A 45,764-nucleotide genomic window follows, 5' to 3' on the forward strand; every position below is an offset into this window, starting at 1 on the left:
CCCCACCCCGGGGCGGGGCGGGGGGGCGGGGCGGGGGGGGGCGCGGGGGGGGTGGGCCGGGGGGGGCCACATAACCCGGGGGGGCCTTGGTACCTGAGTACCGTCGCCCGGACGCACTGCGACCCCATGAAGCACACCCGCAACAAGAACCGAGGGGCCGGCGCGGCAGCGCACCCGCGCCGGCCCCTCAGCTCACCACCACAGCGGGGAGAAGGTGACGGCCACGTTGTCGTTGCCCTGGTTGATCGACGTGAAGGCGGAGCCGTCGACCTGCGCGGTGTTGCTCTGGTTCGAGGCCCCCGAGCCGACCGCCTGCTGCTGCGTGGTGGACGAGTTGCCGTTGTTGTCGTCGCCGACGCCGCTGCCGATGATGCCCGCGGAGGCGCTGGCGGCGGTCGCGTTCGATCCGTCGTCCGCGAAGGCACCGTTGTCCGCCGATGCCACCCCGCCGAGGAGAGCGGCGGCGAGCGGAAGGGCGGCGACGGCGGCGACGACACGGGCGGTACGGATGCTTGCCATGTTGTTCCTCCAGAACAAGTGCGCAACGGCTTCCAGCCGACAACGCGAGAAGTACGTGAACTAGGGCTTTTGCCAAGGCAGTTGGCCGACCGCCTCGACGCTGTGCACGACGTCGCGTGATCAGAATTGCCCACCGGATCCCCGGCGAACCACCCCGGAAGCCCTGATTCGCCCTCAAGCGTGAGGACAAGTCGATAAACCCCTTTGCTTCCCTTCCTTCCCACGTCGGGACAGCACGGACGACTCAACCTCAAGCCCCGCAAGAGGTGAAGCGTTCCGCCACTTTCTCGCCAAGCCCCTCCCTCCCCGGCGTGTCGCACCCCCACCCTTCCCTTTCTCGAACATACGTACGAACATAGACCCATGGCCACCACCGACCGGCGGACCACGACGCTGGCCCTCGCACACGCCCTGTCAGCCGCGGAGCGCGGACTGGCCGTCATCCCGCTGGCCCGGACGAAGCTCCCGGCGCTGCGCTCCCCCCACCGCGACGCCCCGGCCTCCGAGCCCTTCACCTGCCGCGGCGAGTGCGGCCGCTTCGGCCACGGTGTCCACGACGCCTCCACCGACCCGGACCGCGTCCGCGCGCTGTTCGCCGCCGCCCCGTGGGCCACGGGCTACGGCATCGCCTGCGGCCTGCCGCCGCACCACCTGATCGGGGTCGACCTGGACACGAAGCCGGCGGTGGCGCAGCCGGACTCCTCCACCGCCCTGCGCGAACTGGCCCTGCGCCACCTGTTCACGATCCCGCCCACGGTCGTCGTCCTCACCCCCAGCGGAGGCCGCCACCTCTGGCTGACCGGCCCGCCGGACCACGTCGTCCCCAACTCGGCCGGCCGCCTCGCCCCCGGCATCGACATCCGGGGCGCCGGCGGCTACCTCGTCGGCCCCGGCTCCCGCACCCGCCACGGCGCCTACACGATCGCCCCCGGCACGTCCCACCTCAGGCCCGCGCCCTGCCCGCCCGCGCTCCTGCGCCTGCTGCTCCCGCCCCCCGTACGGCGTGCCGACGGCGAGTCGGCGGGCGACGGCCGCGGCCTCGTCCAGTTCGTCCTGGCCGCCCACGAGGGCCAGCGCAACACCCGCCTCTTCTGGGCGGCCTGCCGCGCGTACGAGAACGGCGTCGGCGCGGCCCTCCTCGCCCCCTTGCTGGACGCCGCACGAACCACCGGCCTGACCGAACGCGAGGCCCGCGCCACGATCGCGTCGGCCGCCCGCATGACGGCCCGACACCCCTGACGGACCCCGAGCCCCGCAGCCCGCCCCACGCGACACGACCCACCCGCCCCCCGGCACACGCAACCGAAAGACCCCGATGCACGACCGTCCCAGAGTGCCGACCCTGTCGCTGACCCGGATCGTCCTGTCCTGCGGCCGCAGCGTCGAGCTGACCGAACTGCGCCTGACCCCGACCTACGGCGACATGCCGGCGGGTTACCCGTGCCGCCCCGTGAACGACCTGCGCATCCGGGCACTCCTGCGCACCGCCGCCGGGTTGTCCCCCACCGTGCCGGTACACCTGATCCCGCCGCCGCGCGAGTACCCGGACCAGTACGCGGGCGCCTTCGGTCCCGTCGAGACACTCCCGCGCGTGGCCTGCGTCGGCCGTTTCTCCTCCATGCCCCTGGCCCCGGCCAAGGACCCGGTCGCCCACCGCTCCGGCCTGACCGTCATCTGGTTCCAGCCGACGACCCGGGTCCCGGACCCGCAGGACACGGACCCCGCCCTGCGGGAGGTCGACTGGACGTCCTTGGCACAGGACTACGAGCTGGAAGGCATGCCGTACGGACCCTGATCCCCCGGCCGACCGCTGCCGCTCTCCCCCGTGCCCCTGCCCGCCTCCGTCTCGTCCTTCTGCCACGGCCGGACCCCCAGTTCCCCGGTGGTACCGAGGTCGAGGTGCGGTGCGACCATCACCGGGTCGGAACCGGCCTCGGCCCGGACTCTGACGTAGGGCACGGTCACCGCCTCGCCGAACTCGGTGGTGTTGCGCCACGCCAGCCCCGACACGGCGGACTCCCCGGGCCGCAGCGTCACCGGCCGCGGCGGCCCCTCGCCCCCGCCCGCCATCGGGATGCCGTCGGTACCGCGCAGGATCTCGACCCCGTCCACCGGCTGGTGCTCGGCGTCGAGCAACTGGAGCACCGGATAACCCTCCAGGGAGTACGTCCGGCTCCCGCAGTTCTCCAGGTGCAGCCCCACGACACGCAGACCCATCGCCGCGTCGCCCTGGTCGGCGGTCAGCCGCAGCCCGGACGCCGGACAGGGACCCGCGGGCACCGGCGCCTCGTCAGCGGGCACCCGCTCCACGTCGAGAATCCGCACCCGCCCGGCGTCGAGCACCCCGTCAGCCGGGTACCCACCGTGTTGGAGCGTCCGCCGCACGGTCTTCCCCGCCCCCACGGAGGCCACCGTCTCCTCGACGTTCGACATCGCCCGGCCCTGCTCGTCCATCAGGGAGAAGGTGATGGTGTACGTGAAGGGCTCGGCCCCCGGGTTGGTCACCTCGTACTGCACGGCACACGGCCCGGCCCCTCCCCCGACCCCCGGCAGACTGTCCGCCGTGACCGACACCCCGGCCCGCTGACTCGCCCGCCCACTGGGAGAAGCACTCACCCCGGCCCCGGCCCGCTCCACCGTCCCGACGACCCGAACGCCGTCCCGCCCCGCACCGGCACCGTTCGTGCCGCCTGAAGCCCCGTCGTCGGCGCCGGCACCGCCCGCACACGGCCCCTTGGTCTCCCCACCACCGCCTGCCTCCGATCCGGCGGTCTCAGTACCGCAGCCACCCAACACAAGACCGGCCACAAGAACACCGGAGACCGCCAACACCGTGCGGAACAGGGGAATTCGCATCACCCCACCCCACCAGCCCCACCACACCCCGACCATGGCGGAAGCCACACCTCCGGTCACAGCCCTGTCACAACCGGAACGACGACGGCCCCTGACCACAACACCTGGTCAGGGGCCGACAAACACCGCGGTGGGTGTGGGATTTGAACCCACGGTGACTTGCGCCACGACGGTTTTCAAGACCGTTCCCTTAGGCCGCTCGGGCAACCCACCCGCGCGCCGTCCCGCCCGGGGCGGAGCGGGTACAGCCTACCGGCCCCGTGCGGCGGGCGGGGCTCACGTGGGGTGGGGAGGGCGGGCCGCCGCCCAGGCTGCCTCGATCATCGGGAAGATCTCGTCGAGGGCGGCCTCGGGATCGGGGGCCTCGCGGGACAGCGAGTAGGCGTCGATCACGAACCTCGCGAGGGTGCGGGCGGCGGTTTCGCTCCGGGGGAGGGTGGGGTCGGCGGCGATGGCCGTGGCCAGGGCTTCCGCGTGGCGCAGGCGGACTGATTCGTCGTACTTCCGCAGGGCGGGGGACGCGTCGATCATGCGCCAGATCGGGGCCGCGCTGTCCGCGGTGCAGTGCCGGACCAGGGCCAGGATCTCGCGGCGCAACGCGGGGATCAGCGGCTCGTGCGAGGCCCGGTCGGTGACCGCCCGCGTGAGGCGGTGCTCGAAGTCCTCGTCCTGCTCGAAGACCAGGGCCTCTTTCGAGGCGAAGTGGGAGAAGAGCGTGGTGACGGCCACGTCGGCCTCGGTGGCCACGTCACGGATGCCCACCGCGTCGTACCCGCGTTCCAGGAAGAGCCGCAGCGCGGTGTCGGCGATCTTCTGGCGGGTCGCGGCCTTCTTGCGCTCACGGCGGCCCGTCTGCTGCACGGTCATGACGCGCAGGCTAGCAGGTAGGAAACAGTAACTGTTATTAAATGCTATCGGTTAGTGTTACGTTCGGTGGCATGAAGAAAGTGAGCTTCGCCGAGTTCGGCGGTCCGGACGTCCTGCAACTGGTCGACGCCGAGGAGCCCCACGCGGGGCCTGGTCGGATACGCATAGCCGTACGGGCGGCGGGCGTGAATCCCGTCGACTGGCGGGTCAGGGAGGGGCAGGTGCTGGGGGCCCATCCAGTCGAGTTGCCCTCCGGGGTCGGGCTGGACGCCGCCGGTGTGGTGGACGAGGTCGGAGAGGGGGTCACCGGGGTCGCGGTCGGGGACCGGGTGTTCGGGGAGGGCGCCGACACCTACGCCGAGTTCGCCGTGCTCGGGGCCTGGGCGCGGATGCCGGAGGCGCTGACCTTCGAAGAGGCGGCCGGGTACCCCTCCGTGGTGGAGACCGCGCTGCGCGTCATTCGGGAGGTCGGTGTGCGGCCCGGGCAGACGCTGCTGGTCAGCGGGGCTTCAGGGGGAGTCGGGTCGGCGGTGCTGCAGATCGCCCGCGAGCGCGGTGTCACGGTGATCGGTACGGCCGGTGCCGCGAACCAGCAGTACCTGCGCGATCTCGGTGCCCTCGCCACGACGTACGGCGAGGGCTGGGTCGAGCGGGTGCGGCGGCTCGGCGATGTCGACGCCGCTCTCGACCTGGCCGGTTCGGGGGTGATCCGTGAGTTGGTCGAGCTGACCGGGAGCCCGGAGCGGGTCGTCAGCATCGCCGATCTCGGGGCGCCCGAGTTCGGGGTCCGGTTCTCCGGCGTGGCCGGCAGCGTGCTGGCGGCGCTCGCCGAGGCCGTCGACCTGATCTCGCGCGGGAGGCTGCACATCCCGGTCGAGAAGTCGTACGCACTCGGCGAGGCCGCGTCGGCGCACATCGACAGCCAGGCCGGTCATACGCGCGGGCGCCGGGTCCTCGTCATCTGAGCCTGCCCGGAGCGCAGCGCGGTGTCCCGTCCCGCGGCCCTCGGCCCTCGGCCCCCGGCCGTCTGCCGCGCCTGCCGCCTCACTGAACGCACTTCGCCACCGGAGGCCCGGCCCCGGTGGCGAAGTGGATGATCGTGGTGTGCGGAAGGCGGCGTCAGTCGTCGCCGAGCTTCGAACCCAGGGTGACCTCGGCGGTGTGCTCCTTGCCGCCGCGCTCGTAGGTGACGGTGACCTCGTCGCCGGGCTTGTGGGTCCAGATCTCGCCGATCAGGGTCGGGCCGCTGTCGATCACCCGGTCGTCGAGCTTGGTGATGATGTCACCGGGCTTGAGGCCCGCGTCGTCGGCGGGGCCGCCCTTCTCGACCGGGTCGGAGCCGCCCACGCCCTGCTCGGTGAGCTTGGCGCCGTTCGTCGTCTCCTCCAGGGAGACGGAGGCGCCGATCTTCGCGTACACCGGCTTGCCGTTCTTGATCAGCTGCTGGGCGACGAACTTCGCCTGGTTGACCGGGATCGCGAAGCCCAGGCCGATGGAGCCGGCCTGGCCGGTGCCGAAGCCGCCGTTGCCGGTCGACTGGATCGCGGAGTTGATGCCGATGACGTTGCCCTGCGCGTCCAGCAGCGGGCCGCCGGAGTTGCCCGGGTTGATCGACGCGTCGGTCTGCAGGGCGCTCATGTAGGACGCCTTGCTGTCCGCGCTGCCGTCGCTGGAGGCCACGGGGCGGTTCTTGGCACTGATGATGCCGGTGGTCACGGTGTTGGACAGGCCGAAGGGGGCGCCGATGGCGATCGTCGAGTCGCCGACGGCCACCTTGTCGGAGTCGCCGAGGGGGAGCGGGTCCAGGTCCGAGGGCGCGTTCTCGAGTTTGATGACCGCGACGTCGTAGCCCTGGGCGTGGCCGACCACCTCGGCGTCGTACTTCTTGCCGTTGGGGAAGGTCGCGCTGAGCTTGCCGCCGTCGACCGCCTCCGCCACCACGTGGTTGTTGGTGAGGATGTGGCCTTCCTTGTCGAAGACGAAGCCGGTGCCGGTGCCGCCCTCGCCGTTGCTTCCCTCGGCCTGGATGGTGACCGTGCTGGGCAGCGCCTTGGCGGCCACGCCGGCGACGGTGCCCGCCTCGCGCTTGACGGAGCCGCCGGTGTCGGAGGCGGAGACCGTCGTGGAGCCGCTCTCGTCGTTGTTCTTGGCCAGGGTGTAGCCGAGGCCGCCGCCCAGGCCGCCCGCGACCAGCGCGGCGATCAGGACACCGGCGAGCACACCGCCGCGTCCGCGGCCCGGCTTCGGTGCGGGCTGCTGGTACGAGGCGCCCCAGCCGCCCGCACCCCAACCGCCCGCTCCGCCGCCGGCCCCTTCACCGGGGCCTTCGCCGAAGACGTTGCCATTGCCGGTGCCGGTGCCAGTACCACTGCCGGTGCCATTGCCGGTGCCGTTGTCGCTGGCGAAGCCGCTGCCGCCGCCGAAGCCGTTGTCTGCGCCCGCGCCGTACGCCGGGGGCTGCGCCGGGGTGCCGGGCGGCTGGGGCGGGGGCCACGAGGCGTCGGGAGCCGTGGAGCCGTGGGACGCCGGGTCCGGGGCCGGGGCGGGGGGAGCCGCCGGGGCCTCGGGTGTGGCCGCCGGGGGCTCGTGCGGCGCGGGGGGCTGGGCGGAGGCAGCGGGAGCATCCACCGGCACGGGAGGTGCGGACGGGGCGGGGGGTACCGCGGTGCCCTCGTTCTCGGTGCTCACAGCTTCTCTCCTCGTTCCACGGCTGTTTGTCGCTCACCCTGGTCGCGCTCAGCCACGCTCACGCGCTGCTCCACGGTCCGGCGCGATGCGGATGTGCTGGTGATTTTGTATGCCATCAGCTTTTCCCACGGGCCGTCAGAGCACCATAAGCGGTTGCTGTGGGTCCCCGACCGTCCTTTACACAGGTCATCCAAGACTAAACGGACACGTTGCCGTTTCCGCCCGATGGCACGTCTACCCGCCCGCGGTGGCACCATGACGCGGTGACCCACGCACGACAGCACCGGATTCAGGTCGTCGCCCACCGCGGTGCCTCCGAGGAGGCGCCCGAGCACACGCTGGCCGCGTACCGGAAGGCGATCGAGGACGGGGCGGACGCCCTGGAGTGCGATGTGCGCCTGACCGCCGACGGCCACCTCGTCTGCGTCCACGACTGGCGCGTCAACCGTACGTCGAACGGGCGCGGCGCGGTGTCCGCGCTGGAGCTCGCCGACCTCGCCGCCCTGGACTTCGGCGCCCGCCGGACCCGGGATTTCTGGCGCACCCGCGACGAGCAGCCCGACTGGGAGCACCGGCCCGAGGACCGGGAGGAGACCTCCGTCCTGACCCTGGAGCGCCTGCTGCAACTGGTCGCCGACGCGGGGCGGCGCGTGGAGCTGGCCATCGAGACCAAGCACCCGAGCCGCTGGGCGGGGCAGGTGGAGGAGCGGCTGCTGCTGCTCCTGAAGCGGTTCGGACTCGACGCCCCGGACTCGGCCGAGGACTCCCCGGTGCGGGTGATGAGCTTCTCGGCGCGGTCGCTGCACCGGGTGCGGGCCGCGTCGCCGACGCTGCCGACGGTCTATCTGATGCAGTTCGTCTCGCCCCGGCTGCGCGACGGGCGACTGCCCGCGGGTGTCCGGATCGCGGGCCCCTCGATGCGGATCGTGCGCAATCACCCCGCCTACATCGACCGCCTGAAGCGGGCCGGCCACCAGGTGCACGTGTGGACGGTGAACGAGACCGCCGACGTGGATCTCTGCTCCGACCTGGGCGTGGACGCCATCATCACCAACCGGCCGCGCGCGGTCCTGGACCACCTCGGCCGCTGATTCGTCCACGGGTCTTGACCCGGCGGCCCGGCTGCCCCATTCTCCGGTCTCGGCCACACCGACCAGATCCAGCCAGGCGACTACAGGGAGTGCTCCGGCGCGTTCGGTACGTGTTCGACCGTGTCGAATGCGTCACCGTGCGGGGTTCGGCCGGTTTCCGGCTCAGGGCGATGGGGCATCCACACCGTGGCGTGGGGCGAAGGAGGTCTCGGGGGTGGCGTTGGTGGTGGCACAGGAAGTGCCCACGTCGTCGAGCATGGCCGTGCCCCATGGCCCTGCGGGCGTGGGCGAAGCGAGACACCGCATGCGTGATCAGTTGCGCAGGGGTGGCGTGGCGGAATCGGTCATCGACGACGCCGTACTGGTCCTTTCCGAACTGCTGAGCAATGCGTGCAAGCACGGCCGCCCGCTGGGCGACGCCCTGGCCGGGGACGGCGACGTCCGGGCCGCGTGGCAGGTGGACGCGGGCGGCCGGCTCCTCGTGGAGGTCACGGACGGCGGCGGCCCGACCCGCCCGGCTCCGGCGACCCCCTCGGTCACCGCGCACGGCGGCCGGGGGCTGAACATCATCACGGCGCTCGCCGACGACTGGGGCGTACGGGACGACGCCCGCGGGGAGGTCACGGTCTGGGTCGTCGTCCACGACGACGTGCACGACCCCGACGCCGGACACCGGCGCGACGACTTCGCCGCCCGGATCTCGGCACCGGCGGTGTCGGAGATCCCCGGCCTGGACTTCGCCGACGCCTTCGACGACCTGGGCTGACCGGCCTCCCGACGGGACGACTGGGACGACCGGCCTCCCGACGGGACGACCTGGGCTGACCGGCCTCCGACGGGACGACTGGGACGACTGGCCTCCCGACGGGACGACCTGGGCTGCCCGGCCTCCCCACGGCCGGTGGGCCCGCCCGCCCCTCGGCGACCGAAGACGACCCGCCCTACGAGAGTCGAGGGTGACCGGCCGCCCAAGAGCCAGAGCGGTCCGGCCGTTCGATGGCCCGAGCCGACCCGCCGTACGTCGACCTGGGCTGACCCACCTCTCGACAACCGAGGCCCACCCGCGCCCCGACGGCCGGAGCCAACCCACCGTGCGGCGACCAGCGCCACCCTCCTCCCCACGACCAGGGCCACCCTCCGCCCCACGGCCGAGGCCGCCCCCCACCCTCGGCCGGATCCGGCCCGGCGGCCCGCGTTCCGTGCGGGGCGGGGCGAGTTGTCCACAGGCGGCCCGTCGTCCACAGGGTCCCGTCGGCCGGTGCGGGAACGGCTAGGCTCGCGCCCGTACGAGTAGAGCCGTAACCGGGAGACACCCACGATGGCCAAGAAGCGACCCCAGACCAAGGCCAAGCGGCCCCAGCTCGACGATGCCGAGGTCCCGGTCGTCGGTGCCCGCGAGCCCTGCCCCTGCGGCAGCGGCCGCCGGTACAAGGCCTGTCACGGCCGGACCGCCGCGCAGGCCACGACCGCGCTGGTGCAGCGCCCGTTCGAAGGGCTGGCCGGTGAGTGCGACTGGGTGGCGCTGCGGGAGCTGGTGCCGGCGGCCACGGTCGAGCTGACCCTGAGGGACGGGCTGCCCGAGGGCGTCCCCTCCGTCACGCTGGCCACGGTGCTGCCGATGGCCTGGCCCGCACTGCGCCGCGACGACGGCTCGGTCCTGCTCGGCCTGCAGAACGACACGGCGTCCGGCGACATCAGCCGCGACCTCGCCGACACCCTCGCGCGTGCGCTGACCGCCGGCCCGGGCACCCCGGTGCAGGGTCGCCGCGCGCCGGCCGACGGTCCGCGGCTGCAGGACCTGCTCGCGCCCGAGGGTGCCTTCGAGCCAGAGGTGCACTCGGGCTTCGAGTTCTGGGTGCCGGACCCGGAGAACGCCACGCCGGACGTCACCGCCTCCCTGGAGCGGGCCAACGCCGCGGCCATCCCCACCGTCCGGCTGCAAGGGGTCGACGCCGCCTACTGGTGCGAGACCCCGGACAAGAACCACCTGCGCTGGGTCATGCCCCACGAGGAGGAGCGGCTTCTGGACGCTCTGGCCCGGCTGCACGCGGCGGGCCGGTCGTCCCTCGGCGAGGGCACCCGCCTCGTCGGCTCCTTCCGCGCCCACGGTCTTACGGTGCCGGTGTGGGACCTGCCGAGCGAGGTCACCGCGCAGGACATCGAGAAGCCGGCCGCGGAGTTCGCCGAGCGGCTCGCCGAGGCGCTGGCCACGGACGCTCCGCTCACGCACGACGAGCGCCGGGCACGCGGCGGACTGACCAACCGACAGGTCACTCTCAGCTGACGCACAGCCGCGCCGCCCGCCTCCGGCTGACCGACCGGTCAGCCGGAGCGGCGGTCCGTGGACGGGTGACACCGGTCACAACTCCCGGTGAAGACAGGCCAGTCGGTGACCGGAAAACAGGAGATCGAATTTGCTAACCGCCGATCTCTTGTTACCGTTCCAGTAGCCCGGTTGCTGGTGCATCCCCCGTCGCCAGCAACCGGGTCTTTTCATGCCCCCGGTCGCACACGCACCGCAGTCGCCGGTCAACTCCCCGTTCCTGCAGGGTGGTTGCTCTCACCCTCCGCACCGCTCCCGGCGCGCAGCAGCAGCGGCCCGTAGCCGGCCAGGCGCGCGAACTCCGCGACCGCGGAGTACCCCGCCAACCCGCCGCGGCCCGCGCCGCCGGTGCCCTCCGGCGGCGTCTCGCAGGTGCCCGGCGCGTCCTCGGCGCCCACCGCACAGCGCATCCGCACGCTGCGCCCGTCGGGCCCCATGAGGCTCAGTACGCTTTCGAGCGGGCCGCCGGTGGCGTTGCGGTAGTAGGTCCGCGCCCAGGTCTCCGCACCCCGGGCCAGGACGCAGGTCTGCGCCTCGACGCCTGCGGGGGAGGTGAGTTCGGGGCCGCAGCGCGCGGCCAGCGCCGGGCCGGGCGGCAGCGGTGAACGGGTGGGCGCGGCCCCCTCCGTGGCCGGGACCGCGGACGCCTTGCCGTCACCGCCCCGGGCGAGGAGCGGGACCGTCACCGCGGGCTCCCCGGCCGTGTCGTCGCCCGGAGGCCCCGCGGACGCCACCGCGAACGGCAGTACGACCGCACACACCACGATCCCCGCGAGCCCGTACAGACGGATCCGCCGTCGGTCCGGCCCGCCGCGGCGTGTCCCGGCGCGCTGCGGTCCGAGGGCGCGGAGCGGTCCGACGGCGCGGTGCTCCCCTGCATGAAGCGGCATGGGGCGGACGATAACGACCGAGGGCGCGCGCGGACCCGACGCGCGCCGGACACCCCTACAACTCGGGCGCGCTCACACCCGTACGAGTGAGGGCGTCGACCACCGCGTCCACCACGGCCTCCACGTCGGGCACCCAGGGCGAGGCGGAGCCGGGCAGCGGCGCCCGCTCCCAGCGGACGGTGCCGGTGCCGGTCTCGGACGGGGGCAGCGCGAGGTAGCCGCCCTCGCCGTGGAAGCGCAGGGAGCCGGGGACGAAGTCCTTGGCGTAGAGCAGCTCCCCCAACTGCTCCATGGAGTACGGCCGCACCAGCAGCGCCCAGCGCGAGGGCGAGGCGACGACCGGGCCGAGCCGGAGCCCGGCGCGGTCGAGCGCGGCGAGGGCGTGGGCGGCCGGCAGGGCGGGCAGGGAGACGGCGCACGGGGCGCTGCCCCCGGTGGCCAGGACGATCGGCGCGGCCGGCCGGTTAGCCCACCACCAGCGCACCATGCGCGCGTCGGTGGTCGCCGCGAGGAGACCGGGGTCGAAGGGATGAGCGCCCGGCACCGTGCACTCGGGGTCGGGGCAGCCGCAGCGCGACCGCGACCGCGGGTCCGCCGCCGCGCCCGGGAGTACGGGCCACTGCCATTGTGTCGCGTAGGTCAGGGCCGCGCCGATCAGCTCAGGCTGCCCGTCGTCGTGCTGGGACAGGAGCCTGCGTCGCCTTCCGAGGATCTCGCGCATGAGCGCTCGTTCCTTTCCGTTGCACGCCTGGCAACACCGTGGTCACTTCACACCATGTGTCGATCACTTCGCTGTGCGTTGCTGGTGGCGCATCACACCCCTGCCGAGGGGCGTTCCCACGAGGAACACCTCCGCCAAGGGCAAGGGAAACCCCTGTGGGTCGAGCACGGTCGAGCACTGACTTCGTCCGTGACGGTACCGGCCACTGCGTCTGGCGAAAGCAAGGGCGTGGCGCGGGGGTGGCGAAGTCTGGCGTTTTGCCGTCGCGCGTATTTCTCTTCGCCTCCGCCACGGGAGGATGGGGCACGGTCGTCGGTGGATAGGACGCCCGGGTCCGTCGCCGGGTTCCAGGTGGCCCCCAACCACCCCCGGCCTTCTCCGAGTACGTACCCATCACGACCGCTGTGACGCTCCGTGAAGCACCCCCAGTCGACCGCAACAAGGCGTCCTCTGGGGCAGTTTCAAGCCAATTTCGCTTTTCCGCAAGGGGTCGAGAAGGAGGCCGCGCACACCTCATGGACACCAGGAATCCCGGCAGGACAATGCTGGACATCCCCTTACGAGTGCGTGTACATGTGGAGACACTGCTGGCGGCGCAGAATGACATGGGGGTTTGCGATGCTTTTGAGCAGTAAGCGCCGGTCGGGAGGCCGGACGCCATGAACGCCCCGCACCCTGCGAAAGTGGCCGGAATCGATTCAACGGTTCCGTCCCCCGCACACACTGTCGCGCCTGCCCCCGCGGGCACCTCCCCGGCGGCCGAGTCCCGCACGGCGGACGCCGCAGCCGTCACGGACGCCTCGGGCACCCCTTGTGCCCCCGGGGCCCTGCTCCAGGACCGGCTCGCCGGCTGGGTCTCGGACCTAACGACCCTGCACGAACTGACCGAACGCCTGGTCCGCACGGGCACCCTCGCCGACGGCCTCCAGGAAGTGCTGCGCGCCGGAGCCGCCCTGGTCGGCGCCCGGCGCGGGCTCGTCGTGCTGGAACCGGCCGACGGTCTCGGCCCCGACACCACCGTCGGCCTCGGACTCGCCCGCGCCGATCTCGGCCACATCGAGACCGTGCCCCGAAGTGCCCTGCCCCACGGGCGGATTCTGGACGGACCGCCCCTCGACGAGGACGGCATCGCCGAACCCGACCTGCTCGCCGAGAAGACCCTCGACCCCCGCCACCGCGAGGTCGCCGCCCGCCTCGGCTACGCCGCCAGCTACGCCCTCCCCCTGTCCGCCGAGGGCACCGGGCGCCTCGGCGCCGCCGTCTGGCTCTACGACGAGCCCGCCGAACCGGGAGAACGGCAGCGTCACCTCGCCGGCCTGTACGTCCGGTACGCCACCCCGCACCTGGCCCGCCTCCTGGAGGTCGAGCGCACCCGCACGTCCATGGCGACGATGGCCGAGGAGCTGCTGCCCTCCCGGCTGCCCCGGGTGCCCGGCGTGCAGCTCGCCGCCCGGCACCGCACCGGTCCGCTCGGCGGAGGCGACTGGTACGACGCGCTGCCGCTGCCGGACGCGGCGCTCGGCCTCTCCGTCGGGTCCGTCACCGGGTCGGGGCCCAGCGCGGTCGCGGCGATGGGGCGGCTGCGCGCCTCGCTGCGGGCGTACGCCGTGATGGAGGGCGAGGACCCGGTCGCCGTCCTGTCCGACCTGGAGCTGCTGCTGCGGCTCACCGAGCCGGCCCGCTCGGCCACCGCGCTGTTCGGCTACTGCGAGCCCGCGCTGCGCCGGATCACCCTGGCCGGCGCCGGGCACAGCCCGCCCCTGCTGATCGGTCAGCGGCGCACCGAGTTCGTCGAGACCTCCCTCTCCGCGCCGCTCGGCATGCTCGCCTGCTGGGAGGCGCCCAGCGTGGAACTCCAGGCCGAACCCGGAGAGACGGTTCTGCTCTACACCGACGGGCTGCTGCACCGCACCGGCGACCCGGCCGACCGCGCCTTCGCCCGGCTGCACGCCGCGGCGGCCGGCGTCCCCCGGGCCGCCCGGCAGGACCCGGACGCGGTCGCCGAGCACGTGCTGCGCACGGTGCTGCCCGACGGGAAGGCGGAGGCGGACTCCGAGGAGGACGTCGTCCTGCTGGCCGTCAGGTTCGAATAGCGGACACTGACGCCCCGCATGCCGCACATAACGGACGGTAGTGCACCGGGCGTAACAGGCCCTTCGGCCCTGGGCCCCCTTCCGTACGACCGTACGATGGGGGTGGTCCAGTGCCGTATCGAGGAGGATGACCGTGGCGGAGGAGCTCACACCGGAGAATCCGGAGACCCCGGAGACCCCGGAGACCCCGGAGGAGACCGAGGAGCCCATCAAGCAGCGCAAGAACGGCCTGTACCCGGGCGTGTCCGACGAGCTGGCCGAGAACATGAAGTCCGGCTGGGCCGACACGGAGCTGCACGGCCTGGAGCCCATCGCCCAGGCCGCCGAGACCGCCGCCCGCCGCGCCGCGCTGTCCGCCCGCTTCCCCGGCGAGCGCCTGGTGATCCCCGCGGGCAACCTGAAGACCCGCTCCAACGACACGGAGTACCCCTTCCGCGCCTCGGTCGAGTACGCGTACCTGACCGGCAACCAGACCGACGACGGCGTCCTGGTCCTGGAGCCCCGGGGCGACGGCCACACCGCGACGCTCTACCTCCTGCCGCGCTCGGACCGCGAGAACGGCGAGTTCTGGCTGAACGGGATGGGCGAGCTGTGGGTCGGCCGCCGCCACTCCCTCACCGAGGCCGGAGAGCTGTACGGCATCCCCGCCTCCGACGTCCGCGAGCTGGCCGACAGCCTGCGCGAGGCCACCGGCCCGGTGCGCGTCGTGCGCGGCTTCGACGCCGGGATCGAGGCGGCCCTGACCGACAAGGTCACCGCCGAGCGCGACGACGAGCTGCGCGTCTTCCTGTCCGAGGCCCGCCTGGTCAAGGACGAGTTCGAGATCGGTGAGCTGCAGAAGGCCGTCGACTCCACCGTGCGCGGCTTCGAGGACGTCGTGAAGGTCCTCGACCGGGCCGAGGCGACCAGCGAACGCTACATCGAGGGCACCTTCTTCCTCCGCGCGCGCGTGGAGGGCAACGACGTCGGCTACGGCTCCATCTGCGCCGCCGGCCCGCACGCCTGCACCCTGCACTGGGTCCGCAACGACGGCCCGGTCCGCTCCGGCGACCTGCTGCTACTCGACGCGGGCGTGGAGACCCACACGTACTACACCGCCGACGTGACGCGCACGCTGCCGATCAGCGGCACGTACAGCGAGCTGCAGAAGAAGATCTACGACGCCGTGTACGACGCCCAGGAGGCCGGCATCGCGGCGGTGAAGCCGGGCGCCAAGTACCGCGACTTCCACGACGCGTCCCAGCGCGTGCTGGCCGAGCGGCTCGTCGAGTGGGGCCTGGTCGAGGGCCCCGTCGAGCGCGTCCTCGAACTGGGCCTGCAGCGCCGCTGGACCCTGCACGGCACCGGCCACATGCTCGGCATGGACGTCCACGACTGCGCCGCCGCGCGCGTCGAGTCGTACGTCGACGGCACGCTGGAGCCCGGCATGGTGCTCACCGTGGAGCCGGGCCTGTACTTCCAGGCCGACGACCTGACCGTGCCCGAGGAGTACCGGGGCATCGGCGTGCGCATCGAGGACGACATCCTCGTCACCGCCGACGGCAACCGGAACCTGTCCGCAGGACTGCCGCGCCGGTCGGACGAGGTCGAGGAGTGGATGGCCGCGCTGAAGGGCTGACCGGCACCCGCCGTACGACGGCCGGGCACGCCGACGGCCGGGCACCCGCGCGGATGCCCGGCCGTCGGCGTGTCCGGGTCCTGCCGTCAGACCGCCACCAGCGGGGCGTTCTCGCGCCACTTGAGGACCTTGTCGAAGCTCACGACGGCACCGGTCCGCCCCGGCGCACTGCCGATGTGGACGTGGTCGGCGAGCTCCCGGATGAGACACAGGCCGCGACCGCTCTCCGCCTCCGGGGACGCCGGGCGACTCACGCCGTGCGGCCCGCCCGGGGCGGGGGCGGGAAAGCCGGGGCCCGTGTCCGCGACCTCGATCCGGCACCGCTCGCCGTCCAGGTAGGCCGTGACCCGGTACGCCTCGCCGGGACCGCCGGAGCCGTCGTCCCCGCCGTGCTCGACGGCGTTCGCGCAGGCCTCGCTCAGGGCGACGGAGAGGTCGAAGGAGATGTCCGGGTCCACGCCCGCGGTCTCCATGGTGCCGATCAGCAGGCGGCGGGCCAGGGGCACGCTCGCAGCCTCGCGCCGCAAATGGAGTGACCACCAGATGCTCATGCTCCAGCCTCCCGGCCGCGGCTCGACATACCGATACGTATTGCCCCTCACGGCGTGGCGTAAGCGCGCCGCACCCGTGACACCGCTCATCTGGCGGATGCGTCGCCGCCGCCGACCGGTGTATGCGGGACGGCCCGGAACAGAATGTGACCTTCCGTACCTGTCCCCGCGTTCCGGTCGTAGGGCACCTTGTGGACCTGCCGTACGGCGTGCGGGTCGTGAGTGCGATGATGAGCCCGCCATGACTGCCCCCCACCCGCCAACGGCGCGCTCCGGGAACGATCTCCGGATGCTGCGGGCCGCGGTGTTCGCCGCGGTCTGCGTCGTGCTGGCCGCGGCGGGGCACACCCTCGCCTCCTGCGCCACCGTTCCGCTGTGGTCGCTGGGCGCGGGGTTCCTCGGGGTGGTCCTGGTCGCCGTGCCGCTGGCCGGCCGCCGGCGCTCGCTGCCCGGCATCGCGGTGCTGCTCACCGTCGGACAGACCGCGCTGCACACCCTGTTCGGCCTGGGCCAGCACGGCACCGCCGCGGCGACTGCGGCCACTGCGTCCGGTACGGCCCCCGGGTCCGGCGGCGGGGCGGGCGCGCTGTCCGACGCCTCCCTGGTCCAGCAGGCCGCACGGCTGGTCTGCGGGACCACCGCGGCGGCCATCAGCCCGACTCAGGCGCAGCGGATCCTCACCGACGCGCGGATCGCGCCGGACGGCCCCACGGGCGCGGGCGCGGCACACCATTCCGCCGACGCCCTGTCCACCGCGGGTGCCTCCGCCTCGCTGCTGCCGTCCCTGCCGATGCTGCTCGTCCACGTCCTCGCGGCGCTGGCCGCCGGCTGGCTGCTGCGGCGCGGGGACCTGGCCGTGGCCCGGCTCGTCGAACTGTCGGCGCACTCGGCCCAGTACATGGCCGAAGCGGCCTTCGTACGCGCCCTGCGCGCGGCGCTCTCCCTGGTGCGCGCCCTGCACACCGGGCTGGCCGGCGCCCCCGGCACGGGTCCGCGTCCGCCGCGCCCCGGCCTGTGGGTGCCGCCCCGGCCCCGTACCACCGCGCTCCAGCACACCGTCATCAGGCGCGGCCCGCCGGGTGACGCGTTCGCCCTCGCCGCCTGACACGACGCGACCGCCGTCCCGCTTCGGGAGGGGCCGCCGTCGTGCGGCACGCGCGCGTGCGCGCATTCCTCCCGTCACCCGGCACCGGCCCAGCACCGGTGTCCCCACGAAGCGGAGTACTCCGTCCATGAAGGCTTCCCGTATCGCCGCCGCCGGCGCCGTGTCCGGCATCGCCGTCCTCGCCCTGTCCGCCCCCGCCTTCGCGCACGTCAGCGTGCAGCCGGAGGGCGCGGCTGCCAAGGGCGGCTACGCGGTCGTGGACTTCAAGGTCCCCAACGAGCGCGACAACGCCTCCACCACCAAGCTGGAGGTCAACTTCCCCACCGACCACCCGCTGGCGTCCGTCATGCCGCAGCCGGTCCCCGGCTGGAAGGCCGTGGTCACCAAGGGCAAGCCGGCCAAGCCGCTGGAGTCGCACGGCAAGCAGATCACCGAGGTCGTCACCAAGGTGACCTGGACCGCCGACGGCAAGGGTGTCGAGCCGGGCTACTTCCAGAAGTTCCCGGTGTCCATCGGCGCGCTGCCCGAGGACGCCGACCAGCTGGTGTTCAAGGCGATCCAGACGTACTCCAACAAGGAGGTCGTGCGCTGGATCGAGGTGCCGCAGGAGGGCCAGGACGAGCCCGACACCCCGGCTCCCGTGCTCAAGCTGTCCGCCGCCGAGGACGACGCCCACGGCGCGTCGGGCTCCTCGGACGCCAAGGCCGAGGACACCGGGGCGGACGCGCAGAACACCGCCGCCGACGCCTCGTCGTCGGACTCCGGCTCCGGTGACGGCAGTGACACCACCGCCCGGGTCCTCGGCGTCGTCGGCATCGTCGTCGGTGCCGCGGGCGTCGCGTACGGCGTGCTGGCCGGCCGTCGGCGCAACTCCGGTGCGGCGGCGTAACAGCGCCGTGCCGGTGCGTCGGCGTGACCTCGTCGGCGCATCATCTCGTCCGGTGCGCGCCGGACACCGCCCGTCGGTCCTCCGACGGGCCCCGGCGCGCACCGGAGCACCTCACATCTGGGACATTTTTCTATGCGCAAGAAGACGTTCGCCACGGCCGCCCTGCTCGCCGCCGCCTGCCTGACGCTGTCCGCCTGCGGCAGCGGCGCCGACAGCGACAAGCCCGTGACCGTGGTCTCCGAGGACAACAGCCAGCAGGCCGCCACCGTCCTCGACAAGCCCTTCGAGAAGCCCGACCTGGTCCTCACCGACACCCGGGGCAAGAAGTACGACCTCCGCGAGCAGACCGCGGGCAAGCCCACGCTGATCTACTTCGGCTACACCCACTGCCCCGACGTCTGCCCGCTGACCATGAACAACATCGCCGTGGCCAAGAAGCAGCTCTCCCAGGCGGAGCAGGACAAGCTCCGCGTCGTGTTCGTCAGCACCGACCCGGAGCGCGACACCCCGGCAGCGCTCGGCAAGTGGCTCAAGGGCATCGACCCGCAGATCGTCGGCCTCACCGGCGAATTCGACACCATCCAGGCCGGCGCCCGCACGCTCGGCATCTCGATCGACCCGCCGACCAAGGACAAGGACGGCAAGATCGTCTCGACCCACGGCACCCAGGTCGTCGCCTTCTCCCCGAAGTCCGACGCGGGCTACGTCCTGTACGGCGAGGACGCCACGGTCGACGACTACACCAAGGACCTCCCCAAGCTCATCAAGGGGGAGAACCCGTGAGGCGGCTCACGGAAGGTTCCGGGAGGCGCCTCACGGGAGGACCCGGGAGGCGGCGCCCCGCACTCGCCGCCGTCGCGGTGATCGGCGCCCTCACGCTCGCGGGGTGCGGCGGCTCGGACTCCGGCTCCGACTCCGCCTCCTCCGGCGCCGAACTCTCGGTCGACGCCGCCTACATACCGCAGCCGGTCTCCGACTCGATGGCGGCCGGATTCCTGACGATCACCAACGAGGGCGACTCGGCCGACGAACTGACCTCCGTCACCAGCGAGGCCGGCGAGGTCACCGTGCACGAGACCGTCGACGGGACCATGAAGGAGGTCGACCGCCTCAAGGTCCCCGCACACGGTCAACTCGTGTTCAAGAGCGGCGGAAACCACCTGATGTTCGAGAAGCTGAAGCAACAGCCGAAACAGGGCCAGTCCGTCGCCGTCGAACTGCACTTCGCCCACTCCGACCCCGTCGCGGTCACACTGCCCGTGAAGGCGGCCACCTACCAGCCCACCACCGGACACTCCGGTCACTCCGAAGACTCCGGACACTGAGGGAGGGACCACCTTGTCGCAGACCATCGCCCCGCGCCTGCGGACCCTGGTGCTGCTGCTCCTGGCCGCGGCCTGCGCGCTGCTGGCCGGCGCGGGACCGGCCTCCGCGCACGCCGCGCTGACCGGCAGCGACCCCCGGGAGGGGGCGGTGGTCGACAGGGCTCCGGCCCAGGTGTCGCTCACCTTCTCCGAGTCGGTCTCCATGGACGACGACTCACTGCGCGTGCTCGACCCGAAGGGCAAGCGCGTCGACGACGGCAAGCCGTCCGGCACGGGCGGCACCACGTACTCCGTGAAACTGCACGCCGGGCTGCCCGACGGCACGTACACCGTGAGCTACCAGGTCGTCTCCGCCGACAGCCACCCGGTCGCCGGCGCCTACACCTTCTCAATCGGCGCCCCCTCCGAGACCTCGGTCGCCGTCTCCGGGCAGTCGGCCGGCGGCGGAGTCGTCGGCGGACTGTACGGCGTCGGACGGTACGTGTCGTACGCCGGGTTCGCGGTCCTGGTGGGCGGCGCGGCCTTCGTCCTCGCCTGCTGGCCGCGGGGCTCCGGGGTGCGCGTCCTGCAACGGGTCGTCGTCTTCGGGTGGCTCGCGCTGACCGCCGCCACCCTCCTGCTCCTCCTGCTGCGCGGCTCGTACACCGGTTCCGGGAAGTTCGCCGACGTCTTCGACCTCAACCTGCTCGGCGAGGTGCTGCAGACCAAGGCCGGCGCCGCGCTGGTCTCCCGGCTGCTGCTGCTCGCGGCGGCGGCGCTGTTCATCGCCGTGCTCTTCGGCGCGTACGACAAACGGGAGGACGAGGAGAAGCGGGACCTCACCTTCGGGCTCGCGGTCGGCGGGAGCGTCGTGGCGGCGGGCCTCGCGGCGACCTGGGCGATGTCCGAACACGCCTCCGTCGGCCTCCAGGCCGGGCTCGCCATGCCGGTCGACGTCGTCCACCTGATCGCCGTCGCCACCTGGCTCGGCGGGCTCACCGCACTGCTCGTCGCCCTGTACCGCGGTCCGGCGGACACACCGGTGCCCGCCCTCGCCGTACGCCGGTTCTCCCGCGTCGCCTTCGGCAGCGTGATCGCGCTGGTGGTGACCGGCACCTACCAGTCCTGGCGCCAGCTCGGCTCCTGGACGGCCTTCACCGACACCCGGTACGGGCAGCTGCTCCTGGTGAAGATCGGGCTCGTCGCCGTACTCGTCGGCGTCGCCCACTTCTCGCGACGGTGGACGGCACAGCTGGCGGAGGCGGCACCCGACGTCGCCGGGGTTCCGGCTGCACGGCGCGCGGAGAAGGGGGCCGGGAAGGCGTCCACGAAGGCGTCCGGAAGCGCGGCCGCGAAGGCGGGCACGAAGACGTCCGGGAACGCGAAGGTCGCCGAGAAGGAGTCCGGCACCACGAAGGCATCCGGCGCCGCTAAGGGCTCCGGCGGCGCTAAGGGCTCCGGCGGCTCGCAGCGCGCGGCGCAGCTCGCCCGGCAGCGCGCGGCCGTGGACGCCGCCCGGCAGAAGCGGCAACGGGACGCCGATCCGAACCGCTTCGGACTGCGCCGCTCCGTGCTCGCCGAGGCGGGCATCGCGGTCGTCCTGCTGGTGGTGACCACCGTCCTGACCCAGACCGAGCCGGGCCGCACCGAGGAGGAGGCCAAGGCTGCCGGCGGGTCCTCCGCGGCCGCCTCCACCCCCTCCACCGGCGCGGTGACGCTGGACATGCCCTTCGACACCGGCGCCCAGAACGGCAAGGGAGTCGTACGGGTCGAACTCGACCCCGCCCGGGTCGGCGCCAACGACCTGCACCTCTACGTCGAGCGCCCGGACGGGACCGCCTTCGACATTCCCGAGGTGAAGGTGGCCCTCACCCAGAAGGCCAAGGACATCGGGCCGCTGCCCGTCGCCCCCGACCACATCACCACCGGCCACTGGTCGGCGAGCGGAGTGCAGATCCCGATGGCCGGAGACTGGGAAGTCGCCGTCACCGTGCGGACCTCCGACATCGACCAGGTCACCATCTCCAAGAACACGCAGATCGGCTGAACCGCACCATGCCCGACCAGTCCATTCCGAAGACCCGGGACCCCGAGGCGACCCGCGGGACGCCCGGACCGCCCGACTCCGGCAACGCCGGGGCCGCGACCGCCCCCGAGGGCGTATCGCGCCGGCGGCTGCTCGGCACCGCCGGCGCCACCGGGCTCGTCCTCGGCGCGGCGGGCGCCGCCGCGGGCTACGCCGCCGCGCCCTCGTCCGCCGCCACCCCCCTCACCTCGCTCGGCAGCGAGCGGGCGATGTTTCACGGGAAACATCAGCCCGGCATCACCACCCCCATGCAGGCCCGCGGGCACCTCGTCGCCTTCGACCTCGCGGCGGGCGCCGGGCGCAAGGAGGCCGCCGCGCTGCTGCGCCGCTGGTCCGACACGGCCCGGCGGCTGATGGCGGGCGAGCCGGCCGGCAGCCGTGACACGGACGTGGCCCGGGACGCCGGACCCTCCTCGCTGACCGTCACCTTCGGATTCGGGCACGGCTTCTTCGGCCGGACCGGTCTGGACAAGCAGCGCCCGGTCGCGCTCGACCCGCTCCCCGACTTCTCCTCCGACCACCTCGACAAGAACCGCAGCAACGGCGACCTGTGGGTGCAGATCGGCGCCGACGACGCGCTGGTGGCCTTTCACGCCCTGCGCGCGATCCAGCGGGACGCCGGGGCGGCCGCCCGCGTCCGCTGGCAGATGAACGGCTTCAACCGTTCCCCCGGCGCCACCGCCCACCCCATGACCGCCCGCAACCTCATGGGCCAGGTCGACGGCACCCGCAACCCGAAGCCCGGCGAGGCCGACTTCGACCGGCGGATCTTCGTCCCCGAGGAGCCGGAGGCCGGGAAGGGCGGCCCGGCCTGGATGGCGAACGGCTCCTACGTCGTCGTACGCCGCATCCGCATGCTCCTCGACGACTGGGAGGAACTGTCCCTCAAGGCGCAGGAGGACGTCATCGGGCGCCGGAAGTCCGACGGGGCGCCGCTGTCCGGCGGGAGCGGGGCCACCGAGTCGACGGAGATGGACCTGGAGAAGACGGACGGGTCCGGAGGGCTGGTCGTTCCGATCAACGCCCACGCCCGGATCACCCGCCCCGACCAGAACGGCGGCGCCGCGATGGTCCGCCGGCCCTTTTCGTACCACGACGGCTTCGACGCCGACGGCGTCCCGGACGCCGGCCTGCTCTTCGTCTGCTGGCAGGCCGATCCGCTGCGCGGCTTCGTGCCCGTGCAGCGCAAGCTGGACCGGGGCGACGCGCTGTCGAGGTTCATCCGGCACGAGGCGAGCGGCCTGTTCGCGGTGCCGGGCGGGGCGTCGGAGGGAGAGTACGTGGGTCAGCGGCTGCTGGAGGGGTGAATCCGGGGGCGCATCACCCCGCGGAGGGGCTGGTGCGAGACGCGTGAGCCGGGTGTCCCCGAGCCCATTAGGGTGAGGACATGCCAGCCAGTTACGCGTATCTCGGCCCTGAAGGCACCTTCACCGAAGTCGCCCTGCGCACGCTCCCGGAGACGGCGACCCGGGAACTGGTCCCGTACGTCTCCGTGCAGTCCGCGCTCGACGCGGTGCGCACCGGCGAGGCCGAGGCCGCGTTCGTGCCGATCGAGAACTCCGTCGAGGGCGGCATCACCACCACCCTCGACGAGCTGGTCGCCGGCCAGCCGCTGATGATCTACCGCGAGGTGCTGCTCTCCATCACCTTCGCGCTGCTGGTCCGCCCCGGCACCAAGCTGTCGGACATCAAGACGGTCACCGCGCACCCGGCCGCCCAGCCCCAGGTCCGCAACTGGCTCAAGGCACACCTCCCGGACGCCGCCTGGGAGTCGGCCGCCTCCAACGCGGACGGCGCCCGCCTGGTGCAGGAGGGGCGGTACGACGCCGCCTTCGCCGGTGAGTTCGCCGCGGAGCGCTACGGCCTTGAGGTGCTGGAGGCCGACATCCACGACGCGGAGAACGCCCAGACGCGCTTCGTACTGGTCGGCCGCCCGGCCCGGCCCGCCGCTCCGACCGGCGCGGACAAGACCTCCGTCGTGCTCTGGCAGCGCGACGACCACCCCGGCGGCCTGCGCGATCTGCTGGGCGAGTTCGCCACCCGGGGCGTCAACCTGATGCTGCTGCAGTCCCGGCCCACCGGTGCGGGCATCGGCAACTACTGCTTCTGCATCGACGCCGAGGGGCACATCTCCGACCGGCGGGTGGCCGACGCGCTGATGGGCCTGAAGCGGTCCTGCCTCCAGGTGCGCTACCTGGGGTCGTATCCGCGTGCGGAGGTCACGCCCGCGGAGGTGGACGCACTGCGTCCGGGCACCTCGGACGAGGCGTTCGTGGCGGCGGCGGACTGGGTGGCGCGCTGCCAGGACGGCCGGTTCTGACGCCGGTGCTGACGCCAGTTCTGACCGCCGGGCCTATCTGCTGATTTTCGTTGTCCACAGAAGTTATCCACAGGTCCGCTTCTCGACCTGGGGACAAGTCGACAACGAAGGGGCATTCAGTCGACATATCCGCCTACAGCCCCCCGCTTCGCCCGCAGGGGTCCAGGTCACCCTTCGTCCACCTGTTTCTTGCACCCCATTCTCCGGAGTGACACCGGGTGCCCCGTTTCCACTCGAAAGTGGGGGCCTGGAGGGTTTGGACGGCCCGACTCCCAGAATGGGGAACGATCACTTCCGTGCATCCACAGATCTTTCGCACACCCTGTGGATAACTTTTCCGGAGTGCAGATTCCTGTGGACAATGACGCCCCAAGTCCCTTTCTCCACAAGGGAATCCAGTCAACCCGGTGCTCGTGCGGCGCCTCGATCCGGGGATTGCGCAGCGCTGCATTGACCCGCCGAAGGGGATGTGCGGCCCGCGTACGGCAATAGTGGGTCGAGAGCCGACACCACGCACCGGTAGCCTTGACCGCGTGATTGACCTTCGCCTGCTCCGTGAGGACCCCGACCGTGTGCGCGCCTCGCAGCGCGCCCGTGGAGAGGACGTCGCGCTCGTCGACTCCCTCCTGTCCGCCGACGAACGGCGCAGGTCGTCCGGCGTCCGCTTCGACGAGCTGCGCGCCGAGCAGAAGGGCCTCGGCAAGCTGATCGGCAAGGCCGCCGGGGACGAGAAGGCCGAGCTGCTCAAGCGGGCCGAGCAGCTCAAGACCGACGTCAAGGCCGCCGACGCCGAGCGCGACGCGGCCGACGCCGAGACCCAGGAGCTGCTCCAGCGGCTCGGCAACCTCGTCCACCCCGACGTGCCCGTCGGCGGCGAGGAGGACTTCGTCACGCTGGAGACGCACGGCACGCACCGCGACTTCGCCGCCGAGGGCTTCGAGCCCCGCGACCACCTGGAGCTGGGCCAGCTGCTCGGCGCCATCGACGTGGAGCGCGGCGCCAAGGTCTCCGGCTCGCGCTTCTACTTCCTGACCGGCGTGGGCGCCCTCCTGGAGCTGGCGCTGGTCAACGCGGCGATCGCGCAGGCCACGGCGGCCGGCTTCACGCCGATGCTCACCCCGGCACTGGTGCGCCCGCAGTCGATGGCCGGCACCGGCTTCCTCGGCCAGGCCGCCCAGGACGTCTACCACCTCGACAAGGACGACCTGTACCTGGTCGGCACGTCCGAGGTGCCGCTCGCCGCGTACCACATGGACGAGATCCTGGACGCGGGCCGCCTGCCGCTGCGCTACGCCGGCTTCTCGCCCTGCTTCCGCCGCGAGGCGGGCTCGCACGGCAAGGACACCCGGGGCATCTTCCGGGTACACCAGTTCGACAAGGTCGAGATGTTCTCCTACGTCCTGCCCGAGGACGCGCAGGCCGAGCACCAGCGCCTGCTGGAGTGGGAGAAGCAGTGGCTGACGTCGCTGGAGCTGCCGTTCCGGGTGATCGACGTGGCCTCGGCCGACCTCGGCTCCTCGGCCGCGCGCAAGTACGACTGCGAGGCGTGGATCCCGACCCAGGGCAAGTACCGCGAGCTGACCTCGACCTCGGACTGCACCGAGTTCCAGTCCCGCCGGCTGTCGATCCGCGTCCGCGAGGGCAAGAAGGTGCGCCCGCTGGCCACGCTCAACGGCACGCTGTGCGCCGTACCGCGCACCATCGTGGCGATCCTGGAGAACCACCAGCAGGCCGACGGCTCGGTCCGCGTTCCCGAGGTGCTGCGCCCGTACCTGGGCGGCCGGGAGGTCCTGGAGCCGGTGGCCAAGTGACTGACACCGGCACCGCCACGGTCCCCGGCACCGGTCCCGCCGGGGGCTTCCCGTACCGGCTGATCGCGACCGACCTCGACGGCACGCTGCTGCGCGGCGACGACACGGTCTCGCAGCGCACCCGTGACGCGCTCGCCGCGGCCACCGCGGCGGGCGCGGCCCACATCGTGGTCACCGGGCGGGCGGTGCCGTGGACCCGGCACATCCTGGACGACCTCGGCTACGAGGGGCTGGCCGTCTGCGGCCAGGGCGCGCAGGTCTACCACGCCGGGGAGCACCGGCTGCTGACCTCCGTGACCCTCGACCGGCAGCTGGCCGGGGTGGCGCTGGCCAAGATCGAGGCGGAGACCGGTCCGCTGTACCTGGCGGCGAGCCGGGACGGACTGGAGGGCGACGTGCTGGTCGGCCCGGGCTACGCGGTCGGGGGCGACCTGCCGGCCGTGCCCTTCACCGACGCCTCCGACCTGTGGTCGGCGCCGCTGAACAAGATCTACATCCAGCATCCGACCCTGTCGGACGACGAGCTGGCCGACACCGCCCGCCGCGCCGCGGGTGGCTTCGTCACGGTCGTCATGGCCGGGGCGGGCGTCGTCGAGCTGTTGCCCCTGGGGCTGTCGAAGGCCACGGGACTGTCGCTGGCGGCCCGTCGGCTCGGTCTGAAGGCCGCGGACACGATCGCGTTCGGCGACATGCCCAATGACGTCCCCATGTTCGGCTGGGCGGCCCGGGGTGTGGCGATGGCCAACGCCCACGAGGAGCTGAAGGCGGTGGCCGACGAGGTGACGTCCTCCAACGACGAGGACGGCATCGCGGTGGTCCTGGAGCGTCTGTCGGCCTGATCCCGACGCGGGGCCAGGCTCCTCGGCGTGGCCCCGGCACACGGTCCGGACGGCGCCGGCGTCCCCGTCGGTCGGCCCACGCGGGGTGACCCGCGTGCTCGAAGCGGCCTCCCGTTGCGCCGGCGCCGTCCGTCCTCGTGCATCCCCCACAGTGCCGCCACGGGAAGCCGGGCGCCACCGATTAAAGCGGACGTACGCCGCGTTCCCGACGGGGCGCGGTCACTCCTCCCCGGCGAGCGTCAGCGACCGCAGCTTCTGGCCCGCGTACCAGGTGGCGAGCACGGTCACCGCGGCGAGCAGCACCGTCGCGGTCGGCAGACCGACGTCGGAGGTCACCAGGTTCCCGTCGGCGACCTTCTGGGCCACCGCCAGCGACCACTGCTGGACGCTCAGCGTGCGGGCCCCCGGCACCAGGGAGCCGAACAGGGCCTCCCAGACCAGGGCGTAGACGAGTCCGAAGACCACCGCGTGCCGGGACACCGTGCCCAGCAGCAGGAACAGCGCGGCGTAGGCGATGGAGGCGACCAGCGCGGCGATCGTGTAGGCGACGGCGACCTGCTGGCCGTTGCCGTTGAGGATCAGGCCCGCGAGCAGCGTGGGCACGGCGGAGAAGGCCATCGTCACGGCTATGGCGACGATCAGCTTGGTGAAGATGATCGTCGGCCGCTTGATCGGCTTGGACAGCAGGTACACCACCGAGCCGTCGTCGATCTCCGGGCCGATGGCGCCGGTACCGGCGATGACACCGATGATCGGCACCATGGTGGCGAGGGCGAACCCGCCCAGCACGTCGACCGAGGTCTGGTCGTCGGCTCCGGCGAGCGCGCGCACCGCGACGGCGATGACGAGCAGCAGCAGGGGGAGGACGCCCAGGATGAGGGCCCGGCGGCGGCCGAGCAGGGCCCGGTAGGTGAGTCGGGCGACTGTGGGGTCGTACATTCTTCGGCCTCCTACGCCGCGACGAGATACGAGAAGACGGACTCGAGGGACTCGTCGGACGGCGAGACCGTGAGCAGCCGGATGCCGTGGTCGCGGGCGACCTTCGGCAGCAGGACCGTGAACCGGCCGAAGTCGACGGCCTGGATGCGCAGAGCGCCCTCGGCGAGGTCGACCTCGATGCCGGAGGTCGACGGGTCGGCGATCAGCGCGGCCGCCAGGGCCCGGTCGTCGCTGGAACGCACCAGGTAGCGGTGCGGACGGTCGGTCATCAGGCGGCGGATCTTGCGGAAGTCGCCGCTGGCCGCGTGGCGTCCGGCGACGATGACCTCGATGTGCCAGGCGAGCTGTTCGACCTCTTCCAGGATGTGCGAGGAGAACAGCACGGTGCGGCCCTCGTCGCCCATGCGCCGCAGCAGGTCCATCAGCTGCATGCGCTGGCGCGGGTCCATGCCGTTGAACGGCTCGTCGAGCAGGAGCAGCGACGGCTGGTGGACGAGGGCGGAGGCCATCTTCACGCGCTGGCGCATGCCCTTGGAGTACGTGGCGATCTTGCGGTCCTGGGCGTAGGCCATCTCCACGGTGGCGAGGGCCTCGTCGGCCGCCTTGGCCCCCAGCCCGTGCAGTTCGGCGTTGGCGAGGACGAACTCGCGGCCGGTGAGGAAGTCGTACATCGCCTCCCGTTCGGGGACGATGCCGATGTGCCGGTAGATGTCCTCGTTGCGCCAGACCGGCTGGCCGTCGAGGGTGACGCTGCCGGTGGAGGGGGCCAGGAAGCCGCCCATCATGTTGATGAGGGTGGACTTTCCCGCGCCGTTGGGGCCGAGCAGGCCGGTGACGCCGGGGCCGATCGTCATGGTGATGTCGTTGACGGCGACCACGTTGCCGAACCAGCGGGAGACGTGGTCGATGTTCAGCGTGGTCACAGTCCCACCTTCTTGTAGCGGCGCATCAGCAGGCCGTAGGCGCCGGCGATCAGGCCCAGGGTGACGAGCACGTAGACCGCGCCCTCGCCGTTGCTCGGGCCCACCCCGCCGGGGGAGGCGGAGGTGGCGCCCAGGAAGGCGGACTGCACTCCGTCGATGAGGGTGATCGGCGAGAACAGGCCTATCCAGGCGACGGCCCCGGAGCTGCCCTGGACGTCCGCGATGGCCTGGAGCGTGGAGACCGCGCCGTAGGTGATGGTCAGGACGGCGATGACGGCCGCGATGCCGAAGCCGCGGCGCGGGGTGACCGATGCGACGACCAGGCCGAGGCCGGCGAAGAGCAGGGAGAGCAGTGCCACGGAGACCAGTCCCTGGGCGAACCCCTTGGTCTGGTCCGCGAAGTCGAGTTTGGCGAGCAGCGCACCCACGTAGAGCACCAGCAGGGGCGCGGCGGTGAGGATGAACAGGGCCGAGGCCAGCGAGGCGTACTTGGCGCGCACGTAGTCGGAGGTCTCGATCGGCCGGGAGAAGTACAGCGGCACGGTCTTGAAGCGCAGGTCGCGCGAGACGGACTGGGGGGCCTGGGCCGCGACGTAGAGACTGATGACGGCCTGCAGGACGACCGCGTAGCGCGTGTAGTCCACGGGCAGGTCGTTGGCCTTGGTGGCGACGGCGACCGCGACCATGATGCCCGCCGGGAGGCACATCACCACGAAGAGCAGCATCGGCAGCACCTTGGACTTGGCCGAGCGGCCGAGGCCGTAGGCACCGCGCAGGGACTGCGAGTACAGCGAACGGCGGGCGTAGCCGCGGCCGAGGCGGGGGCCGTCGTAGCTGCGGTAGCCGATGTTGTGGATGCGGGTCTGGTCACCCGGCACCGTGGCTGCGGGCTGTTCAGCTGCCATGGCCGACCGCCTCCTTCCGTGCTGCGTCGCTGTCGGTGAAGACCTCCGAGATGTGGTGCCGGCGCTGCTCCATGCGGACCAGGCCGAGGCCGAGGTCGGCTATGACGTCGCGGACCAGGTCGTAGGTCTCCTCGCCCGCCGAGGTGAGCAGGAGGACGTGGCCGGCGCCGGGCAGGCCGCTGCCGTCCTGGACGGTGACCCCGCGCGCGTCGAGCGCGTCGCGCACCGCGCGGGTGCCGTCGGGGTGTGCGTCGGTGTCGGTGACCTCGATCGCGAGGGTCGTGGTGGTCTGGGTGAAGTCCGTGGTGGAGCTGGAGCGCAGCAGCTTGCCGCCGTCCACGACGACGACGTGGTCGCAGGTGCGTTCCAGTTCGCCCAGCAGGTGCGAGGTGACCAGGACGGAGATGCCGAAGTCGGTGTGGATGCGGCGGATGAGGCCGAGCATCTCGTCGCGGCCGACCGGGTCGAGGCCGTTGGTCGGCTCGTCGAGGAAGACCAGCTGGGGGTCGTGCACGAGAGCCTGCGCGAGCTTCACGCGCTGCTTCATGCCCGTCGAGTAGCCGCCGATGGGGCGGTAGCGCTCCTCGTACAGGCCGACGTGGCGCAGGGTGTCGGCGGTGCGCTCGCGGGCGGCGGTGGGCGGCAGGCCGGACATGCGTGCCATGTGGACGACGAACTCGGTGGCCGAGACGTCGGGTGGCAGGCAGTCGTGCTCCGGCATGTAGCCGACCCGCTCGCGGATGTCGGCGCCCTTGGTGGCGACATCGAGTCCGAGCACTTCGGCCCGGCCCTCGGTGGCGGGAGACAGACCCAGCAGGATCTTGATCAGGGTGGACTTGCCGGCGCCGTTGGCACCGACGAGTCCGGTCACACCGGGTCCGACGTCCACGGAGAGCCGGTCGAGCGCGGTCACCCGGGGGAACCGCTTGCTCAGGCTTTCGGTCGCGATCACAGTCACATCGATGACAGTAGTGACGTCCGCCACTGCGGTCGTCAGACCGCAGAGCCGTCTTGGCGTCAGTCTGGAGTAGTACGGGCCCGTAGGGGATGCCGTACCTGAGAGCCACGGCACCGACTTCCGAGGCCGCGCCGGCCGCCCTATTGACGTTGGGTCTAACAACTGGGAGATTCGGCGGCGTCACGTTACGGGCGAGTAGCACGGTCGGCGCGGACCGCGCCGGGACAGTGGAACGGTGGGACGGGGGTGGCACGGCATGGGTGGCACGACGATGGCGACGGCGACGGCGACGGCGACGGCGACGGCGGCCGGACTCCGCGCGGAGCTGCGGGGGTTCCGCGAGGTGCAGCGTCTCGCCTACGAGTGCGCCGAGGCCGTGGCCGCCCGGCTGGAGCCGGGCGTGACCGAACGCGACGCGGCCCGGATGCAGCGCGCGTGGCTGCGGGAGCGGGGCGTGCGGGACTGGTTCCACCTGCCCTTCGCCTGGTTCGGCGACCGCACGGCGTTCACGGGCTTCCGGGTGCCGCTGCAGTTCTTCCCCACGAACCGCCGGCTGGAGCCGGGCATGCCGTTCATCCTCGACATGGCCCCGGTGTACCGGGGATTCACCGCCGACATCGGCTACTCCGGGGCACTCGGCCCCAACCCGGTGCAGCACCGGCTGGCGGCCGACCTGGCGGCGCACCGCGAGCTGATCCTGCGCGAGGTGCGCGAACGCAGGCCGCTGCGGGAGATCTACGAGGACGTGGACCGGCTCATGGTCCGCCAGGGCTGCGCCAACCGGCACCGGGCCTATCCCTTCGGCGTGATCGCCCACAAGGTGGGCCGGGTGCGGGAACGGCGGCTGTCCCCGCGCCTGTTCGGCTTCGGCACGCAGTCGCTCAAGGGGCTGGCGAGCGACGCACTGCACGGCCACCGCGAGGGCTGGTCCCCGCTGTGGTCCCCGTACCGCTTCTCCGACCACCCGCCCCGCCCGGGGCTGTGGGCGGTCGAACCCCACCTCGGCTTCCGGGGTACGGGCGCGAAGTTCGAGGAGATCCTGGTCGTGACCGACTCCGCGGATCCCGAGGAGAGCGCCTTCTGGCTGGACGACGATCTGCCGCACGTGCGGCGCTGGGCGGAGGAGACATGACGGTGCTGGAGGGTGCGCGGGAGCGCCGGGTGCGCACGGGCGGGGTCGAGCTGTGCGTGGCGGAGCTGGGCGACCCGCGGCGGCCCACGGTCGTCCTGGTGCACGGCTACCCGGACAGCAAGGAGGTCTGGTCCGAGGTCGCCGCCCGCCTGGCCGGCGCCTTCCACGTGGTCCTCTACGACGTCCGTGGCCACGGCCGGTCCAGCGCGCCGAGCCCGCTGCGGGGCGGGTTCACGCTGGAGAAGCTGACGGACGACTTCCTGGCCGTGGCCGACGCGGTCAGCCCGGACCGCCCGGTGCACCTGGTGGGCCACGACTGGGGCTCGGTGCAGTCCTGGGAGTTCGTCACGGTCAAGCGCACCGAGGGGCGCATCGCCTCCTTCACCTCGATGTCCGGCCCCTCCCTCGACCACTTCGGGCACTGGATCAACAAGCGCCTCAGGCGCCCCACCCCGCGCCGGGTCGGACAGCTCCTCGGCCAGGGCGCCAAGTCCTGGTACGTCTACCTGCTCCACACCCCCGTGCTCCCGGAGCTGGCCTGGCGCGGCCCTCTCGGCAAGCGCTGGCCGGGCATCCTGGAGCGCGTCGAGAAGGTGCCCGGCGGCGACTACCCGACCCCCTCCCTGCCGTCGGACGCCGCACACGGGGCGTGGCTGTACCGGGACAACGTCCGGCCCCGGCTGCGCAGCCCGCGCGAGGACGCCTACGCGCACGCGCCCGTGCAGCTCGTCACGCCCCTGGGCGACGCGTTCCTGTCGGAGCGGCTCTACGACGGCCTTGAGCTGTGGGCGCCGCGGCTCACCCGGCGCACGCTGCCCGCGAAGCACTGGGTGCCGCGCACCCGGCCGGACCGGCTGGCGGACTGGATCACGGAGTTCGTCACCGCCACCGAGGACGGCCGGTCCGAGACGGCGGCGAACGGGAAGTACGCGGACCGTTTCGGCGGGCAGCTCGTCCTGGTCACCGGTGCGGGCAGCGGCATCGGGCGGGCGACGGCGTTCGCGTTCGCCGAGGCCGGAGCGCGCGTGGTGGCCGTCGACCGGGACGCCGAGGCCGCCGCCCGGACCGCGGAGCTGTCCCGGCTGATCGGTGCTCGGGCCGCCTGGGCGGAGGCCGTCGACGTCTCGGACGAGCAGGCCATGGAGAAGCTGGCGGCCAGGGTCGCCGCCGAGTACGGCGTGGTGGACGTGCTCGTGAACAACGCCGGGATCGGCCTGTCCGGCTCCTTCTTCGACACCACGCCTCAGGACTGGAAGAAGGTCCTCGACGTCAACCTGTGGGGCGTGATCCACGGCTGCCGTCTGTTCGGCCGGCAGATGGCCGAGCGCGGGCAGGGCGGCCACATCGTCAACACCGCGTCGGCGGCGGCCTTCCAGCCCTCCAGGGCGCTGCCCGCCTACGGCACCTCGAAGGCGGCCGTGCTGATGCTGAGCGAGTGCCTGCGCGCCGAGCTGGCCGACCGGGGCATCGGCGTCACGGCGATCTGCCCCGGCCTGGTCAACACCAACATCACGTCCACCGCGCACTTCGCGGGCGTGGACGCCGAGGAGGAGAAGCGCCGGCAGCGGCGCACCGCCCGGCTGTACGGGGCGCGCAACTACCCGCCGGAGAAGGTGGCGGACGCCGTGCTGGAGGCGGTCGTGCGCAACAGGGCGGTGGTCCCGGTGACGCCGGAGGCGCGCGGCGCCCACCTCATGTCGCGGTTCGCACCCCGGATGCTGCGGCGCCTCGCCCGGGTGAAGCCGCCCCTGTAGTTTCCACAGGTTCCTCCAACCAGCCTGTGGATAACCCGACTTGACTGTGGATCAAACGCCTGCGGCAAAATCGATCGCGTGACACGCGTCTCACTAGGCAGGCTGGTGCCATGCAACAGCAACGCACGGTGAAGGTGTCCAAGTATCTGTCCAAGCACCTGCGCCACCAGCCGGAGAGGATCGGACTCACGCTCGACGAGGGCGGCTGGGTCGAGATCGACACACTCGTCGCCGCGGCGGCGGCGCACGGCTTCCCCTTCACCCGCCAAGAGCTCGACCAGGTGGTCGCCACCAACGACAAGCGGCGCTTCGCGGTGGAGGGCACCCGCATCCGGGCCAGCCAGGGTCACAGCATCGACGTGGATCTGCGGCTGCCCGTGGCCACCCCGCCGCCCTACCTCTACCACGGGACCGTGGCCCGGCATCTGGAGGCCATTCGGGCCGAGGGCCTGCGGCCGATGAACCGGCACGACGTCCACCTCTCGCCGGACCGCGAGACCGCGACCCGGGTCGGGGCCCGTCGCGGCCGGCCGGTCGTCCTCCCGGTGGACGCCGCCGCCATGCACCGCGACGGACACGTCTTCCACGTCAGCGCGAACGGGGTCTGGCTGACGCAGCACGTGCCGTCCCGCTATCTGCGCTTTCCCGCCCCGCACTGACCCCGCATGATCGAGGGCATGGAGCACCTGCCCACCACCCAGTCCGCCGTCACCGCCCTGCGCGCCATCGCCGAGGAGTACGCGCTGGAGATCGAGGTCACCGACGACATCGGCGCCGACCAGACCTCCCGCCGCAGCGCCGCCGGGGTGGGGGTGACCACCGACAGCGACGGCTCTCTCCCGCACGAGGCGTTCGTCGAGTTCGGCGGCGTTCCCCGGGTGAGCGTCCGGCTCTTCCACGAGGGCGACGCCCTGCTCACCGTCGAGAACGTGGAGTTTCCCGATGTCGAACGCGACGACGTGCCCGCGTTCCTGCGCTCCGTCTTCGGCGGCCTCGCCCACGTCCACGGGCGCCGCTTCCCGCCCGGATACCACCTGATCGTTCCGCTGCCGGGCGACCGGGCCCACAAGGAGCACGTGTCGATGCTCCTCCTCACACCGTGGCTGAGCAGTCGCGTACGGTGACGACGGAGGCCGTTTCACGTGAAACCGGGGGACGGCCGCTTAGGCTCGGAGACATGAGTCTGCGCCTGAGCACCGTGATCCTTCCGTACCGCCGCTGGCACGAGGGCGGCCGTTCGACGTGGACGCGCGCCGAGCAGCTCGGCTTCCACACCGCCTACACCTACGACCACCTCTCCTGGCGCACCTTCCGGGACGGCCCGTGGTTCGGTGCCGTGCCGACCCTCACCGCCGCCGCGGCCGTCACCGAGCGGCTGCGTCTGGGCACCCTGGTCACCTCGCCGAATTTCCGGCACCCGGTGACGCTCGCCAAGGAACTGATCTCCCTCGACGACATCTCCGGCGGGCGGATCACCCTCGGCATAGGGGCGGGCGGCACCGGCTTCGACGCCACGGCGCTGGGCCAGGAGCCATGGACGCCGCGCGAGCGGGCGGACCGGTTCGGCGAGTTCCTGCCGCTGCTCGACCGGCTGCTGACCGAGGACGCCGTGTCGTACGAGGGCGACTTCTACTCGGCGCACGAGGCCCGCAACATCCCGGGGTGTGTACAGCGGCCCCGGCTGCCCCTCGCGGTGGCCGCGACCGGTCCACGGGGACTGGCGCTCGCCGCCCGCCACGGCCAGGCGTGGGTGACCACCGGCGACCCGAAGCTGTTCGAGAACGGCACCCCCCAGCAGTCGGACCGTGCGCTGCGGCAGCAGGGCGACCGGCTGGCCGACGCCTGTGCCGCGATCGGCCGCGAGGTGGGCGAGCTGGACCGGGTCCTCCTCACCGGCTTCACTCCGGAGCGCAGCCGCCCACTGGAGTCCGTGGACGCGTTCGTGGACTTCGCCGGACGCCACCGCGACCTGGGCTTCACCGAGCTGGTCGTCCACTGGCCGATCCCGGACTCGGACTTCGCCGCGGACCAGAAGGTCTTCGAGCGGATCGCGATGGAGGCACCGGCCCAGCTGAAGGAATGAGGGCGTGGAATCGAGCGGGGCCCGGGAGCCGGGCAGGGGAGCCGTAGCTCACATATGTGCGGAGCCGCGCACGGGCGTGCACGCATATGCGTGACAATGACCGGGTGACCTCAGCGACCCGACAGCCCGAGCCCCCGGCCGCCGCCACCCGCCCGCGACTGATCGCCACCGACCTCGACGGCACCCTGCTGCGCGACGACAAGTCGGTCTCCCCGCGCACGGTCGTCGCGCTGGCCGCCGCGGAGAAGGCAGGCATCGAGGTCTTCTTCGTCACCGGACGCCCCGCCCGCTGGATGGACGTCGTCAGCGCCCACGTCCACGGGCACGGCCTCGCCATCTGCGGAAACGGGGCCGCCGTGGTCGACCTGCACGGCGGCCCCGGCAGGCACAGGTTCGTGAAGGTCCGCGAGCTGCCGCAGGAGAACGCGCTGGACGCCGTGCGGCTGCTGCGGGAGGCGGCGCCCGGCACGGTGTTCGCGGTCGAGCAGACGTACGGCTTCCACCAGGAGCCGGCGTACCCGAAGCTGCACATCGAGGTCCCCGACGACCTTCTGTCCGCCGAGGAGATCCTGGCGCCGGGCGGGCGCGCCGCCACCGAGCCCGTCCTCAAGATCCTCGCCTTCCATCCGGAGCTCGACCCCGACGGCTTCCTCACGCTGGCCCGCCTCACCATCGGCGAGCGCGCCAACGTCACCCGGTCCAGCCCCAGCGCCCTGCTGGAGATCAGCGGCCCCGACGTCTCCAAGGCCAGCACGCTCGCCCTGTGCTGCGCCGAGCGCGGCATCTCGCACGAGGAGGTCGTGGCCTTCGGCGACATGCCGAACGACGTCGAGATGCTCACCTGGGCGGGCCGGTCGTACGCGATGGGCAACGCGCACCCGGACGTGATCGCCGCCGCCTCGGGGCGGACGGTCGCCAACAACGACGACGGGGTGGCGGTCGTGATCGAGCGGATGCTGGCGGACCTGCCCTGACCCTCCGCCCCGGCGGACCTGCCCTGGCTCTCCGCCCCGGCGGACCTGCCCTGGCTCTCCGCCCCGGCGGACCTGCCCTGGCTCTCCGCCCCGGCGGGCCGCCAGGTCCCGCGCCGTGCCCGGTGCCGTCACAGCGGCACCCCGCGCTGTGACAGCCACGGCACCGGGTCCAGTGCCGAGCCCGTCTCCGGGGTGACCCGGACCTCGAAGTGCAGGTGGGGACCGGTGGAGTTGCCGGTGCTGCCGGACTGCCCGATCCACTGCCCGACGTCGACCCGGTCGCCCTGGTCGACGGCGACGGCGGCGAGATGGGCGTACTGCGTGTAGTAGCCGCCCGCGTGCTCGACGACGACCTGGATGCCGAAGGCCCCGCCGCAGGACACCTTGAGGACCCGGCCCGTGCCGACCGACCGCACCGGTGTCCCGACCGGCACCGCGAAGTCCTGGCCGGTGTGCCGGTGCGCCCACCGGGACCCGCCGCTGCCGAAGGACGCCGACAGCTCGTAGGCCTCGACCGGGGCCACCCAGGCCGGGCCGGAGGGCACGTCCGGCTGGTCGAGGCGGACCGCGCCGGGGCACGCGCCGGCCGCGACGGAGGAGTCCGCCTGCCCCTCCAGCCGGGACCGCACCACCTCCAGCTTGCTCTCGATCTCCTTCTTCAGCTTCGCCAGGTCGGCGTTGCGCTTCTCCAGCGCCTGCCAGGCCGCCCGCGCCCCGGCCTCCTCGTGGGCTAGCCGGGCCTCGGCCCGCAGGTTCTTCCCGATGGTCCGGTCGACGGCCAGATTCGCTCGGGCCACGGCCCGCTGACCGCGCATCAGCTCCTCGGGGTCGTCGGCGAGGAGCATCCGCGCGGTGAGCGGGAGCCCGCCGCCGTCGCGGTACTGGGCGCGGGCGATGCGGCCCAGGTCCTCGTGCATGGCGTCGATCTTCTGCCGTTGCCCGTCGAGCCGCCGCTCGTACTCCAGGGCCTTCGACCGTTGCGCCTCGGCCTCTCGCCGCCCGTCCTCGTACTGTCGGGTGGCCTTCGCCGCGTCCTCGTACAGTCGCGCCACCTGCGGGCCGAGACCGGCGCCGGGCCCGGCGTCCCCGTCCATGCCGTCGGTGGGGCGGGCCGCCAGCAGGGCGAGTGCGCACAGCAGCACCGGAACCAGCAGCGGACGTCGGCGGGATGAGCGCATGACAGCGATCGTGGACCTGCGCGGCGCCCGCGGTCTCGTTCACGTCGTACGAGTGGGGGACCCGTTGCTGCACACGGACCAACGCGGCTGCTGCACACGGGGCAACACGGCGTCGGCGATGCTCAGTACGGCGCCTCCCACAGCACCGTCGTGCCACCGCCGCCCGCCCCGATGCCCGGCCCGAGCCGACTGGTACCGCCCACGGTCTCGGCGCGGCGCTCCAGGTTGCGCAGGCCGCTGCGCCGGCCGCCCTCGGGAACGCCGACACCGTCGTCCGCGACGGTCAGCCGGACGCCCGGCCGGCCGTCCCGCAGGGTCGCCGTCGCGTCCACGACCACCTCGATCCGTTCGGCGTGGGCGTGCCGGAAAGCGTTGGACAGGGTTTCGCGCAGCGCGGCGATGAGGTTCTTGCCGGTCACGTCGCCGACGGCGGTGTCCACCGGGCCGACGAAGCGGTGCGAGGGGGTGAAGCCCAGCGGGGCCGCGGCCATGGTGATCTCGCGCAGTACGCGGGTGCGCAGTCCCGTGGGCGCCTCGGCCGGCTGCTGGAGCGCGAAGATCGCCGAGCGGATCTCCTGGATGGTGACGTCGAGTTCGTCGACGGCTCCACCGACCCCGTCGCGCACCTCGGGCACGGCCGACCTGCGCTGGGCGCTCTCCAGCATCATCCCCGTCGCGAACAGCCGTTGGATGACGAGGTCGTGCAGGTCCCGGGCGATCCGGTCCCGGTCCTCGTACACGGCGAGCCGTTCCCGGTCGCGCTGGGCCTCGGCCATCGTGAGCGCCAGCGCGGCCTGCGAGGCGAACCGGTCGCCGAGCGCGCGTTCCGTCCGGGTGAACGGGCGCTCCCCCCGGGCGCGCGGCATGACCAGGCCCCCGAGGACCTTCCCGTCCCGGCACAGCGGCACCAGCATGATCGGACCGTAGGAGCGCGCCGGCCCGGCGTTCAGGCGTGGGTCGGTGGCGGCGTCGTCCACGAACACGGGCCGTCCGGCGAGCAGTTCCGCCACGATGCCGTTCTCCGGCGGGATGACCGCGCCGAGGGCGTTCGTGGGATGCGGCGCGTCGACGGCCACGATCTCCAGGCCGCCCCCGTCGGCCGGCAGCAGGACGATCCCGGCGGCCGCCCCGGAGAGGCGGCGGGCCTGCTCGGCGACGGTCTGCAGGGCGTCGTCGGTGTCGCCGCCGGACAGCAGGGCGGTGGTGACGGCGACCGATCCGTCGATCCACCGCTCCCGCTGCTGGGCGGCCTCGTGCAGTCGCGCGTTGCCGATGGCGATACCGGCCTCCGTGGCCAGGACCCGGACCATGGCGAGGTCGTGGTCGTCGAAGGGCTCGCCCGCGAGCTTGTCGGTCAGGTAGAGGTTGCCGAAGATCTCTCCCTGCACGCGGATGGGGACACCCAGGAAACTGCGCATCGGCGGATGGTGCCCGGGAAAGCCGCACGCGCGCGGGTCCCGGGTCAGGTCGGCCGACCGGACCGGCTCGGGATCGCGGACGAGCGCGCCGAGCAGTCCCTTGCGGCCGTCCGGGAGGTGGCCGACGCGCCGTACCGTCGCCTCGTCCAGGCCGTGGTGCACGAAATCGGCGAGGCCGTCGCCGTCCTCGTCGACGACGCCGATGGCCGCGTACCGGGCGTGCGCCAGGTCGGCGGCCGTCTCGCAGATCCGGCGCAGTGCGGCGTGCAGCTCCAGTCCGCTGCCGACGGACCGCATCGCGTCCAGCAGTTTCGGCACTCGTGCCAGTAGTTCGGCCGAGGCCTCCGCACGGGGCGGCGGGGAGCCGGGAGGCGGCGCTGGGGGCATGACCCGAGCCTAATGAGACCTTTTTGTTCAGGAAAGTCGTATTGCGGCAAATTTTCGCGGACCCGAGGCCGGGCCGGCCGGTCACACCGCTCCCACCAGCAGTTCCGCCGCCGCCTCCCGCCCGGCCATCTCCCGCAGCGGCCCCGGCACGGCCGCCAGCTCCGCGTACGTACCGCGCTGCACGACCCGGCCCCGGTCCAGGACGATCACCTCGTCCACGGCCCGCAGTCCCGCCAGCCGGTGCGTGATCAGCAGGCTCGTACGGCCCTCGGTGGCGGCCAGCAGATCGGCGGTGAGCGCGTCGGCGGTCGGCAGGTCGAGGTGCTCGGCCGGCTCGTCGAGCACGAGGACGGGAAAGTCGGCGAGCAGCGCCCGGGCCAGGGCGAGCCGCTGGCGCTGACCGCCGGACAACCGGGCCCCGTGCTCGCCGACCAGCGTGTCGAGACCGGCGGGGAGGCTGTCGGCCCACTTCAGCAGCCGGGCCCGCGCCAGCGCGTCGCGCAGCTCGGCCTCGGTGGCGTCCTTCCTGGCCAGCAGCAGGTTCTCGCGGACCGAGCTGTCGAAGAGGTGCGCGTCCTGGGCGCACAGCCCGACGAGCCGCCGTACGTCGTCGCCCGCCAGGGCGCAGGCGTCGGCACCGGCCAGCGTGTAGGAGCCCGCCGCCGGGTCGAGGAAGCGCAGCAGCACCTGGGCGAGGGTCGTCTTGCCGGACCCGGACGGTCCGACCACGGCGACGCGGCGCCCCTGCGCCAGGGTCAGGTCCACCCCCGCCAGCGCGTCCCTGTCCTGCCCGGGGTGACGCGCGGCCAGCCCCTCGATGACCACCGGGAACGGCGAGGCGGGCGCCTGCCCGGGCACCTCCGGCTCCCGCACCGGCTCCGGGGCGTCGAGCACCTCGTACACGCGCTCGGCGCTCCTGCGCACGCGCTGGCGGTACTGCACGGCGAGCGGCAGTCCGAGGACGGCCTCGAAGGCGGCCAGCGGGGTCAGGACGACGACGGCCATGGCCACGCCGGCGAGTCGGCCGTCGGCGACCGCCTGGGCCCCGACGAGGGCGGCGCCCGCGACGGTCAGGCCGGAGACCAGCGCGGTGAGCCCGTCGCCCAGCGCGGTGGCCGTGGCGGCGCGCGAGGCGATCCGGGTGAGGGTGCCGTCGGCCCGCCGGGCCCCGGCGGCGCGACCGGGCAGGGCACCGGCGACGGTCAGCTCGGCGGTACCGGTGAGCAGCTCCGTCACGCGGGTGGCGAGCACACCCCTGGCGGGGGCCAGCCTGCGCTCCGCGCGCCGTGCAACGGCCGCGGTGAGCAGCGGAACACCGACACCGGCCGCGAGCAGGCCGACCGCGAGCACGACGCCCGCCTCCGGCAGCAGCCAGGCCGTGAACCCGACCGAGGCGGCGGAGACGACCAGCGCACTGCCTGCGGGCAGCAGCCAGCGCAGCCAGTAGTCCTGCAAGGCGTCGACGTCGGCGACGAGCCGGGACAGCAGGTCGCCCCGGCGGCTGTGCCGCAGCCCGGCCGGGGCCAGCCGCTCCAGCCGCCGGTACACGGCGACCCGCGTGTCGGCCAGCATCCGCAGCACGGCGTCGTGCGACACCAGCCGCTCCGCGTAGCGGAACACGGCCCGCCCGATGCCGAAGGCCCGCGTCGCCGTCACGGCCACCATCAGGTACAGCACCGGCGGCTGCTCGGAGGCCCGGGAGATGAGGTACCCGGAGGTCGCCATCAGGCCGACGGCGCTGCCCAGCGCCAGACTGCTGAGCAGCAGCGCGAGGCCGAGCCGTCCGCGCCGGGCGCCGGACATGGCGCGGACCCGGGACAGCACGCCTCCCCGCGCCTTCGCGGCGGACTCGGCGGGCTCGGCGGGCGAGGTGGACGCGGTGGCCGGTTCGTCGAAGGAACCCGGAGCGGCGGTGCGCGGGCCGTCCTGCGCGGCTACTGGCGGCCCGCTGGTGTGCCCGGCCCCGGCGAAGCCCGCCGGCGCGTCCAGCCGCACCACCCGGTCGGCGACCTCCAGCAGCGCCGGACGGTGCACCACCAGCAGGACCGTACGCCCCTGCGCCAGCCTGCGGACGGCGTCCACGACCTCCGCCTCGGTGGCCCCGTCCAGGGCCGCCGTCGGCTCGTCGAGCAGCAGCACCGGCCGGTCCGCGAGAAACGCCCGGGCCAGCGCCAGCCGCTGCCGCTGTCCCGCGGACAGGCCGGTCCCGTCCTCCCCGAGGACGGTCGCCGTGCCCTCGGGCAGCGCGTCCACGAACTCCAGGGCGCCCGCGTCCCGCAGGGCCCGGCGTACGACGGTGTCGTCGGCGTCGGGCCGGGCCAGCCGTACGTTCTCCGCGATGGTGCCGGCGTACAGGTGCGGGTGCTGGGGCACCCAGGCGACGCGGGCGTGCCACTGCGCGACATCGAGCGAGGCGAGGTCGGCTCCCCCGACCCGGACCCGCCCCCCGGTCGGGGGAACGAAGCCGAGCAGGGCGTTCAGGAGCGTCGACTTGCCCGCCCCGCTGGGACCGACGAGCGCGACCGTCTCCCCGGGCTCGACGGTGAAGTCCACATCCGTGACGGCCGCCGCGGCACGTCCGGGATAGCGGACCGTCACGCCCTCGAAACGCAGCGCACCGTCCGCCGGAACCGGGCCGGTCCCCGACTCCGGTACCGGACGCTCCAGCACCGAGAAGATGTCCTCGGCGGCGGCGAGACCCTCGGCCGCCGCGTGGTACTGCGCCCCCACCTGCCGCAGCGGCAGATAGGCCTCCGGCGCGAGGACGAGCACGACCAGGCCGTCGTACAACGCCATGTCCCCGTGGACCAGGCGCATGCCGATGGTGACGGCGACGAGCGCGACGGACAGCGTGGCGAGCAGTTCCAGCGCGAAGGACGACAGGAAGGCGATCCGCAGGGTCCGCATGGTCGCCTGGCGGTACTCGCCGGTGATGCGCTTGATCGACTCGGCCTGCGCCCTGGCCCGGCCGAAGACCTTCAGCGTGGGCAGCCCCGCGACCACGTCCAGGAAGTGTCCCGACAGCCGCGACAGCAGCCGCCACTGGCGGTCCATCCGGGACTGGGTGGCCCAGCCGATCAGCATCATGAAGACCGGGATGAGGGGGAGGGTGCCGACGATGATGGCCGCCGAGACCCAGTCCTCGGTCACGATGCGGGCCAGCACCGCCACGGGCACGACCACCGCGAGGCCCAGTTGCGGAAGGTAGCGCGAGAAGTAGTCGTCGAGGGCGTCGACGCCCCGGGTGGCCAGGGCGACCAGGGAGCCGGTCCGCTGTCCGCCCAGCCAGCCGGGGCCGAGCGCGGTGGCCCGTTCCAGCAGTCGGCCCCGCAGCTCCGACTTGACCGCCGCGCTCGCGCGGTGCGCTGCCAGTTCGGTGAGCCAGCCGACCAGCGCCCGGCCGCAGGCGACGGCCACCAACAGCAGCAGCGGGGTGCGGAGTCCGGCGGCCGTCGCGCCCTGCTGGAAGGCGCCGACCACCACCTCGGCGATGAGCATGGCCTGGGCGACGAGCAGTCCGGCCCCGACGGCACCCAGGGCGACGACCGCCGCCAGGAAGAGCCTGGTGGCGCGGGCGTACCGCAGAAGACGTGGATCGATGGGTTTCACGTGAAACAGGCCTTCCTGCCCTCGGGGTGCGGTTTCACGGTGTTTCACGTGAAACGCTGGGAAACCGCCCCTCGTTGGACTCAGTGCGCGGCGTCGGCGAGGTGCTGGGTGCCGATGCGCTTGCGGAACACCCAGTACGTCCAGCCCTGGTAGAGCAGGACGACCGGGGTGGCGATCACGGCCAGCCAGGTCATGATCTTCAGCGTGTAGGCGCTGGACGATGCGTTGGTGACGGTGAGGCTCCAGTCCGCGTTCAGCGTCGACGGCATGACGTTCGGGAAGAGCGTCAGGAAGAGCATCGCCACGGCGGCCACGATGGTGACGCCGGACAGGGCGAACGACCAGCCCTCACGTCCGGCCTGATTTGCCATCAGGGCGGCGACCAGTGCCGCGACGGCCACCACGAGGGCGACCAGGCTCTTGGCGTCCCCGCTGTCGGCCTGCGTCCAGAGCAGGAAGGCGAGGGCCAGCACGGCCGTGACCAGACCGACCCGCAGCGCCAGGGCCCTCGCCCGCTCACGGATCTCACCGACGGTCTTGAGCGCGGTGAACACCGTGCCGTGGAAGGTGAACAGCGTCAGCGTCACCAGGCCGCCGAGGAGGGCGTACGGGTTGAGCAGGTCCCAGACCGAGCCGACGTACTCCAGGTCCCGGTCGATCTCCACGCCGTGGACGATGTTGCCGAAGGCCACGCCCCACAGGAACGCGGGGATCAGCGAGGTCCAGAAGATCGCCGTCTCCCAGTTGCGCTGCCAGTTCTCCTCGGGCCGCTTCACGCGGTATTCGAAGGCGACCCCGCGGACGATCAGGCAGACCAGGATGACCAGCAGGGGGAGGTAGAACCCGGAGAAGAGCGTGGCGTACCACTCGGGGAAGGCGGCGAAGGTGGCACCGCCGGCGGTGAGCAGCCACACCTCGTTGCCGTCCCACACGGGGCCGATGGTGTTGATCAGTACCCGCTTCTCGGCCCGGTTCCGGGCGAGCAGCTTGGTGAGCACACCGACCCCGAAGTCGAAGCCCTCCAGGAAGAAGTAGCCGGTCCACAGGACGGCGATCAGAACGAACCAGACGTCGTGCAGTTCCATGACTGTGCAGCTCCCTCGGCCTAGTACGAGAAGGCCATCGGCTTGTCGGCGTCACGGAGATCGCCGCCGATCTTCGTGGGCGGATTGAGGTCGGCCTCGGTCAGCTCGGGCGGCCCGGCCTTCACGTACTTCGCCAGGAGCTTGACCTCGATGACGGCCAGGACGGCGTACAGCAGGGTGAAGACGGACATCGAGATGATGACCTCGGCCGTGGAGACGCCGGGGGAGACCGCGTCCCGGGTCTGCATCACGCCGTAGACCACCCATGGCTGCCGGCCCATTTCCGTGAAGATCCAGCCCCAGGAGTTGGCGATCAGCGGGAACGCCATCGTCCACAGCGCCAGCAGCCAGTACATCCGGGAGAGCCTCGCCCCGAGCGGCTTCTTCAGCAGCACCAGGTGCGGGACCTCGTCCTCCCCGGTGCGCAGGGCCGGTGGCAGCAGGAACCGCTTCCGCGTCAGCCACAGGCCCAGCAAGCCGAGGGAGAAGGACGCCATGCCGAAGCCGATCATCCACCGGAAGCCCCAGTAGGCGACGGGGACGATGGGCTTGTAGTCACCGGGCCCGAACTGCTCCTGGAGGGCCTTGTTGGTGTCGTTGATGCCGGGCACGTAGGACTCGAAGTCGCTGTGGGCGAGGAAGGAGAGCAGGCCGGGGATCTCCAGGGCGACCTTGTTGTGTCCCTTGTCGACGTCCCCGTAGGCGAACACCGAGAAGGGTGCCGGCTGCTCGCCGTCCCACAGGGCCTCGGCGGCGGCCATCTTCATCGGCTGCTGCTCGTACATGACCTTGCCGAGGGTGTCGCCGCTGACCGCGGTGAGGATGCCGCCGACCGCCAGGGTCACCAGGCCGAGCCGGAGCGAGGTCCGCATCACCGGGATGTGCTTCTTGCGCATCAGGTGGAAGGCGGCGATGCCCACCATGAAGGCGCCGCCCGTGAGGAAGGCCGCCGAGAAGCTGTGGAAGACCTGGTTGAGGGTGGTGTTCTGGGTGAGGACCTGCCAGAAGTCGGTGAGTTCGGCGCGGCCCTTCTCCTCGTTGATCCGGTAGCCGACGGGGTGCTGCATCCAGGAGTTGGCCGCGAGGATGAAGTACGCCGACAGCAGGGTGCCGATCGAGACCATCCAGATGCAGGCCAGGTGGATCTTCTTGGGCAGCTTGTCCCAGCCGAAGATCCACAGGCCGATGAAGGTGGACTCGAAGAAGAAGGCGATCAGCGCCTCGAAGGCGAGCGGGGCACCGAAGACATCGCCGACGAAGCGAGAGTAGTCGGACCAGTTCATGCCGAACTGGAACTCCTGCACGATGCCGGTGACGACACCCATCGCGATGTTGATCAGGAAGAGCTTGCCCCAGAACTTGGTCGCCCTGAGGTACTTCTCCTTCTCCGTGCGGACCCAGGCGGTCTGCAGTCCGGCCGTGAGGGCGGCCAGCGAGATCGTCAGCGGGACGAACAGGAAGTGGTAGACGGTCGTGATGCCGAACTGCCATCGCGCCAGCGTCTCCGGCGCCAGAGCCAGGTCCACGTCTTCACTCTCCTCACATCGCCACACCGCCGTGGTCAGCGGCGGTTTGAGCGCGTCTGTCACACCCAACGCGGGCGCAATCGGGACACGCTTGTGAACGCGTTCACATTCACAAGCAATTATGACCTACTGCTTTTCGACACCGGAAGGGGGGTCCCCTGTGACGTCAACCCCTCTTGTCAACCCCTCTGGCATGCGAAAGCGCGGGGCGGCCCCCGCCCCCCCCCCCCCCCGCCGCCCCCCCCCGGTGGGGGGCACACACCATTCGGGACCACACCCACACCCTAAAGAACAAATAGTTAGCCCCGCGCCCCCCCACCCA

Annotated in this window: 39 protein-coding genes and 1 tRNA gene; 23 read left to right on the forward strand and 17 right to left on the reverse strand. The window is 72.5% G+C overall.

The genetic code is table 11. The annotated features are described in order from the left end of the window. Nucleotides 1-192 precede the first annotated feature (192 nt). Nucleotides 193-519, reverse strand: coding sequence for a hypothetical protein (locus ACFV9J_RS27990; RefSeq protein WP_385358469.1), 327 nt, complete (start codon nucleotides 517-519; stop codon nucleotides 193-195). Between the two features lie 363 nt (nucleotides 520-882). Here ACFV9J_RS27990 and ACFV9J_RS27995 point away from each other — a divergent pair, with 363 nt between their 5' ends. Both ACFV9J_RS27995 and ACFV9J_RS28000 read left to right on the forward strand, forming a co-directional pair. Then, nucleotides 883-1,758, forward strand: a complete 876-nt coding sequence (locus ACFV9J_RS27995) for a bifunctional DNA primase/polymerase (protein ID WP_385358471.1) — start codon at nucleotides 883-885, stop codon at nucleotides 1,756-1,758. A gap of 76 nt (nucleotides 1,759-1,834) precedes the next feature. After that, nucleotides 1,835-2,314 (forward strand): hypothetical protein, encoded by a 480-nt coding sequence (locus tag ACFV9J_RS28000; RefSeq protein ID WP_385358474.1) that lies wholly within the window; start codon nucleotides 1,835-1,837, stop codon nucleotides 2,312-2,314. Here the strand turns inward: ACFV9J_RS28000 and ACFV9J_RS28005 are convergent. From ACFV9J_RS28005 to ACFV9J_RS28015, 3 genes are all read right to left on the reverse strand, one after another. Beyond that, complete coding sequence (locus ACFV9J_RS28005; protein WP_385358477.1) at nucleotides 2,281-3,375, reverse strand: DUF4232 domain-containing protein; 1,095 nt, start codon at nucleotides 3,373-3,375, stop codon at nucleotides 2,281-2,283. The two genes, ACFV9J_RS28000 and ACFV9J_RS28005, sit on opposite strands and share 34 nt — an antisense overlap. Nucleotides 3,376-3,503: 128 nt before the next feature. After that, nucleotides 3,504-3,588, reverse strand: a tRNA-Ser gene (locus ACFV9J_RS28010). Between the two features lie 63 nt (nucleotides 3,589-3,651). Next, a complete protein-coding gene (locus ACFV9J_RS28015; RefSeq protein ID WP_385358479.1) occupies nucleotides 3,652-4,242 on the reverse strand; it encodes a TetR/AcrR family transcriptional regulator in 591 nt (196 codons plus the stop codon). Between the two features lie 71 nt (nucleotides 4,243-4,313). Here ACFV9J_RS28015 and ACFV9J_RS28020 point away from each other — a divergent pair, with 71 nt between their 5' ends. Further along, a complete protein-coding gene (locus ACFV9J_RS28020; protein WP_385358482.1) occupies nucleotides 4,314-5,207 on the forward strand; it encodes an NADP-dependent oxidoreductase in 894 nt (297 codons plus the stop codon). Between the two features lie 154 nt (nucleotides 5,208-5,361). On the opposite strand, the gene ACFV9J_RS28025 is transcribed toward ACFV9J_RS28020, so the two are convergent. Continuing rightward, the gene (locus ACFV9J_RS28025; RefSeq protein WP_385358485.1) at nucleotides 5,362-6,930 is read right to left on the reverse strand and encodes a S1C family serine protease; all 1,569 of its coding nucleotides are present in this window, start codon (nucleotides 6,928-6,930) and stop codon (nucleotides 5,362-5,364) included. A 263-nt stretch (nucleotides 6,931-7,193) separates the two neighbouring features. Between ACFV9J_RS28025 and ACFV9J_RS28030 the strand changes: the two genes are divergently transcribed. The 3 genes from ACFV9J_RS28030 (at nucleotide 7,194) to ACFV9J_RS28040 (ending at nucleotide 10,305) form a co-directional block, all read left to right on the forward strand. Next, complete coding sequence (locus tag ACFV9J_RS28030) at nucleotides 7,194-8,021, forward strand: glycerophosphodiester phosphodiesterase (protein WP_385358487.1); 828 nt, start codon at nucleotides 7,194-7,196, stop codon at nucleotides 8,019-8,021. A 127-nt stretch (nucleotides 8,022-8,148) separates the two neighbouring features. Next, entirely contained in the window at nucleotides 8,149-8,787 is a 639-nt protein-coding gene (locus ACFV9J_RS28035) for an ATP-binding protein (protein WP_003974968.1), read from the forward strand. 552 nt (nucleotides 8,788-9,339) lie between these two features. Then, the gene (locus ACFV9J_RS28040) at nucleotides 9,340-10,305 is read left to right on the forward strand and encodes a DUF5926 family protein (RefSeq protein ID WP_385358490.1); all 966 of its coding nucleotides are present in this window, start codon (nucleotides 9,340-9,342) and stop codon (nucleotides 10,303-10,305) included. Between the two features lie 245 nt (nucleotides 10,306-10,550). On the opposite strand, the gene ACFV9J_RS28045 is transcribed toward ACFV9J_RS28040, so the two are convergent. Both ACFV9J_RS28045 and ACFV9J_RS28050 read right to left on the reverse strand, forming a co-directional pair. Further along, the gene (locus ACFV9J_RS28045; RefSeq protein ID WP_385358493.1) at nucleotides 10,551-11,234 is read right to left on the reverse strand and encodes a hypothetical protein; all 684 of its coding nucleotides are present in this window, start codon (nucleotides 11,232-11,234) and stop codon (nucleotides 10,551-10,553) included. A gap of 55 nt (nucleotides 11,235-11,289) precedes the next feature. Beyond that, nucleotides 11,290-11,955, reverse strand: coding sequence for a bifunctional DNA primase/polymerase (locus ACFV9J_RS28050; RefSeq protein WP_385358496.1), 666 nt, complete (start codon nucleotides 11,953-11,955; stop codon nucleotides 11,290-11,292). Nucleotides 11,956-12,614: 659 nt separating this feature from the next. Here ACFV9J_RS28050 and ACFV9J_RS28055 point away from each other — a divergent pair. Together ACFV9J_RS28055 and ACFV9J_RS28060 are read left to right on the forward strand one after the other, a co-directional pair. Beyond that, the gene (locus ACFV9J_RS28055) at nucleotides 12,615-14,048 is read left to right on the forward strand and encodes a PP2C family protein-serine/threonine phosphatase (RefSeq protein ID WP_385358497.1); all 1,434 of its coding nucleotides are present in this window, start codon (nucleotides 12,615-12,617) and stop codon (nucleotides 14,046-14,048) included. Between the two features lie 133 nt (nucleotides 14,049-14,181). Next, nucleotides 14,182-15,666, forward strand: coding sequence for an aminopeptidase P family protein (locus ACFV9J_RS28060; protein ID WP_385358500.1), 1,485 nt, complete (start codon nucleotides 14,182-14,184; stop codon nucleotides 15,664-15,666). Nucleotides 15,667-15,752: 86 nt separating this feature from the next. Here the strand turns inward: ACFV9J_RS28060 and ACFV9J_RS28065 are convergent, their stop codons facing one another. Continuing rightward, the gene (locus tag ACFV9J_RS28065) at nucleotides 15,753-16,217 is read right to left on the reverse strand and encodes an ATP-binding protein (protein WP_385358503.1); all 465 of its coding nucleotides are present in this window, start codon (nucleotides 16,215-16,217) and stop codon (nucleotides 15,753-15,755) included. Nucleotides 16,218-16,458: 241 nt separating this feature from the next. Between ACFV9J_RS28065 and ACFV9J_RS28070 the strand changes: the two genes are divergently transcribed. The 9 genes from ACFV9J_RS28070 (at nucleotide 16,459) to ACFV9J_RS28110 (ending at nucleotide 26,571) form a co-directional block, all read left to right on the forward strand. Beyond that, entirely contained in the window at nucleotides 16,459-17,322 is an 864-nt protein-coding gene (locus ACFV9J_RS28070; RefSeq protein ID WP_385358505.1) for a hypothetical protein, read from the forward strand. A gap of 127 nt (nucleotides 17,323-17,449) precedes the next feature. Beyond that, on the forward strand, nucleotides 17,450-18,211 hold the full coding sequence (locus ACFV9J_RS28075) for a YcnI family protein (RefSeq protein ID WP_385358506.1): 762 nt from the start codon (nucleotides 17,450-17,452) through the stop codon (nucleotides 18,209-18,211). 132 nt (nucleotides 18,212-18,343) lie between these two features. Next, complete coding sequence (locus ACFV9J_RS28080; protein WP_385358509.1) at nucleotides 18,344-18,994, forward strand: SCO family protein; 651 nt, start codon at nucleotides 18,344-18,346, stop codon at nucleotides 18,992-18,994. After that, on the forward strand, nucleotides 18,991-19,536 hold the full coding sequence (locus ACFV9J_RS28085; RefSeq protein ID WP_385358511.1) for a copper chaperone PCu(A)C: 546 nt from the start codon (nucleotides 18,991-18,993) through the stop codon (nucleotides 19,534-19,536). Before ACFV9J_RS28080 ends, ACFV9J_RS28085 begins: the two co-directional genes overlap by 4 nt. A 13-nt stretch (nucleotides 19,537-19,549) precedes the next feature. After that, nucleotides 19,550-21,562 (forward strand): copper resistance CopC/CopD family protein, encoded by a 2,013-nt coding sequence (locus tag ACFV9J_RS28090; RefSeq protein ID WP_385358513.1) that lies wholly within the window; start codon nucleotides 19,550-19,552, stop codon nucleotides 21,560-21,562. Nucleotides 21,563-21,570: 8 nt separating this feature from the next. Beyond that, nucleotides 21,571-22,908 (forward strand): iron uptake transporter deferrochelatase/peroxidase subunit, encoded by a 1,338-nt coding sequence (efeB, locus tag ACFV9J_RS28095; protein WP_385358515.1) that lies wholly within the window; start codon nucleotides 21,571-21,573, stop codon nucleotides 22,906-22,908. 80 nt (nucleotides 22,909-22,988) lie between these two features. Then, nucleotides 22,989-23,921, forward strand: coding sequence for a prephenate dehydratase (gene pheA / locus ACFV9J_RS28100; protein WP_385358517.1), 933 nt, complete (start codon nucleotides 22,989-22,991; stop codon nucleotides 23,919-23,921). A 533-nt stretch (nucleotides 23,922-24,454) separates the two neighbouring features. Continuing rightward, nucleotides 24,455-25,732, forward strand: a complete 1,278-nt coding sequence (gene serS / locus ACFV9J_RS28105) for a serine--tRNA ligase (RefSeq protein WP_328561476.1) — start codon at nucleotides 24,455-24,457, stop codon at nucleotides 25,730-25,732. Next, on the forward strand, nucleotides 25,729-26,571 hold the full coding sequence (locus tag ACFV9J_RS28110; RefSeq protein ID WP_385358518.1) for an HAD family hydrolase: 843 nt from the start codon (nucleotides 25,729-25,731) through the stop codon (nucleotides 26,569-26,571). Before serS ends, ACFV9J_RS28110 begins: the two co-directional genes overlap by 4 nt. Nucleotides 26,572-26,790: 219 nt before the next feature. On the opposite strand, the gene ACFV9J_RS28115 is transcribed toward ACFV9J_RS28110, so the two are convergent. From ACFV9J_RS28115 to ACFV9J_RS28130, 4 genes are read right to left on the reverse strand one after another with little or no spacing between them, the layout of a single operon-like run. Next, nucleotides 26,791-27,510 carry an ABC transporter permease subunit gene (locus ACFV9J_RS28115; protein WP_385358519.1) on the reverse strand — a complete coding sequence of 240 codons (720 nt, stop codon included), beginning with the start codon at nucleotides 27,508-27,510 and terminating at the stop codon, nucleotides 26,791-26,793. A gap of 11 nt (nucleotides 27,511-27,521) precedes the next feature. Next, entirely contained in the window at nucleotides 27,522-28,433 is a 912-nt protein-coding gene (locus ACFV9J_RS28120) for an ABC transporter ATP-binding protein (protein WP_385358521.1), read from the reverse strand. Beyond that, a complete protein-coding gene (locus ACFV9J_RS28125) occupies nucleotides 28,430-29,338 on the reverse strand; it encodes an ABC transporter permease (RefSeq protein ID WP_385358523.1) in 909 nt (302 codons plus the stop codon). Before ACFV9J_RS28125 ends, ACFV9J_RS28120 begins: the two co-directional genes overlap by 4 nt. Further along, nucleotides 29,328-30,290, reverse strand: coding sequence for an ABC transporter ATP-binding protein (locus tag ACFV9J_RS28130; protein ID WP_385358659.1), 963 nt, complete (start codon nucleotides 30,288-30,290; stop codon nucleotides 29,328-29,330). The genes ACFV9J_RS28125 and ACFV9J_RS28130 overlap by 11 nt, the downstream gene beginning before the upstream one ends. A 277-nt stretch (nucleotides 30,291-30,567) precedes the next feature. Here ACFV9J_RS28130 and ACFV9J_RS28135 point away from each other — a divergent pair, with 277 nt between their 5' ends. The 6 genes from ACFV9J_RS28135 (at nucleotide 30,568) to ACFV9J_RS28160 (ending at nucleotide 36,239) form a co-directional block, all read left to right on the forward strand. Further along, complete coding sequence (locus ACFV9J_RS28135; protein WP_385358661.1) at nucleotides 30,568-31,428, forward strand: M24 family metallopeptidase; 861 nt, start codon at nucleotides 30,568-30,570, stop codon at nucleotides 31,426-31,428. Beyond that, entirely contained in the window at nucleotides 31,425-33,182 is a 1,758-nt protein-coding gene (locus tag ACFV9J_RS28140; protein ID WP_385358525.1) for an SDR family oxidoreductase, read from the forward strand. The genes ACFV9J_RS28135 and ACFV9J_RS28140 overlap by 4 nt, the downstream gene beginning before the upstream one ends. Nucleotides 33,183-33,292: 110 nt before the next feature. After that, on the forward strand, nucleotides 33,293-33,841 hold the full coding sequence (locus ACFV9J_RS28145) for an RNA 2'-phosphotransferase (protein ID WP_385358527.1): 549 nt from the start codon (nucleotides 33,293-33,295) through the stop codon (nucleotides 33,839-33,841). A 6-nt stretch (nucleotides 33,842-33,847) separates the two neighbouring features. Further along, complete coding sequence (locus ACFV9J_RS28150) at nucleotides 33,848-34,306, forward strand: hypothetical protein (protein WP_385358529.1); 459 nt, start codon at nucleotides 33,848-33,850, stop codon at nucleotides 34,304-34,306. Nucleotides 34,307-34,359: 53 nt separating this feature from the next. Then, on the forward strand, nucleotides 34,360-35,265 hold the full coding sequence (locus ACFV9J_RS28155) for an LLM class flavin-dependent oxidoreductase (RefSeq protein WP_385358531.1): 906 nt from the start codon (nucleotides 34,360-34,362) through the stop codon (nucleotides 35,263-35,265). Nucleotides 35,266-35,351: 86 nt separating this feature from the next. Further along, nucleotides 35,352-36,239 carry a Cof-type HAD-IIB family hydrolase gene (locus ACFV9J_RS28160; RefSeq protein ID WP_385358532.1) on the forward strand — a complete coding sequence of 296 codons (888 nt, stop codon included), beginning with the start codon at nucleotides 35,352-35,354 and terminating at the stop codon, nucleotides 36,237-36,239. A gap of 128 nt (nucleotides 36,240-36,367) precedes the next feature. Here the strand turns inward: ACFV9J_RS28160 and ACFV9J_RS28165 are convergent, their stop codons facing one another. The 5 genes from ACFV9J_RS28165 to ACFV9J_RS28185 form a co-directional block, all read right to left on the reverse strand. Continuing rightward, nucleotides 36,368-37,417: a peptidoglycan DD-metalloendopeptidase family protein gene (locus ACFV9J_RS28165; RefSeq protein ID WP_385358534.1), complete on the reverse strand. Its 1,050-nt coding sequence runs from the start codon at nucleotides 37,415-37,417 to the stop codon at nucleotides 36,368-36,370. Between the two features lie 122 nt (nucleotides 37,418-37,539). Continuing rightward, nucleotides 37,540-39,222: a GAF domain-containing protein gene (locus ACFV9J_RS28170; protein ID WP_385358536.1), complete on the reverse strand. Its 1,683-nt coding sequence runs from the start codon at nucleotides 39,220-39,222 to the stop codon at nucleotides 37,540-37,542. Between the two features lie 81 nt (nucleotides 39,223-39,303). After that, a complete protein-coding gene (gene cydD, locus ACFV9J_RS28175) occupies nucleotides 39,304-42,831 on the reverse strand; it encodes a thiol reductant ABC exporter subunit CydD (RefSeq protein WP_385358539.1) in 3,528 nt (1,175 codons plus the stop codon). Between the two features lie 80 nt (nucleotides 42,832-42,911). After that, complete coding sequence (cydB, locus tag ACFV9J_RS28180; protein WP_385358541.1) at nucleotides 42,912-43,916, reverse strand: cytochrome d ubiquinol oxidase subunit II; 1,005 nt, start codon at nucleotides 43,914-43,916, stop codon at nucleotides 42,912-42,914. A gap of 20 nt (nucleotides 43,917-43,936) precedes the next feature. After that, nucleotides 43,937-45,442 carry a cytochrome ubiquinol oxidase subunit I gene (locus tag ACFV9J_RS28185; protein ID WP_385358543.1) on the reverse strand — a complete coding sequence of 502 codons (1,506 nt, stop codon included), beginning with the start codon at nucleotides 45,440-45,442 and terminating at the stop codon, nucleotides 43,937-43,939. Nucleotides 45,443-45,764: the final 322 nt, after the last annotated feature.

It is taken from the genome of Streptomyces sp. NPDC059906, from assembly GCF_042730645.1.
In the GTDB taxonomy this organism is placed as follows: Bacteria; Actinomycetota; Actinomycetes; order Streptomycetales; family Streptomycetaceae; genus Streptomyces; species Streptomyces rubrogriseus.

Excerpts from the sequence above, each read along its gene's own strand:
- ACFV9J_RS28015 (WP_385358479.1), bottom strand. The coding sequence starts at position 4,242 with ATGACCGTGCAGCAGACGGGCCGCCGTGAGCGCAAGAAGGCCGCGACC.
- ACFV9J_RS28070 (WP_385358505.1), top strand. The coding sequence starts at position 16,459 with ATGACTGCCCCCCACCCGCCAACGGCGCGCTCCGGGAACGATCTCCGG.
- ACFV9J_RS28125 (WP_385358523.1), bottom strand. The coding sequence starts at position 29,338 with ATGGCAGCTGAACAGCCCGCAGCCACGGTGCCGGGTGACCAGACCCGC.
- ACFV9J_RS28075 (WP_385358506.1), top strand. The coding sequence starts at position 17,450 with ATGAAGGCTTCCCGTATCGCCGCCGCCGGCGCCGTGTCCGGCATCGCC.
- ACFV9J_RS28150 (WP_385358529.1), top strand. The coding sequence starts at position 33,848 with ATGATCGAGGGCATGGAGCACCTGCCCACCACCCAGTCCGCCGTCACC.
- ACFV9J_RS28050 (WP_385358496.1), bottom strand. The coding sequence starts at position 11,955 with ATGCGCGAGATCCTCGGAAGGCGACGCAGGCTCCTGTCCCAGCACGAC.
- ACFV9J_RS27990 (WP_385358469.1), bottom strand. The coding sequence starts at position 519 with ATGGCAAGCATCCGTACCGCCCGTGTCGTCGCCGCCGTCGCCGCCCTT.
- ACFV9J_RS28040 (WP_385358490.1), top strand. The coding sequence starts at position 9,340 with ATGGCCAAGAAGCGACCCCAGACCAAGGCCAAGCGGCCCCAGCTCGAC.
- ACFV9J_RS28155 (WP_385358531.1), top strand. The coding sequence starts at position 34,360 with ATGAGTCTGCGCCTGAGCACCGTGATCCTTCCGTACCGCCGCTGGCAC.
- ACFV9J_RS28035 (WP_003974968.1), top strand. The coding sequence starts at position 8,149 with ATGCGTCACCGTGCGGGGTTCGGCCGGTTTCCGGCTCAGGGCGATGGG.
- ACFV9J_RS28140 (WP_385358525.1), top strand. The coding sequence starts at position 31,425 with ATGACGGTGCTGGAGGGTGCGCGGGAGCGCCGGGTGCGCACGGGCGGG.
- cydB (WP_385358541.1), bottom strand. The coding sequence starts at position 43,916 with ATGGAACTGCACGACGTCTGGTTCGTTCTGATCGCCGTCCTGTGGACC.
- ACFV9J_RS28005 (WP_385358477.1), bottom strand. The coding sequence starts at position 3,375 with ATGCGAATTCCCCTGTTCCGCACGGTGTTGGCGGTCTCCGGTGTTCTT.
- ACFV9J_RS28080 (WP_385358509.1), top strand. The coding sequence starts at position 18,344 with ATGCGCAAGAAGACGTTCGCCACGGCCGCCCTGCTCGCCGCCGCCTGC.
- ACFV9J_RS28000 (WP_385358474.1), top strand. The coding sequence starts at position 1,835 with ATGCACGACCGTCCCAGAGTGCCGACCCTGTCGCTGACCCGGATCGTC.
- pheA (WP_385358517.1), top strand. The coding sequence starts at position 22,989 with ATGCCAGCCAGTTACGCGTATCTCGGCCCTGAAGGCACCTTCACCGAA.
- ACFV9J_RS28135 (WP_385358661.1), top strand. The coding sequence starts at position 30,568 with ATGGCGACGGCGACGGCGACGGCGACGGCGACGGCGGCCGGACTCCGC.
- ACFV9J_RS28165 (WP_385358534.1), bottom strand. The coding sequence starts at position 37,417 with ATGCGCTCATCCCGCCGACGTCCGCTGCTGGTTCCGGTGCTGCTGTGC.
- ACFV9J_RS27995 (WP_385358471.1), top strand. The coding sequence starts at position 883 with ATGGCCACCACCGACCGGCGGACCACGACGCTGGCCCTCGCACACGCC.
- ACFV9J_RS28020 (WP_385358482.1), top strand. The coding sequence starts at position 4,314 with ATGAAGAAAGTGAGCTTCGCCGAGTTCGGCGGTCCGGACGTCCTGCAA.
- ACFV9J_RS28045 (WP_385358493.1), bottom strand. The coding sequence starts at position 11,234 with ATGCCGCTTCATGCAGGGGAGCACCGCGCCGTCGGACCGCTCCGCGCC.
- efeB (WP_385358515.1), top strand. The coding sequence starts at position 21,571 with ATGCCCGACCAGTCCATTCCGAAGACCCGGGACCCCGAGGCGACCCGC.
- ACFV9J_RS28160 (WP_385358532.1), top strand. The coding sequence starts at position 35,352 with ATGCGTGACAATGACCGGGTGACCTCAGCGACCCGACAGCCCGAGCCC.
- ACFV9J_RS28065 (WP_385358503.1), bottom strand. The coding sequence starts at position 16,217 with ATGAGCATCTGGTGGTCACTCCATTTGCGGCGCGAGGCTGCGAGCGTG.
- ACFV9J_RS28055 (WP_385358497.1), top strand. The coding sequence starts at position 12,615 with ATGAACGCCCCGCACCCTGCGAAAGTGGCCGGAATCGATTCAACGGTT.
- ACFV9J_RS28170 (WP_385358536.1), bottom strand. The coding sequence starts at position 39,222 with ATGCCCCCAGCGCCGCCTCCCGGCTCCCCGCCGCCCCGTGCGGAGGCC.
- ACFV9J_RS28145 (WP_385358527.1), top strand. The coding sequence starts at position 33,293 with ATGCAACAGCAACGCACGGTGAAGGTGTCCAAGTATCTGTCCAAGCAC.
- ACFV9J_RS28115 (WP_385358519.1), bottom strand. The coding sequence starts at position 27,510 with ATGTACGACCCCACAGTCGCCCGACTCACCTACCGGGCCCTGCTCGGC.